This window comes from Burkholderia sp. LK4 (assembly GCF_001043615.1).
GTDB lineage: Bacteria > Pseudomonadota > Gammaproteobacteria > Burkholderiales > Burkholderiaceae > Burkholderia > Burkholderia cepacia.
Genome location: NZ_LDUL01000006.1, coordinates 57672 through 114420, shown reverse-complemented (window position 1 = coordinate 114420; position 56749 = coordinate 57672). Strand labels below are relative to the sequence as shown.

Below are 56749 nucleotides of genomic sequence, written 5' to 3'. Positions count from 1 at the left end.
GCGGCCAACGCGGGCCTGCACACCACGTTCCTGCGCGTACCGGCCTCGCAGGCCGCCGCGCGCGTGGCCGAGCTGCTCGACGGCGGCCTCGAGGAAACGGTCGTGCAGCGCTTCATCACGCCCGTGCTGTCGGGCATCGCGTTCGTGCGGCATCTCGCGGTCGAAGTCGAATGGGTGGAAGGCCACCTCGAATCGCTCGCCGACGGCCAGGCCAGCCCGCAACGCGCGATCCTGTCGCGGCTCGGCGAGCCCTGGCAGCGCGGCACGTTCCCGGGCGCGCACGGCCTGGGCGCGACGCAACTGTGGACCTTCCTGCAACGCGTGCTGCGCGCGTTCCACTACGTGCCGGGCGATGTCGAATGGGCGTGGGACGGCACGCAGCTGTGGCTGCTGCAATATCGCCCGATCAGCAGCTACGGATGGCACCGGCACCTGACCGCCGCGAACATCGCCGAGATCCTGCCGCCGCAGCCCAGCCGGCTGGTCGAGTACGCACAACGGCGTGCGGCCGGCAGCATCCCGGCCATCATGGCGCGCTGGGATGCACGCGTATTGCAGGACAACGAACCATTCACCGCGCTCTACGGCGGCGCGTCGTACATCAACAACGACCTGTTCCTCGCCCGTCTCGCCGACTGGGGCGTATCGGCCGGCAACTACAGCGGCGAGATCGGCGGCGCGACCCCGCCGCTGCGCTGGCGCCCGCTGCGGCTGCTGCGTTCGCTGCCGGTGTTCTGGCGCATGCTGCGCGCCGCACGCGGGCATCTGCCGACGCTCGAACGCGGCCTGCAGCGCTTCGACCGGGAACTCGCGGCGCTCGTCGAGCAACGCGCCGACGGCCGGCAGCTGGCCGACTGGTTCACGCGCTTCTACGTGTTCGTCGTACAGGGCAACCTGTGCATCGCGTCATCGCTGGCGAGCAGCGGCGGCGCGCTCTGGGGCCGTCCGCCGACCGCGTATGGCCAGCTCGAGAACAGCCCGCATCGCCTGCCGTGGGAAACCGATCCGGGCACCGCACGGCCCGCGCCCGCCGATCTGCCGTTGCAGGCGTTTCCCGACTGGCCGCTGCCCGTCCGCGTGCTCCACGCGCTCGGCGCGCCCGGCATGCGCGGCTGGTATCTGCAGGTGCGCGAGTGGTATCGCGACAACCTGATGCGCGTGTTCTTCCGCCTGCATCACGCGATGCCGGCCGCCGACCGCGACGCATGGTTCGCGCCCCATCCCGATCGCCGCGAACGCAACGGCAGCTTCTGGCAGGACGGCAGCGAAGGCACCGACGAGGCGGCCGGCTTCATGATCTATCCGGGCCACACGCAAGGCGTGCTCGGCCGCGACATCCTGCTGGAAGACACGCTCGACCCGGGCCGGCACGCGCAGTACCAGGCCGCGCGTGCGGTGATCGCGCGCATGGGCGGCCGGCTGTCGCACGGCGCGACGCTGCTGCGCGAACTGCGCAAGCCGTCGGCCGTGCTGCCGCGCGTCGACGCGGCGTGGATCGGGCGCGAGGTGCGGCTCAGCGACGGCCGGCTGACGCTGGTCGACTAGGCGCGACGCGGTTGCCGCGGGCCCCGGCGTGTACTCAGCGCACCGGCGTGCGGAGTTTTCCGTCGACCTTCAACGTACGCCGGTCGTGCGCGGCTTCGTATTCGACCGTCTGCGCCGGTGTGACGGCGCCGTAGGAACGGCCGTTCACGTAGACGATGCCGTCCCGCAGCTCGATCCGGTCGCCGTTGATCGTCGCGGTGGCCCGTTCTCCCTGCAGCACCGCGCCCGAGCAACCGGCGGTCGAAAAGCTGCGCACCGACGTGCCCGGCATCGCGGCGATCCCGCCCTGATCCGCCGCATGCGCCGCGCTGCAGGGCGGCGCATCCATGCTGCCGGCCGCGTGAACGGTACCGGCACCGATCCCGCATCCGGCAAGCAACGCAATCGTCATCGGCTTCAGATTGTTCATGGTGGGCTCCGTTGTCCGCCGCCGCGGATCGATGACCGGCCGACACCCGTGCTCGCATGACGGGGCGTCCGGATGCATCGAGTATGCGTCCGGTTCGCGGCACTCCGCCATCCGCGCCAATACCACTCACCGCCCGCCCATCCGTCCCCGTGATCCGCGCCGACGCCGGCCCCGCAAGCACCGCTCGGCACGACGCGTCCTGATGAAAATCTGCCTTGATCAAGTTGCGACCCGCAACTATTATTGATTGCGATCCGCAACCTTTCCGGGCTGACCATGGACCTCATCGACGCTCCCGCCAAACCTCGCGAAGCAACCATCCTCGAGCTTCGCGACTTCTCCCGCAAACTGGTTCGCGAGCTCGGCTTCATGCGCGCGACGCTGGCCGACAGCGACTGGGCGCCTTCGGCGGTTCACGCGATCCTCGAGATCGGGATGGCGCCCGGCATCAACGCCCGCGATCTGGGCAACATCCTGCGGCTGGACAAATCGAACACGAGCCGGCAACTCGCGCGGCTCGAGGCGGCCGGCATCGTCGAACGGCGCGTGTCGAGCGACGATGCTCGCGCGACCGAGCTGTACCTGACCGCCGACGGCAAGAAGCTCCAGAAAAGAATCGACGCGTTCGCGACGGATCAGGTGTCGAATGCGCTGCGCCGCATGGTGCCGGCGGATCAGCAGGCGCTGCTGCGCTCGCTCGCGCTGTATGCCGATGCGCTCGCGCAGGACAACGCCGCCAGGGCAAGCGCCGCGACACCCGATGCGCCATCGATCCGCGAAGGCTACCAGCCGGGCTGCATCGGCGATATCGCGGGCCTTCACGCGCGCTTCTACTCGGAACACTGGGGATTCGGCGCCTTTTTCGAAAAGCGGGTGGCGACCGAACTGGCCGAGTTCGCCGGTGCGCTGCCGGCCGACGGCAAGGCGCTCTGGCTGTGCCAGGAAGACGGACGCACGCTCGCGTCGCTCGCGATCGACGGCGACCCGGCAACGGGCGTCGCGCACCTGCGATGGTTCATCGTGAACGATGCGTTGCGCGGCTCGGGCATCGGGCGCCGGCTCATGACGGAAGCCATGCGCTTCGTCGACGCGCAGCGGTTTCGCGAAACCTATCTGTGGACGTTCAAGGGCCTCGATTCGGCACGCCACCTGTACGAGTCGTTCGGCTTCGTGCTGACGAGCGAATCCGCGGGCACGCATTGGGGCACCGAGGTGGTCGAGCAGCGCTTCAGCCGGCCGGGGCCATCCGGCGGCTGAGGGTCGACGGGCCGTCTGCGCCGCGACGCCCTTCATGGTTTCTGACTGCCTTTGCGACGACCGTTCCGGCGCGATTCGCGCTGTAGGCCGTCGAATATTCTCATCACTTGACGCGCGTCATGGCCGCTCGAGCCGCGTCGCGTGCGCGGTTCATCCGTTATCGCGATCACGCCGAACGCCTGCATCGGCCTGCGAATCACTAGGGAAAATCCTGAGACATCCTTACAGCGATTTCCCTGATGATTCACGGAAGCGTCATGTTTCGGCGATCCGGCGGTCCGCCAAGCTTTCAGTTCGTGTCTCGAAACCGATGACGCATCGCGGCAAATTCGATGACCGCGGCCTGAAACGGCAGTCGCTGGCGAATCGTCAGGTGTTCAATACTTTCAACAACCCGGTCGAGAGTAAACGTGAGATTCCGTGGCCCGCTGGTGCGGTGGAGACGAGGCGATGCGCGAAACCTGCGCGCCGCGATCGCGTCCACCGACGACCGTGGTGACGGCTGGCAAAGTCCTCGCCTGCATCTGTCGATCTACACCATCCTGTCCTGCCGCTCCGTTCGCCGCCACAACGCCGTCGCCGCACGTGCGTACGTCGCGATCCATACCGACGACGTGGCCTCGCTGCTGCCTTAGCGCTTCACCCCTTTCCCTGCATCCGTTCGACCTGCCCGCCGTGTCGCCCGACCGGTGACGGAATCCGCTCGCGCTTCGTTTCCGTGTGAGCCGGCCCGCAATCGAACGGACTCCTGATCGTCGTGCACCGTGCTCGCTCACCGCGAGCGGTGCTCGCGCACGCCCGCTTCATCCGATGAACCGTCGCGCACCGGCCCGCGCATTGCGGATCGACACGCGCGCTGAAAATGGAAGACTTCGTCATGCGAATCCGCACGCTTGCCCGCAGCATTGCAACCGCCGCCACCCTGTCGGCCGCCGCGTCCGCCGTCACGACCGCCCACGCGGCCGGTGAACTGAACATCTACAACTGGTCCGACTACATCGCACCGGACACGGTCCCGAACTTCCAGAAGCAGACGGGCCTCCACGTCCGCTACGACAACTACGACAGCGACGACACGCTGCAGGCGAAACTGATGTCGGGGAATTCCGGCTACGACATCGTCGTGCCGACGTCGAACTACATGGCCAAGCAGATTCAGGCGAGCGTCTACCAGCCGCTCGACAAGTCGAAGCTGCCGAACCTGTCGAACCTCGATCCACTGCTGATGAAGATGGTCGCCGACGCCGATCCGGGCAACCAGTACGGCGTGCCATGGGCCTACGGCACCGACGGCATCGGCTACAACGTGCAGGCCGTGAAGAAGGCGCTCGGCGACAAGGCGCCGGTCGACAGCTGGGCGCTGGTGTTCGATCCGGCCAACATGGCGAAGCTCAAGAGCTGCGGCGTGTCGTTCCTCGACCAGGCCGTCGACGTGTTCGCGGCCACGCTGCAGTACATGGGCAAGGACCCGAACAGCACGAACCCGGCCGACTACCGCGCGGCGTACGAGGTGCTGAAGAAGGTGCGCCCGTACATCACGCAGTTCAACTCGTCGGGCTATATCAACGATCTCGCGAACAACGACCTGTGCGTGTCGTTCGGCTATTCGGGCGACGTCGGCATTGCGCACCGCCGCGCCGCCGAAGCGAAGCGTCCGTACGAGATCCGCTTCGCGAATCCGAAGGAAGGCGGGCTGCTGTGGTTCGACATGATGGTGATCCCGAAGGATGCGCCGAACCGCGACGCCGCGCTGAAGTGGATCAACTACCTGCAGGATCCGAAGGTCAACGCCGGCATCACCAACGCGGTGTTCTATCCGACCGCGAACAAGGCCGCGCGCCAGTACGTGAAGCCCGCGATCGCGCGCGACCCGTCGGTGTATCCGGCCGACGAGGTGCTGAGCAGGATGACGCTGCTCAAGCCGATGCCGCCCGAGATTCGCCGGTTGCAGAACCGGCTGTGGGCGCAGTTGAAGACGGGGCGTTGAGCATGGCCGCGTGACGTGACGCGACCCGATCCGGTGCCGCGCTTCCGGCCGTCCGGACGGAATTGCATACGGCGCCGACGCGCACGTGCTCGCGTCATTGCGGCAGATGTTCGACCCATACGCGACGTCGCCCGACCTGCCGCACGGCCGGCGACAGCAGGAACCGGCCGCGTCGCGCGGACGTCGAGACGAAACCGCTCGACGCCGTTCGACGCGCTATCGCGACACCCGCTCCGCCGAAAACGCGTTTTCCACGAACCGGATCACGTCGTCGAGCGACGACGTGCACGTGGCGCCCGCCGCGAGCGCGCGAAACGCCCCCTCCGGCCCGAAGCAGACGAGCGGCTTGCGCCAGCGCCGCGCGAGCGCAATCTCCTCGGCCGTGCCGTGCCCGCCCGGCAGCGCGACGATCAGGTCGCTGCTCAGCACGTTCACGTAGTTGCGGTTGATCGTGTGCGGCTCGGCATCCGGCTCGCGGCGCGGCAGCGGCGTGAGGATCGGGATGTCGACGAATGGATGCGGATAGCCGTCGAGCGGCACGAAGCCCGCGAGCGGATCGGCCTGCGTCGGCAGGATGCCGATCGATCGCCCGGCCCGCCCGGGCACGCCGGCGAACGCCCGCGCGACCGCCAGCATCACGCCCTGCCCGCCGCCCGTCAGCAGGTTGAAACCGGCCTGCGCGAGCCATGCGCCGAGCGGCTCCGAAAACGCGAGCCACGGCTCCTTGCCCGAGCCCATCACGCCGATCGTCCTGTTCTTCTGCTGCATCGTGGTTTCCGGAGAAGTGGTTGGATTGCGCGCGCTCGCCGCGCTCATTCGAGCTCGACGCCCTTGAGCTCGGGAATCAGGAACAGCGTCGCGACCATGTCGAGCACGTAGAGGCCGGCGAGCATCGCGATGGCCGTCTGGAACGAATAGTGCGCGGCAAGCGCGCCGACCGCGACCGGGCCGAAGCCGCCCACCGCGCGGCCGATGTTCCACAGCACGTTCTGCGCGGTTGCGCGTGCGGCCGTCGGATAACCCTCCGACATCAGCGTCCCGTAGCCACCGACCATCCCGTTGACGAACATGCCCATCAGCGCGCCGGCCCACAGCATCGCCGTGGGGTCCGACAGCTGCGCATACGCGATGACCGTCGCCACCGCGCCGAGCTGGTACAGCAGGAACGTCGGCTTGCGCCCGATGCGGTCGGCCAGCTGCCCGAACACCCAGACGCCGATCATCATCCCGACGACCGTCACCGCCGCCCACACCCCCGACTTCGTCAGCGAGAAACCCATCTGTTTCGACAGGAAGGTCGGCAGCCAGATCATGATCCCGTAGTAGCCGAAGTTCTGGACCGAACACAGGATCACGATGCCGAGGCTCGTGCGCGCGGTGCGGCCGTCCGCGACGAGCAGGCGGAACGCGTTGGCCTTCGGCTGCGCCGCGCGCTGCACGAACGCCTCCGGCTCGTGCAGCTTGTTGCGCATCGCCCACGCGAGCAGCGCGGGCAGCACGCCGACCAGGAACATCCCGCGCCAGCCGATGTGCAGCAGCAGGAACGGCGTCAGCAGGGCAGCCAGCAGCACGCCGGCCTGCCAGCCGAGCGCGACGTAGCACGACACGCGTGCGCGTTTGCTGGCCGGCCACGCTTCCGCCGCGAGCGCCATGCCGATCCCGAACTCGCCGCCCAGCCCGATGCCCGCGATGGTGCGGTAGACGAGCAGATCCCGGAAGCCCTGTGCGAACGCACACAGCCCGGTGAATACCGCGAACAGCAGGATCGTCCAGGTCAGCACGCGCACGCGCCCGTAGCGGTCGCTCAGCGCACCGAACAGGATGCCGCCCGCGACGGCGCCGATCAGCGTCCAGGTGACGAGCGCGCCGCCCTGCCCGGGTGTCAGGTGCAATGCCGCCGTGATCGCCGGCAGCATGAAGCCGAGGATCAGCAGGTCGAAGCCGTCCATCGCATAGCCGATCGCCGATCCGGCCAGCGCTTTCCACGCGTACGCGCCGACCTGCTCGACGCGCGGGGCCGACGGGCCGCCGAGCGTCGGAGATTTCATGTTTGCTGCCATGGTGTCCCGCCACGATTGTCCGGCGACATTCTAAGGCCTGTGCCCGCGAACGAAGGGCCGGCAGGTCGGCCCGTGGCGAGGGTCCGCGCGCGCCGGCGCCCGCCTGCGGGACGACATGGCGGCAACCTGCGGGTCATGAACGGGAGAGTAAAACGGCGGGCCGGTGTCGGCGGTGAAGCCGGCGACGTCGCGGCCAGGCCGGACACCGGACGAACGACTACGTGGGGAGAGCGGGTTGCCGGCCGGCCCGCTTGCGCGAGCCGGAGGGCGCCGGATGGTCCGGCGGCCTGGCCGGCTTCAGCCCTGGTCGTCTCCGGGCCACCAGGTCTTGGCCTCGCGGTCGACGGCGAGCGCCTCGAGATCCTTGCCTTCGAGCCATTTCGGCCGCGGGCCGCGGCCCGACCATGAGCGGCCGGTCGTCGGATCGTAGTACTTGGCAGGTGCCTTGCGTTTTCGCTGGACGATATAACCGAGCGCGCTCAGCACTTCCTGCTGCGAAATTCCCAAAAGCTCGACCTGTTCCTTGAATGCCGCGAGCGCGGCCTGCTTCTCCTTCTGCTTCGCATCCGACAGCTTGATATTCAGGTCCCGAAGTTGTGCTTCGAGTTCCTGCAGGGCCTGGGTCATGTATTCATCCTCTGTGGGCATGTTTTCGCAAAAAGCTCCGATGGCGGAACCTACCACGAAGTTCCGCCGATGGGTGCTGTCAAATAGATGTATCGTTTGCCTGAGCCGGCGTGGCTTGCGCGATACGCACTAAACGACGTCGCGCGTCAATCGATGACAGACTGAACCAGCCCGGCGACGCACAGCCCGCCCGCATACGAAGGCACGGGCGAACGACTGCGGCAAGTAAGCGCCACACCAGGCACTGGCGCGGCATGGCGCGAATGATAGCAGTGCACGGCATCGCGATGCAGAAGTCGTCGGCCGGCGTCGATCCGAACCCGGCCGCTTTTTGGTCGCTTTTCGGCCGCTCGTCGGTCGCTTTTCGGTCGCTTTTCGGCCGCTTTTCGGCCGCTTACAGACCGACTTCGCGGGCGTCCCACGCGATCCTGTCGAACAGCGCGCGCAGCTTCGCGCCGCGCGCCGCGTTCAGCGCGGCCGCATGCGCGACGCGCCCGGCGAGATGCGCGCGGAAGTCCGGACGCGCATCGCGATTCTGCGACGCCGGCCCGCTCCGGATGCAGTTGGTCAGGATGGCCTTCAGGAGATCGAACTCATCGCGCGCCAGGTTCGGATGACGATTGACGACCACGCCGGCGAGTTGCTGGCGCATGCCGCGCCGCATCACGCGCGTCTTGCGCAGGTGCAGCGCAAAGCCCTCCTCGAGCGCGATCGCAGCCACGCGCACCTGCAGCCGCTCGACGTCGCGCGCCAGCGCGCCGCCGCCGGAAAATGCGAGATCGTCGGCATAACGCGTGTAGGTTGCAGCGAGCGAACGCGCGAGCGCGGCAAGCCGCATGTCGAACCGGAAGGCGCTCAGGTTCGCCAGCGCCGGCGACGTCGGCGCCCCCTGCGGCAGATGCCGTTCGCGATAGCGCTGGCGGCCGATCCAGTCGAACCGGTCGCGCAGGTCCGGCGCGAGCAGCCGCGCGGACGGTACGCGATTGGTGCACATCCCGGTGAGCGTGCGCGCGACTTCGGCCGGGTACCCGAGCGTGACGAACAGCGCGTGAATGCGCGCGGCGCGTATCGATACGAAGAAATCCGCGAGGTCGAAACGGACGACGACATCGCGATCGGCATGCGGCGCCGCGAACGACACGATCCCGTGCCCCTTGCGAAAACCGTGTACCGCATCGTGTGGCGCAATGCGGTCGAGCAGCCCGTGCAGGATGCGGCGCTGCGCTTCGCGCAGCCGCCCCTTCGGGATCTCGACCAGGCGGCACCCGCCGCTGCGCTTGTCGTGCGCCACGTACGTGTAGTGATGCAACGGCGTGGCGCCGCTGCGCGCGTTGACGCGCCAATGGTCGGACAGCCAGTCGAGTTCCGGCACGCGCACGCCGAGCCAGTCGGCGAGATCGCCGGGCGTCGCCCATTGCGGCACGTCGCAACCGGCCAGCGGCGCCGGCAACGGCTGCTGGACGAGCGGCCGCCGCACGACGCGGATCGCGGCGGGCCGGTCGCTGCCGTACCACGCGAGCACGAACGGCGGCGCATCGGCGAGGTGCGCCGCAAGCGCATCGATGTCGACGTCGGCCCAGCGTGCGCCGAAGCGCACGAGCGCGGCATCCGCGACTTCGTGCGTCCACGTCGGCGCGCCGCCGAGCACCGCCGCCATCCGGGACAGGACGCCGGCACGTTCGGGCGCACCGGCCAGCATCGCCTCGGCAATCGTGCGGGTGGTTTCGCGCAGGGATGAAGACATGGAAAAGGATGGGCGGGACGATGAGCCAACGTGACGGGTACTGCGAGGAGTCACGTTGCGCAACGCGCAACGGCGCTCCTTGCGACGCATCGGGATGTCGATCTGATCCACGGGGTAGCCCCGTAGTCCTGGAACATCGGCTGCCTGTTCCGGGCGTGAGCTTGACCCACCGGCCCGCGATGCGACTTTAAAGGCCGCGAACGCGGCGTGTCAAACCGGGGCGATCCGGCGCCGTCGGATCGCGACGACCGACCTACGCGCGCCGGGAAAACAGTTCGCGGTACGCGATCGGCGCGACGCCGACGCCGGCCATGTTGTTCAGCATCGTGGCCCAGGTCGCGTTGTCGACGCTGACCGGAAACGACCGCACGCGGTTGGCGAGCAGCCAGAAGGTGCGCGTCATGCCGTTGCTCATCGCGACTTCGTACCCGCCTCCCTCGATCCAGTAGCCGACCGGCGGCAGCGCCACCGGTTCGAGGCGGCCGGCCCGGAACGCGGCGGCGGCCGACGCGTACTTGCTGTCGAGCGGCATGACGCGCCGCGGCACGCAGTCCTGCGAGTTCGGCTGCGGGAATCTCGGGCTCGTGCCGAGCCACAGGCCGTAGAACGTCTGCGCGTCGAGATGCACGACGTAGCGCTCCGTTTCGGCGGGCGTCGCCGCCATGTAGCAGTCGGCCTGGCCCGGAACGGCGACGCGCCACATCGCGCGCTGCGCGCTGAGGTCGACCAGTTCGCTCGCCTGCGGCCGCGGGCGGATGGGAGACGGTCGTCCCGCTTCGCGCAGGTCGCGCGCGCGATCGAGTCCGATACGAAGACGTGTCAGCATGGGCCCTCTCTTGCTCTCGTAATTTGTTCGAATGAGCCGGGGGGGCGGGCGAAACCATCGTCGCGTGTCGGCAAACCGTGTGTCCGGCGCCCCGGCGCTCCCGGTGTGCCCGGGAACCCGCGCAGTGTAGCGCCTTTCCGTTCGGGCACGAGTCGCTTCGTGCCAGGGATTCCTCCCGCGCTCGAACGATCGCCCCCCATGAACGGCCATGCGCTTCGCCTGCCGCGCCGGCACCACCATCGATCATCGCCTCAATATTCGCCGCCGATTATTTGAATATCGAAACAATCAAAAAATAAAAACAACACCACCCAGAATTCAATTAAATCAAATTCAAACAAAAAATTATCGAATTCCATTAACGATAAATTAATTCGATTGGCGCCCTCAAATCCAAATAAATAGTCTGTGTTGTGCGCCGCAACACCGCGATTCAAAAATCAAAGAGGTAACGGAGGCGCAGCACGAATCTTTTCATTCGTGCTTGGTCACAAAGTTCCAGCTTGCCAGGCCCCGTTGATTTCCAGACGCTTGCGAATCAGCAATCCGGAAGGACAGACATGTCTTTCCGGACGTGGCCGACGTCGTCAGATCGCATCATTTCATTCAATTCCAAAGGAAAGTCATGAAGAAGATTGCAACCGTGCTGTTTTCAGCACTGATGCTCGCCTCCACGTGCGCGTCCGCACAGGCGCTTTGCAAAGCCGGCAAGATCGACAAGATCGAAACCGACACCACCGGCAACCTGCTGGTGACGATCAACGACGGTGTCTACTCGTTCAGTGCCAAGGAAGTTTATTCGATTATTTACCAGGCATATTCAGAAAACAGAAATCTGTTTATCTATGGAAATAATTGCGCGAATGGTTCGCCGGCGACCCGCTTTGCGATTCGTTAATCGACCTTGAAGCGCTCGACGAATATCGATACGTGAAGCCCGGTGCTGGATTGACGGTCTGAATCCAGCACCACCGCGGGCTGGGGTGCCGATACTGCGTGACACGGCACCTGCATGCCCGCGACCCGTTCATCCATCTGCCATTCCCGTCCGGGTACCGATGAAGCCGGCCGGCTTGCCGTCAGGAATCAGCCGCCGGCCGGCGTTTGTCACCTCCATCGCATCATCGCGACGTTCACGCCGAGCCGGACGCCCGGTTCGTTGCGCGAGGCTCGCGCCTGATTCCATGTGCGGCTTGTGAAAGCGCCTGCACGACCGTAGCATCAGGCATCCCTGCGTCGGCGACCGTCGGGGCCCGGCCATGAGCAGACGCCCGGCTGTCGGATATCGCCATGCGCAGACCATACCCATCCACGTCGAAGGCGCCCAATGATCGACCACGTTTACATCTCAGTCACCGATATCGAAAAATCACTGGCCTTCTACGCTGAAGCCTTGAAGCCGCTCGGCTGGAGAATTTTCGGCAACTACGACTCCGCGTCGGGCCCGGAAGGCGTCCCCGATCTTTACGGCATCGGCGACGATGTGTACGGCAAGGGAGCGGGAGTCGGATCGAGCATCTGGCTGCGCAAACGTCATCCCGGCGAGACCGGGCTTTACGTCGGGATCGTCTGCGATACCAATGAACTCGTCGACGCCGCCTACGCCGCCGCGATCAAGGCCGGCGGGATTGACGAAGGGAAACCGGCGGATCGTACCTACTTCGCCCCCGGCTACTACGCCGCCAACGTAGCCGACTTCGACGGCAACCGTCTCGAATTCGTACACAAGGCGTGGAACTCGAAGCGACACGCATAGCAGATTGATGCGTGGGTGCCCTGGCTGTTCGGCCTGCGCCGCCCGCGCCGACGCGTGAATCGTATGCGGCACGGCGCGCCCCGCATCGGCTGAGGGGTGCGACCGTGCGGGCCGTCTCCCGGCGGTCCGCCACCGGCGACGTCACCGATCCAGCAAGCGCCCCAGCCGCATCATCGTGACGTTCACGCCGAGATGCCGCATCGACGGTTGCACGATCACGCAGTTGTCATACGGCGTGACGATCACATGGTCGCCGTCGCGGGCAATTTCAGTGCCGGTCTTCCCGATCACCTCGAGCCCCGTGAACGGTTGCGAGAACCGGAAATCCATCGAACGCGCGACGACCGGCTCCGTGATCTCGACGAACTTCTGCCGCACCGGCACGGCCTGCGTGAGGAAGGCCGCGACGTCGTCGCGCGCAACCACGCCCGCATGCAGCAGGAAGCGTGCCGCGCTGTCGAGCGCGACGTCACGCGCGCTCGCGGCGAAGTGCTGGCCCGTCTCGATCAGCAGCGCATTCTTCGCGCTCGCCGCGTCGCCGAAGCCGCCGTAGTCGCGCAGCCGCGTGCCGTTCGCATGGCCGCGATCGATGATCACGTGCTCCGGCGTGCCGATTGCGGCCGCCAGCGCGATCGCCTTCTCGAGCGGCCCGGTCATCATCAGCGGCGCGGACGCCTCGTGCATCGAATGAATGTCGAGCAGCAGGTCGACCGTATCGAGCAGCGGACGCATCGCGCGCGCACGCGCGAGCTCGCGGCTGTCGCGCGTGCCGTCGAGTGCGGCCGGCGTCCACACGCGATTCATGTCCTCGTCGAGGTAGCGCGTCGCATCGGCGTTCTCCGCACTGAAGTGCTCGTATGCGCCCACGTTGCCGAAGCCGAGCGACAGCCGGCCCGCAACCGGCTGCAGGCCCGCGGCCAGCAACGTGTCCACCGCGATCGCGCCGCTGACTTCGTTGCCGTGCGTCAGCGCGAGGATCATCACGTGCTTGCCGGGCCGGCCGCTGTCGAACGTATGCAGATAGTCGATGCCCGTATTGCCCGCGCGCCAGCGCGAGATGTCGGGGAAGGCCACTTCGATCGGATAGGCCGGCAAGGCGGCGCGGATGGCTTCAAGCGTGGTCATGTCGGAAAGGCTCAACAGGGTTCGGGAAAGGCACGGCCGGCGTGTGCCGGCTGCGCCGGAATCGGGTCGGCGGCCGGCGCGTCACGCCCCGGTCGCGCGTGTCGATGGCGCGGCGGCAGCCGCCGCGCCGCGCATCCGGCGGCCGAGCGAAATCACCGACGTGATCCCGAGCACGGCCGTCGCCATCACGTAGAAACTCGGCGCCAGCTTGTTGTGCGTCGCGTCGATCAGCCAGGTCACGATCAGCGGCGCGAAGCCGCCGAACAGCGTCACCGAGAAGTTGTACGACAGCGCGAGGCCCGTGCCGCGCGTGCTCGTCGGGAAGATGTCGGCGAGCAGCGCCGGCAGCGGCGCGAGGCTCACAGCGATCAACAGGCCGACCAGCGCCTGGACCGCGAGCAGCGTCTCGACCGTCGGATAGCGGTTCAGCATGACGAACAGCGGCCACGTCGTCGCGCCGACCAGGATCAGCGCGATCAGCATCACGCGGATGCGGCCGAAACGGTCCGACAGATGCCCGACGACCGGCGCGGCGACCATCAGCATCGCGCCCGTGACGACCGCGCCGAGATACGACGACGTGGCCGGGATATGCAGCTGCTTGACCGCGTACGTCGGCATGTACAGCTTGTGCACGTAGTTGAAGGCCGTGGCCGTCGCGACCACACCCGCGCCGAGCAGCATGTTCGCGCGATCGCGCACGAACACGTCGCGCAGCGGCGACTTCGCGCGCCCTTGCTCGCCCAGCCGGCGGAAATCGGCCGGTTCGTCGATGTTGCGGCGAATGTAGAGCCCGACCGGGCCGATCAGCAGCCCGACCGAAAACGCGACGCGCCAGCCCCACGTGTGCAGCTGGTCGGTCGTCAGCAGCAGGCTCAGCAGCGCCGATACGCCGGCCGCGAGCACCGTCGCGAGCCCCTGCGTCGACATCTGCCAGCTCGCGAAGAAACCGCGGCGCTTCGCGTCGGCCTGCTCGACCATGAACGCGGTCGCCGCGCCGAATTCGCCGCCCGTCGAGAAACCCTGCAGCATCCGCGCGACGATGATCAGCAACGGCGACGCGATGCCGATCTGCGCATACGTCGGCGCGAACGCGATCATCGCGGTGCCGAGCATCATCAGCCCGATCGACATCGTCAGCGATGCCTTGCGGCCCGCGCGGTCGGCATAGCTGCCGAGCACGATCGAACCGAGCGGACGCGTGACGAACGAAATGCCGAACGTGCCGACCGACAGCAGCAGCGAGGTCGCCGCGTCGTGCGTGGGGAAAAACAGCTGGCCGATGACGATCGCGAAGTAACCGTAGATCAGCAGATCGTAGAACTCCAGCGCGTTGCCGATGCTCGCGGCGCAGATCTCGCGCCACGGGTTGTGCGGGGCCGGCGTCGCGCCGTGTGTAGTGCGGGTCATCCCTTTGCTCCTCCGGTAATGCTGGCCGTCAGGATTTTGAAAGACGGCGCGCGGCTTTGCCGGCGGCCGTTCGGGCCAGTCAAGCGCGGAGTGTAGGCAACGCGGGGCAGGCGTTCGTGCCGTTTCGGCACGCAATCGTGCCGATCGGCGCGCAGGCCGCGCGGGCGCTGCCCGCGGAGGCTATGCGGCGCCGTCGTCGCGTGCCGGCGCGGTGCGCCAGATCGCGTCCAGTACCGGGTGCGGGTCGTTCCGTCGCCGGTACAGAGCAATGTCGAAGCCGATCTGCCAGTCGGCGCCCCCGACGATCGCGAGCTCGCCGCGCCGCACGTCGTCGGCGACGAGCCGCTGCGGCAGCCACGCAAGGCCGAGCCCGCGGCGCGCCATCGCGAGGATCGCTTCGTACGAGTCGGCCTGGTACACGGGCCGCAGCGTCGGGCGGCCGGGCATTTCAGCGAGATGACGCGCCAGCACCGCGCGCAGGGTCAGCGTGCGCGCGAACGCGAGCCACGGCACCGGCGCCTGGCCGGCCGGAAGCCGGTAGCGCACGCTGCCGCGCGCATCGAACGCGCTGACCGGCACCAGCACCTCGCGCGCGACGGACAGCCAGTCGAAGCGGTCGCGATCGATCAGCAGCCGCGTATGCGGGCTCGAATAGACGATCAGCATGTCGGCGTCGCCGGCCGTGAGCTGCAGGATCGCTTCCTCCGCGCTGCCGGTCGACACGGTCGCCGTAAAGAAGCCGGCGCGCGCAACGGTCTCGTCGTACCAGTCGGGGAAGAAGGTGGCCGACAGCGTGCGGCCGGTCGCGATTCGCAGGTTGTTCTCCAGCACCGGCGACGCTTCCTGGAGTTGCGTGCGGGCGCCGTGCAGGATGTCGAGCGCGTTCGATGCCGCATCGAGAAAGACGGTGCCCGCCGCCGTCAGTTCGAGCGGCTTCGTGCGCGCGATCAGGCGCGCGCCGACCCACTCCTCGAGCGAGCGGATGCGGCGGCCGAACGCCGGATGCGTGACGAACCGGTTCTCCGCCGCGCGGGTGAAGCTGCGCGTGCGCGCGAGTTCGACGAAGTCTTCGAGCCATTTCAGTTGCATGGCTGGGCTCCTGGGTGGGCGATGATGGGCCGGCCGGCGCGCGGGCCGCCTCCGTCGCGCGGCTGCGGCTGCGGCTACGGACGCGGACGGCTGCGGATCACGCGGCGCGGGGCCGCGCGTGGCGCCCGATCCTACAGCGTCTGCGGCGCATCGCGCAGCACGGCGCGCAGCGCGATATCGAAAGGCGTCGCGTGATCGATCCCGGCTGCACGCACGCGCGATGCGTCCAAATGGCAATCGTAAGGACGCGGCGTCGCGTCGGTCGGCTGGTCGATCCGCGTGAGCGATGCTTCGATGCCGAGCGCGGCCGCGATCCGCTGCGCAATGTCGTACTTCGTCATCGGCTCCTCGCCCGACCAGTGACGGATGCCCGTGATCGACGCACCCGCGAGATGGCGCAATGTCAGGTCGCGGATGACGTCCGCGACGTCGGGCGTATACGTCGGGTAACGGATCGCCCAGGCGTCCATGCCGACCGCGTCGGCGCCCGGCCGTGCGGACGCGGCGATCGCCGGCACGAGACTCGTGACGGCCGATTCGCTCCAGTCGACGATCGGGCCGTACAGCAGCGGCAGGCGCAGCACGCACGACAGCGGCGACGCGGCGAGGAGCGCCGCCTCGCCTTCCAGCTTCGTGCGGCCGTAGATGTTGAGCGGATTCGGGGTGGCGTCCTCGCGGTACGGAGCGGCCTTGCCGTCGAAGACGTAGTCGGTGGAGATGCCGAGCGTCCATGCGCCGTGGCGCGCGGCGAGCGCGCCGATGCGCGCCGGGGCGGTGACGTTGATCGCGCGTGCGCCGTCAGGATCGCGTTCGCAGACGTCCGGGCGGCGTTCGGCCGCGCAGATGATCACCGCGGCCGGCTGGCGGGTGGCGAACAGGTGTTCGAGGGCCGGCTCGTCGAGGACGTCGAGTTCGGCGAGGTTTTCCGCCGGCAACGCAAGACGTTTTGCGCCCGCGCCGTGCGGGTTGCGGATCGTCGCGACGAGGTTCAACGAAGACTCGCGGGACAGCGATGCGGCAACCGCGCGGCCGAGGAGGCCGGCGGCGCCGATGAGAAGGACGGTCGATTGCGGTACGGTAGCCATCTGTGAAAGGGGAACGGGGATTTCCGAGAGCCTATCCCAACTTTTGCATGCCGGGCATAAACCGATGACCAGCGCGCCGCCTCATGCCGCGCAAACGCAAGGCAGTCATTTCGATCGCGGGGGCTTCAACCCGGAGGCGATCCGGCAACGGATGCCAGGGACACGCGATCGTGCGACGAATGACGGGCAATCCGTCGCGATCGTGGCAGCATCGACACCGCCCGAATCAATCAGGAATTCGAATATATCCGCTGCGTGCCGATCGGTGAGCTTCGGCGCATGGACGCCGGATGCTCTGCGGCACCGCGCACGCGCCACACGTCACACCCCGCCCACAAAAACAAAACCCGGCGCACTTACGTGCACCGGGCTCCGAGCCGGACAGAAACGCCGCCCCGCGTTACTTCCGGTCGAGCGAATACCGCCCCGGCCCGGTCAGTGCGAGCAACAGCAGCCCGCCGATGATGCTCACGTTCTTGTAGAAGTTGATCATCGCCATGTATTGCTCCATCCCCTGCAGCGCCCAGTAGCGATGGCCGATCAGCGCGGTCGCGAGCGTATAGGCGGCGAACACCAGTGCGAGCGGACGCGTATAGAAGCCGGCCGCGATCAGCAGGCCGCCGACCAGCTCGACCGCCACCGCGATCGCCGCGGCCAGCTCGGGCGCCGGGTTCCCCGTCGACGCCATGTACGCGACGGTGCCCGAGAAGCCGTTCAGCTTCTGCCAGCCGAACAGCACGAACAGGATCATCAACAGCACGCGAGCCGCCAGCAGCAGCTCGTCCTTCTTCGACTCCAGCGAAACGTAACGCATGACAATCACCCTTGAATTGACGGTTTGATGCATCCGGTGCCGGGAGGCGCCGAATCACTCCTCGCACGATCGGACAGCAGGCCGGAGGGCCCGCCGCCGCAGAATCCGTCGGGTTGCGCCGTTCCCGGCGCGCTTCCGATCGGTTCTGGCGAAGCACGGATGCAGTCTACTGTCTCGCCATGAATCATCAATCCGCCAAAGAAGGATTCGCTGTCTCGTTCAAGTGGACAATCAAAAACAATCACGCCGACAGGCAAAGGTCGGCAGGCAGCGCAAATCAACCCGCTCAATGTTTCCGGAACACGGAAACACCCTGCTTCTTTCAGGCCACCTGATTCAATCGATATTTTCGGCCTCAATTGACGTAAATCGGTCACAACCGCGTATCACGACTGTCATTGAATGACGAGTTCGATATGCGATTCACAAAGGCTGACTTGATTCACGCAACTCGCCCGGCATTGCAATCGACCTGACATTCCGTTGCATAAAAAAGCTCATGGCCCGGAAACGAACATCGGCAATGCGAAAACGTTTCACGGGCAGGCGGGCTGGAATCATCGGTGACGCGTATCGTCCGTCATACAAGGATCTCAGTCCGATATCGACCATGGAACACGCTTTCCACACACCGTCGATCGATCCGATGTTTAGCGGAACCAGCTCAAAACATTGACCAATCCTTCTCGCCCTTTTCCGGCTCTCAAAACCGTGAAAAATGCTTGAATAAATACAACCGAAACGGTGTGTTTACGGCAAAAGATCGTAAACCTTTAGCCCTCACTCAAACACCCCGTTCCAATCTGCATTTTTCTCGACATGAATTACAAAAAATTACCAAGCAATACCGATTTAAATATACGATAGCGCACGTCCTTACGTTTTCCCGACACTCCCGTGAACCCCGGGAACGCGTCGCGCCGGACGCGCCCTGCCTTCGAAGCGCCGCAGGCCGACCCGGCAGCCGCTCGTCACGGGATCGTTATTCAACCGGAGACCACCCATGGCAACGAACACGCCCGTGAGCAGCGGCGCGAACACGAACAGCCTGTTGCAACAGGCGGCGCAATCGATCATCAACGGCTCGACCGGGAATCCGTCGATGGACGTCGGCACGCTCGTCAAGACGCTGGTGAATGCGAAAACCGCCGGCCGGGCCGCGGCGCTCGCCGCGTCGCAGACCACCGGCACCACGCAGATTTCCGCATTCGGCGCGCTGTCGTCGGCGCTGGGTGCCCTCGAGGCGGGCCTCGCCTCGCTGACGAATGGCGGGCTGCAGTCGACGTTCACCGCGGTCGCGAGCGGCAAGGGCCTGACCGCGACGGCGGGCGCGGGCGCGGTGGCCGGCACCTACACGATCGGCGTCACTCAGACCGCGACCGCGCAGGCACTGGCTTCGTCGGGCTTCGACGGGAGCAAGGCGCTCGGCACCGGCACGCTGACGCTGTCGCTCGGCAGCCAGTCGTTCAAGGTCGCCGTCACCGGCACGAACAACACGCTGTCGGGCATCGCGGCCGCGATCAACTCCGCGGCGAACAACCCGGGAATCAGCGCGACCGTGATCAACGGCACCGACGGCGCGCACCTCGTGCTCGCGTCGACGAAGACGGGCTCGGCGAACGCGATCAGCGTCGCGGTCGGCAACGTGGCCAACGACAACGGGCTGTCGAACCTCGGCGTCACGTCGACGGCCGACACGACGGGCGGCGCGTCGAAGATCGAATCGGCGAACAGCGCGGCCGCGTGGCGACAAAGCGCCGTCGCGCAGGACGCGAAGTTCACGCTCAACGGCATCGCGTCGACCAGCGCGAGCAACACGGTGTCGGGCGTGCTGAGCGGCGTCACGCTGAACCTGTCGGCGGCCGCGGTCAGCGCGACCGATACGCAAACGCTCACGGTCAGCACCGATACGAAGTCGCAGGCGGCCACGATCACGAACTTCGTGAGCCTCTACAACACCGTCGTCAAGACGATGGGCGCGCTGTCGAGCTACACCGAAGGAGCAAGCTCGCAGGGGGCGCTGATCGGCGATTCGACGCTGAACACGATCCGCAACTCGCTCGCGTCGATCGTCGCGCGCGGTGTCGCGAACGAGAACGGCAACGGACACACGAACCTGATGGCGATCGGCATCTCGCTCGAGAAGGACGGCACGCTGAAGGCCGACAGCGCGAAGCTCGACAGTGCGCTGTCCAGCAACCCGTCAGGGGTCGCGCGCCTGTTCAACTCGACGAACGGGATGGGCAAGCAACTGACCGACCAGATCGCGCCCTTCACGAAGAAGGGCGGGATGATCGAAGTGCGCACGAACGCGCTGAGTGCCAACCTGAAGCGCGTCACGCAGCAGCAGACCGATCTGGCCGACTACGCCTCGCAATTGACCAAGCAGTATCAGGCGCAGTTCACGGCGCTCAACACGCTGATGGCCAAGATGAACTCCAACACGCAGTACCTGACGCGGCTGTTCGGCGGCGCCAACAGCAGCGGCACGCTGGCGAACAAGTAATGCGCGCCCGGGCCGCCCGATGATCGCGGCGGCGGCCGCCGGTCTGTGGATCGACCTGCTCGCGCCGCCGCGCGTGGTGTCGTGCCCGGAAACATCGTTCATACCCGGCCGTGCGCGAGCGCGCCGGGCGCCCTCCGCCGGTTCGCGCTCCATCACGGCGGGCTGCTTGCCCGCAGTTCACCCCGAACGGCCGTGCCGTCAGCCGAGACCTTCGACGCGATCGGCAAACAAATCGATCGCACGCGACACCTGACGCCCGAAATAGCCTGGCCGTTCGCGCTCGTATGCGCGCAGCAGCGACGTGCATTCACGCTCCGCCCAGCGCCAAACGGGGCCCTGTTTCGCGAAGACCGGATGATCGTGCAGTTCGGCCGGTACCGCGTGCTCGTCGTCCCAGCCCCAGAAATACGCCTGGTACGCGCGTGCGTACGGCATCCCCAGATGGCTCGCCACGGTCTCGTCGTGGCGCAGCGTGAAATCGACGATTTCCTTGCGCGCACGGCCGCCGATATCGTCATGACGCGCCTCGATCCAGCAGTGATACCTCGCGAGCTGCGACAGATGCCGCGCGGTGCGGCGCCGCTCGCGCGTCGTGCACAGCGCATACAGGTTGCCGCCGCCGAAATCCAGCACCTCGCCACCCGCGAACGGCCGGTACGGCTTGCCGGTCAGCAGCGTCAGCACCTGCGCGCCGACGATCGCGTAGTCGGCACATCGCATGTAGCCGCTGCGCGTCGTCGCTTCCGACACGCTCCGGTGGACGACCTCATCGATCACGGCGTGCAGCATGGGATCTACCGGTGCCGCCAGGATCGGCGGCTGGCTTGTCGTCGTCACGTGTTGCATGGGAAGCGGATGCGGATTCAACGGTTCGTCGGGAAAAGCGCTCGGCGGCGCGATATTACGAATCGTTACAAGAAACGATGGGGGGCGTTGATCAGATTTGTGTGCTTTTGTCGCCCTGCGTGAACATGCAACGGTCGGCCGGCGGCGGTTGATCGCGGGACGCAACGCGTCGGACGGGCGAGCGGCGGCGCCGTGGCTTGGCTTGGCTTGGCTTGGCTTGGCTTGGCTTGGCTTGGCTTGGCGCTCAGCTCAGCTCGGCTCAGCTCAGCTCGGCTCAGCTCGGCTCAGCTCGGCTCGGCTCGGCTCAGCTCAGCTCAGCTCAGCTCAGCTCGGCTCGGCTCGGCTCGGCACCGGCACCGGCACCGGCACCAGCGCTTGGCGCTTGGCGCTTGGCGCTTGGCGCTTGGCGCTTGGGGCTTGGGGCTTGGGGCTCGCGGCTCACGGCTCACGGCTCACGGCTCACGGGCGAAATGGTGCGATGGAACGGATGAAGGTGGGACCGCGCGTCGGTGCCGTATCGACAGCCCATCGTCATTCATGATGACAGGCAACCCTGACCGTCGACGAATGCAGCGGCCCCGCCGCGACAGGCACCCTTGCCGCCCTCGACAGCACGGAAACGCCCGATAGATCCGCCACGCCGCACGTTGGGGCCGAGCACGCGCCGGACTCACATCATCGGCGATCGCGGATACGCCACCAACACCGCTTGTCGCGACGCGTACACAACGCAACGCATCGCGACAAACCGGCCGTGCTTGCAGCCACCGCGCGCCGCCCTGCGCCTCGCGAGAACTCCACACGCGAGCATCCGCCTGCCCGCCCCGCGATGCCGTCGCGCACCACTGAACACGGACGGCACACCGCGCGCCCTATTGCGCAGCGATCCGACGACGGAAATGCTCGGTGCCGGCCACGATCTTGTCGAGCACTGCATCGAGTGCCCAGAATCGTTCACGCACGTCGTAGTCGATCGCACGGCAGCGGATCGACGTGAAGGTGCCGATCCGCTGGTGATAGAGCTTCGCGAGCGCCGGGTACCCGAGCGCCTCCGACACCGCCGAGACGACCAGGAACGTCGAAAGCTCGTCGGCCAGTTCGGGATGCGCATCCCCTTGCGTGCGCAACCACCGGTACAGATCCGGATGAAAGTTGGTGAACACGCCGTTGAAGCCGGCGGAACCCGCCTTCATCGCATCCCGCGCGATCGCGGCATTCGCGTTGAGGATCTTCAGCGGCGAGCCCTCGGCGAGCGCGACCCGCCGCTTCACCGTTTCCAGGTCGCAGCTCACGTCCTTGAGCATCACGAACCGGCCCGTGTCGATGCACGCGCGCAGTTCGTCATCCGACAGCAGCCGCCGGTAAGGCGCCGGACATTCGTACAGCCCGAGCGGCAGGTCCGACGGCAATCGCGCAAGCAGCCGGTGAAGGTGGTCGAGCAACGCGGCACTGCCCAGGCGCTGCGGATCGAGCCGGTTGGTCACGAGCACGACGCCCTGCGCGCCCGATTCGGCCGCCGCGCACAGCTCCGCGGCCTGCGCGTCGAGATCGTCGCTGATGTGCCCGGACGCGACGACGGGCACGCGCCCGGCCACCCGCTCGACCACGAAGCGCGCGAGCTCCGCGCGTTCGGCCAGACTCAGGAACTGCATCTCGCTCGATTGCGCGACTGCGAACAACGCATCCGCGCCGTGCGCGAGATACCACTCGATCAGCCGCTCGAGCCCTGCGTAGTCGATCGCGCCGGCATCGTCGAACGGCGTCAGCATCACCGGGACGATCCCTTCGATGGTCACGTTCGCTTGCTGCGGGTGTTGCATCTGTTTCTCCTTGCTTCAGTGAATGCGGGGGGTAGGCTCACGCGGGCAACGGCCCGGGCGCGGCGTTCGCGGCCTGCTCGGGAATCGGCTTGCGTACCAGCAGCAGATAGGCGATCGCACCCGCGAACGCGATCGCCGCGGCGGTCAGCAGCGCCGGCACGAACGACCATTTCTGCGCAATGATGCCCGTGAGGATCGGCGCAAGCGCGCCGCCGACGAAGCCGCCGAAATTCTGGATCGCGCCGAGCGATGCGACGCGGCTCGGCGGCGCGGCCGCCGTCGCGAGCGCCCACGAGCAGGCCGACGCCGCGTTCGCGAGAAAGATCACGACCGAGATGCAGGCGAGCGCCACCGTGTTGCTCTGCACGAGCGCGGCCGGGATCGTGAAGACGACCATCCCGAGCATCGCGACCACCACCGCATTGCGCCGGCTCACGACCGGCGAGCGGCTGCGGCGCGTGACCAGGTCCGACACCCAGCCGGCCACCAGCGAGCCGACGAACCCGCACAGGAACGGCACCGACGCGGCAAAGCCCGTCCGGATCAGGCTCATGTGCCGCTCCATCGTCAGGTAGCCCGGCAGCCAGGTCAGGTAGACCCAGTTCAGGTACACGGAGCCGAAGTAACCGACCAGCATCCCCCAGGTCGTGCCGTGCGAGAACAGGCTGCGCCATTCGGCGAACGTCAGTTTCGGTGTCGCGGCCACGCTTTGCGCGTCGGCATCGAGGTAGTTGCGCTCGGCGGCGGACAGTTGCGCGCGCACCGGATCGCGATACAGCGCGAACCAGACGACGGCGACGACGAGACCGAGTGCCCCCGTCACAATGAACGCCCAGCGCCAGTCGAACGACGCGACGAGGATCGACAGCAGCAACGGCGCGAGCGCGGTGCCGAGCGGCGACGCGGCGTTGAAGATCCCGGTCGGCGTGCCGCGCGCGCGCAGCGGAAACCAGTTGCTCACCACCCGCGCGGCCGACGGGAATTGCGGCGCCTCGCCGATGCCGAGCACGATGCGCGCGACGATGAACCAGCCGAAGGTCGACACGATGCCGCCCGCCGCCTGCGCGAACGACCAGACGATCAACCCGACACCGAGCAGCCGGCGCGGCCCGATACGGTCGACGAGCCCGCCGACCGGAAACTGGCACAGCGCATAGCTCCACGAGAAGGCCGACAGCAGCAGCCCCATCTGCGCGAGCGACAAGCCGAGGTCGCCGCGGATCGCCGCGCTCGCGACGGCCAGCGTGCCGCGATCGAGGTAGTTGACGATGCCGCTCGCCATCAGCAGTGCGAGCGCGATGCGTTGCCCGCGCCGGATACGCGGCGGGGCGGGTGGAACGGTCGAGGTTTCGTTCATTGCGGTTGTCTCCATGTCACTGGTATCGGCCGGTTCCGGCCTGTCCGTCTGATGCGGCATTCAGGGTTCGAGGCGCGCCACTTCGTCGCGCGTCGGAATCGAGGTCTGCGCGCCGTGGCGCGTCACGCTGATCGCGGCGGCGCGCTGGCCGAAGCCGATCGCGTCGTCCATCGACGCGCCGCCCGCGCGGGCGGCTGCGAACCCGCCGACGAACGTGTCGCCGGCCGCGGTCGTATCGACGGCGGCCACCGTCATCGCCCGCAGGCGGCCGTTACCGGCGCCGCCGCGCCAGCAGACGCCCCGCGCGCCGAGCGTCACCAGCACGTTGCCGACGCCCTTCGCGCACAGCGCATCGGCGGCGCGCACGGCCGATGCGTCGTCGCCGACGGCGATGCCGGTCAGCGATTCGGCTTCGGTTTCGTTGACGACGAGGTAGTCGACCCGTGCCAGCAGCGCGTCGAACAGCGGCTGCGCGGGCGCGGGGTTGAGCAGCACCGGCGTGTGGTGCGCGGATGCACAGGCAATGGCGCGCGCGACGGCGGCAACCGGCACTTCGAGCTGGCACACGAGCAGCGCGGCCTCGGCGATCGCATCGCGCGCCGCGTCGATCCGGTCGGCGTCGAGGCACGCATTCGCGCCGGGCACGACGACGATGCTGTTCGCGCCGCCCGCGCCGACCGTGATCGTGGCCACCCCGGTCGCCGTGCCGCCGATCCGGCCCAGGTGCGTCACGTCGATACGTTCGGCCGCCAGCGCATCGTGCAGGCGCGCACCGAACGCGTCGTCGCCGACGCAGCCGATCATCGCGACCGACGCGCCCAGCCGCGCGGCCGCGACCGCCTGGTTCGCCCCCTTGCCGCCATGAACGGTCTGGAAATCCGTGCCGAGCAGCGTCTCGCCCGGCACCGGCAGGCGCGGTGCGCGCGTCACGAGGTCGATGTTCACGCTGCCGACGACGGCAATGCGCGGTGAAAGGATGGCGCTCATTTTGCAATGTAACCGCTTACATTTGCGGCGGACAAAATGGCCGGATCGGCCGTCGTCGATGAAAATCTCACGATATGGATAGAATATGTGTCTGACATAATGCGGAAGCACGCCAAGATAGCGCTTACATTCTCACAGGGTCGAGCGGGAATGCAAGCGGCGCCACCACGAATCGAGGGTAAACAATGACGCATTTGACAACGCGCGGCGCCGTCACTGCCGCCCCGCCGGGGGCCGGCCGATGAGCACGCCTCCGTCCCGCGCCGGCGCGCCCCGGGCGCGCCGCGGCAGCGGCCGCTCGGTGCTCGGCGATGTCGCGAAGCTGGCCGGCGTATCGACCGCGACCGTCTCGCGTGTGTACAACGATCCCGGCAAGGTGTCGGCCGACGTGCAGCAGCGCGTGCGCGACGCGGCGCGCGCGCTGAACTGGATTCCGAATGCGGCGGGCCGTGCGCTCGCGTCCACGCGCACCCACATCACGGGCGCGATCATTCCGACACTCGACGACCAGGTGTTCGCGTCGCAGGTCGCGGGCATGCAGACGGTCATGGCCGAACACGGCATCACGCTGTTCCTCGGCTGCTCGAATTACGATCCCGCGCAGGCGCTGGCCCAGGTACGCGCGATGCTGTCGCGCGGCGTGGAAGCCGTGTCGCTGGTCGGCGAAGCGTATCCGCCGGAACTGTTCGAACTCCTTGCGATGCACCGCGTGCCGTACGTCGTCACGTATGCGTACCGCGACGACAGCCCGCACTGCTGCATCGGCTTCGACAACCGCGCGGCATTCGCGCGGCTCACCACCCACCTGCTCGACCTCGGCCATCGCGATTTCGCGATCATCATGCAGCCGTCGGCCGACAACGACCGCGTACAGGCCCGCCTGCGCGGCATTCACGACACGCTCGCCGCGCGCGGGCTCGCGGTGCGCCCCGTCCATCAGCACGAGGGCGCGGCCACGATCGCCTTCGGGCGGGCGAGCCTGCGCGCGATCGTGAACAGCGACGCGGCGACGCGGCCGACAGCCGTGATCTGCGGGAACGACGCGCTCGCGCTGGGCGCGCTGCTCGAAGCGCAGGCGCTCGGCATCGACGTGCCCGCGCAATTGTCGATCACCGGGTTCGACGACGTCGCGCTCGCGCGCGAAATCCAGCCGCCGCTGACGACGATGTGGGTCGACACCGACGCGATCGGGCGCCAGGCCGCACAGGCCTTGCTCGACGCGCTCGAGAACGGCGCGACGGGGCCCGGTCATGCCGTCCTGCCCGAATTGCGTACGCGGGGATCGGCTGCGCCACCGGCGCACGCGCGCGCAGCGGGAAAGAAATGAGGCCGCGCCGGGCGGCTTCGGCTGCCCGGCCCGCTCGTCACTGCATCACGTCGACCGGCAGTGTCTTGTCGAGATTGTCGTGCCACGCCTGGATCGTCTTCGGCACGGTTTTCTTCCACGCGGGCACGTTCGAGTAATAGCGCATCCGGACGTTGCTCTGCGCGTCGAACACGAGCAGCCCGATCCACAGGTCGTTGCCGCGGCGCATCACGATCGCGGCGTTCGTCGTCGCGATGCCGCGCACCCAGTACGACGTCACGTGCGCGTTCAGCCCGTCGAGATCCTTTGCTTCGGCGCCGTAATTGACGATGTCGACGAGCGTCTGGTAATCGGCACCGAGCAGCTTGTGCGCGGTCGCGTTCTGCTGCGCATTGGCGAGCACATCCAGGCTCACGAGATCCGCCGGCGGCTTCGCTTGCATCTGCGACGCCGTCACATAATCGCCCGAGTAGACGACGCCCGCACCGGCGCCGCATTCGCCGTCGGCGCCGTGCTGCACGACCTGAACGCGTGCACCCTTGAGGCTGAAGTCGAGACGGCATTGATCGTGACTGAACGTGCCACTATTGCCGTGCAGTTCGATATCGCCACCAAGTTCGCCGGTATTCGCGCCGTTGTTGCCGGCCAGCTCGAAATGTAAACGTGGCGCCGTGCCGGTGAACGTCAGCACACCACCGAACGACGGATTACCACTGTCGAGATACCACGTCTGCTGCCAGCGATCGGCGGCCAGCGGCCTGCCGTTCAGGCTCGCGAGCCGTTCGCGATAGCGGTCGCCGAGGCACGATTCGTCGGCACCGCACCGGTCGCGCTGCTTGAGCCATTTCACCTGCGCGGCCTTCAGCGCGGCCGTATCGCCGCCTTTCGCGAGCGCCTGCTTCCACGCCGCCGCGAGGTCGCCGTCGAGCTTCGACAGCGCGGCATCCGCGCAGATCGTCTTCTCGGTTGACGAAGCGGCCTTCGCGCAGTCGAAGCCGGCCGCGTGCGCGGCGGCCGGCAACAGCGTCAGCAGCGCGGCCGCCGCGACGGATCGCACACGCATGTGCAATGCACCTTCGGCGGAAATCGCGGTTTTCCCGCGAGCATTCGATCGGTTATGGAGGATCATCGGCTTGGATCGTCGCTGGATCGCGCGCCTGTAGAAGCTACCTGCGCGCGGCATTCGAGGTAAAAACGCCCGGCCCGGCATGGGGTGCATGCCGTTGCTCGCCGAAGCCTAACCCGAATGCGCGACGCCGATCAATCGACGTTCGATGTCGGCGCAACCGTCGCGGCGGCCTCGCGGCATTGCACGATGCCGTCGCGCAATGCGGCTTCCGCGGCGGCATCGACCGACAGGATCGATGCGCACGCAACGATCAGTTCGAGCCCGCGGCTCGCATGATGCCCCTTGCACAGGCCGCACGGCGTGATCGCGTTGTGGCGCCTGCCGGCCTTCCGGATCTGCGGGCCGACGCAATACGGCGGTCAGCCGTCGAACGGCGCCAGCTCGTAACTCGTGCTCCGGCCGCCGGACGAAGAGCGTTGCAGCACGCCGCGCTCGACGAGTTCAGTGATGTCACGCAGCGCCGTATCCTGCGAGCACTTCGCAAGCGCTGCCCACTTGGTGCTCGTCAACTTCCCCTCGAAGCCGTCGAGCAGGCGATTCATGACCTTGGCCTGGCGTTCGTTCATCGCGACGCCGGCACATCGTTGCCAGAAGCGCGCCTTGACCAGCACGGCGTCGAGCGTCGCATGCGCGTGATCGATGGCCCGGCCGAGTGCGGTCAGGAACCACGCGAGCCATTCCGTGACATCGAGCGAACCGCGCTGCGTCCGCTCCAGCACGTCGTAATACGCGTCGCGCTCGCGCTGGATTTGCGCCGACAGGCTATAGAAGCGTTGCGGACTGCGGTCGGCACGCGCCAGGACCAGATCCCCGAGCGCACGCGCGATGCGGCCGTTGCCGTCGTCGAACGGATGGAGCGTGACGAACCACAGGTGGGCCAGGCCGGCCCGGATCAGCAGGGGCTCGACCGGCGCGGCATTGAGCCACGCGAGAAAACGCCCGGTTTCGTGGGCGAGGCGTGCGGCGGGCGGCGCCTCGAAATGCACGCGCTGGCGGCCGATCGGCCCGGACACGACCTGCATCGGCCCGGTCGCATCCGTGCGCCAGCCACCGACCGTGATCCGCGACATCCCCGAGTAGCCGGTCGGGAACAGCGCCGCATGCCACCCGAACAGGCGGCCTTCGGTGACCGGCGCCGCCGCATGGGTGGTCGCGTCAAGCACCATGTCGACGACGCCCTCGACGTGGCGGTCGACCGGCGCCAGCGCGCCGATATCGACGCCGAGCCGACGCGCGATCGACGACCGCACCGATGCCACGTTCAGGCTTTCGCCCTCGATCGCGCTGGTCTTGACGACGTCCTCCGTCAGCGCGGCCAGGCTGGCCTCGTCGCGCAGCGCCAGGCCGACGTCCGCCAGCCGACCGGCCAGCATGCCTTGCGCACGGCTGACGTCGGCGAGTGGCGTTGCCAGTGCAGGCAGGTCGAAGCGCCATGCGGGCCAGTCGGCCGACGCCCAGATGAAGGTGTAATCTCCGCTCATGATGCGGAGATTATCCCACCGATTCACCGCACGGCTCAATATTCTCCGCAAATCATGCGGAGAATAACGCGCCATTCACCGCAACCCCCGCCCCGCTACCGCGCCCGGCCCGCGCTGCCCTTCGCCGCGGGCGCGGCCTCCCCGAGCCGTTCCGCGAGAAATCCGATGAACGTGCGCAGCGTGACGAATCCTTCCCGATGCTGCGGGAACACCGCGTTGAGCGTGATTGGCGACGGCGCATACGCGTCGAGCACCGGCACGAGCGCGCCGCTGTCGAGCGCCGCGCCGACGATGAAGTGCGGCAGCAGCGCGATGCCGAGCCCCGCGATCGCGGCGTCGCGCACCACTTCGCCGTTGTTCGCGACGAGCGGCCCCTGCACGTCGAACGTGCGCGCCGCGCCGTCGACGCGGAATTCCCAGCCGATGCGCCGCTCGCGCCCGTACAGCAGGCACGTGTGGCCGGCGAGATCCGCCGGCGTCTGCGGCGTGCCCTGCCGCTTCAGATAGGCGGGGCTCGCGCACGCGACCATCCGCCACGCGCCGAGCGGGCGGGCGATCAACGTCGAATCCTCGAGCGAGCCGATCCGCAGCACGAGATCGAAGCCCTCGCCGATCAGGTCGACGCGCCGGTCGGTCAGGTCGAGGTTCAGCCGCACGGCCGGGTGCGCGGACAGGAATTCGGCGATCAGCGGCGACACGTGCGTGATCCCGAACGACAGCGGCGCGCTGATTTTCAGCGACCCGTGCAACTCGGTGCTGCGCACCGACATCGCCTGCTCGGCGTCGGCGATCTCCGCGAGGATCCGCTGCGCGCGCGCATAGAACTCCTGCCCCGATTCGGTCACCGCGAGGTTGCGCGTGTTCCGGTGCAACAGCCGCACGCCGAGCGACGCCTCCAGCGCCATCGTGCGCCGGCTGACGAACTGCTTGGACAGCATCAGTTGATCGGCCGCCGCCGTGAAGCTGCCGGCGTCGACTGTCGCGACGAAGATCCTCAGGTCATTGATTTCCATATTGTCCACTCCATAGCGACAGTCATTATCTCTACAGCCATTTATTTGTCAAATCGATTGACCTAAGATTCATCTCAACGAACGGCCGGTCCCACTTCCGAGGTCCGGCGTCTTGAGGAACAAAAATCATGATCGATATCCGTGCAGCAAACCAACGTGGCCGTGCGGAGCATGGCTGGCTCAGCTCCCGTCATACGTTTTCGTTCGCGAATTACTACGATCCGAAGCAAGTCGGCTTCTCCGACCTGCTGGTGATCAACGACGATCGCGTCGCGCCGGGCCGCGGCTTCGGCACGCACCCGCACCGCGACATGGAGATCCTGTCGTACGTGCTCGACGGCGCGCTCGAACACAAGGACTCGATGGGCACCGGCTCGGTGATCGTGCCGGGCGACGTGCAGCTGATGAGCGCGGGCACGGGCGTGCGCCACAGCGAGTTCAACCACTCGCCGGAACTGCCGGTCCACTTCCTGCAGATCTGGGTGGGGCCGGCCGAGAAGGGTGCCGAGCCGCGCTATCAGCAGACGAATGTCACCGCAGACGACAAGCGCGGCAAGCTCGCCCTCGTCGTATCGCCGAACGGCGACGCCGGTTCGCTGAAGATCCGGCAGGACACGCGGATTTACGCGGGCTTGTTCGACGGCGCCGAACGCGCGACGCTGGAACTGGCGCCGGACCGCTTTGCGTACGTGCACGTGGCACGCGGCAGCGTGTCGGTCAACGGCGTGACGCTCGGCGAAGGCGACGGCGTGCGCATCCGCGACGAACGGACGCTGACGTTCGCCGACGGGAAGGATGCCGAAGTGCTGGTGTTCGACCTGCGTCCGGTCGAAGTAACGGCCGAGTGGGCATGAAGCCCGTTCGGGGAACCGGGCCCCGCTGAACGCGGGGCCCTTTTAATCGGAGATTCGCAACATGGCCAAGGTTCTCGTTCTTTATTACTCGTCCTACGGGCACGTCGAAACGATGGCGCAGCACGTCGCGGAAGGCGCGAAGTCGGTGCCCGGCGTCGAGGTCACGCTCAAGCGCGTGCCGGAAACGATTCCCGTCGACCAGGCCCGGGCGATCGGCGTGAAGGTCGACCAGGCTGCACCGGTCGCGACCGTGGACGAACTTGCCGGCTACGATGCGATCATCTTCGGCACGCCGACCCGTTTCGGCAACATGGCCGGCCAGATGCGCACGTTCCTCGACCAGACCGGCGGCCTGTGGATGAAGGGCGCGCTCGTCGGCAAGATCGGCAGCGTGTTCGCGTCGACCGGCACGCAGCACGGCGGCCAGGAAACGACGATCACGTCGTTCCACACGACGCTCCTGCACCACGGGATGGTGATCGTGGGCGTGCCGTATGCGTGCAGCGGCCTCGTCACCATGAACGAAATCACCGGCGGCACGCCGTACGGCGCCACCACGCTCGCGGGCGCGGACGGCAGCCGCCAGCCGAGCGCGAACGAGCTCGACATCGCGCGTTATCAAGGCAAGCACGTCGCGGAACTCGCCAGCAAGCTCGCGTCGTAACAGGCCGCCTTCGCGGCCCCGCACACGCGCACACGGCGCCGGTCGACCCGGCGCCGTGTGCGCTGTGTCCAGGCCCGGCCGTTACTGGCCCGACGCCGGGGCGGCGGGCGCCGCCTTCGTCGCGGGCGCCTTCTGCGCGGCGTTCTGCGGGTAGTTGCTCTGGTCGTTGGTCAGCCGGTAGCCGCTGCCCGTGCCGATCGCCTTCAGGTCCGACGCGTGACGCGCCCGGGCGGCCTTGCGGGCCGCCTTCTTCTGCGCCTTGTCGATCTGCTTCTGCGTCGGCGCGGACGCCGGATCCTGCGCATACGCCGTCGGCGCGGCGGTCAACAGCAGACCGAACGACGCCGTTACTGCCACTGCCACCGAAACCACGCGAGACTTCTTCATGGCCGGACCTCCTTGTCGATTGTTGATTGTGGGTAGGACACCGGCGCGCACACGACCGCTTGCGACAACGGCACCGATGCAACGTTAGCCGAACAGTATCCGCTTGTCCCTGTGCGTTCCTGAATTCTCCCGATAACGGCAACGATACGTGGGCAGCGCGTATGCCGTCGTTCCGGCGCGTCGCCCGCGCCATCAGGGAAACCGATAACCCGGCCTGGCCTGGCCCGGCCGGCGTTCAGATCCAGCGCGACAGCACCGGCAGCAGGACCGGCACGACGAAGGCGGTGAGCACGCCGTTCAATCCCATCCCGAGCCCGGCGAACGCGCCGGCCTCCTCGCTGACCTGGAACGCGCGCGCGGTGCCGATCCCGTGCGACGCGACGCCGAGCGCGAACCCGCGCACGGCCGGTTCGTCGACGCGCAGGGCGTTCAGGATCCCGCGCGCGCACACGGCCCCGAAGATCCCGGTCGAGATCACGAGCACGGCGGTGAGCGACGGAATCCCGCCGATTTCCGCCGCGACGGCCATCGCGATCGGCGTCGTCGCCGATTTCGGCGCGAGCGACGCGATCGTCTGGTGCGACGCCCCGAACAGCGCCGCGATGCCGACCGCCGACACGATCGCGGTCAGCGAGCCCGCGAGCAGGCCGACCAGCAGCGGCACCGCGGCGCGGCGCAGCTTCGACCACTGGCGGTACAGCGGCAGCGCGAGCGCGACGGTCGCGGGGCCGAGCAGGAAGTGGACGAACTGCGCGCCTTCGAAATACGTCGGGTACGGCGTGTGCGTGATCGTCAGCAGCACGACGATCAGCGCAACCGCGATCAGCACCGGGTTCGCGAGCGGGTTGAAGCGCGCCCGCGCATAGACGGCCTGCGCGAACAGATATGCGATCAGCGTGATGGTCAGGCCGAGCAGCGGGCTCGCGGCAAGATAGACCCAGATCGCGCCGAGTTTCGGGAAGGCCGTCATTGCGTGCCCTCCACCGCATCGCCCGCGCGCCGCTGGCGCCGCAGCAGTGCACGCGTGACGAGCGCCGTCACGGCGATCGCGAGCGTGGTGCTGACGGCCAGCGCGACGACGACCGCGAGCGCATCGCCGCGCACGCGGTCGGCCGACACCATGATGCCGACGCCGGCCGGCACGAACAGCAGCGACAGGTGGCGCAACAGCTCGAGCGCGGTCGGCTCGATCGCGTCGGCCACCTGCGGGCGCAGCATCACGAAGCCGAACAGCAGCAGCATGCCGATCACGGGCCCCGGCACCGGCAGGCCGAACAGGTAGGACACGCCTTCCCCGAGACACTGGAAGGTCAGCAAAACCGCGAACGCCTGCAGCATGAAACGCTTCTCCCGAACGGGGCCGCGCTGCCGTACGGCCGCGCGACCGATGGCCGGCGGCTCGCGGCGCCGGCGTGGACGATACGCGCGATCGTACCAACAATGCCCGCGGCGCGGGACCTTGCGGGCGCCGGGCCAACGATGCGGGCGGTCACGGGCGCGTCGTGAAGCACCACGCGAAGCCGACGACGATGCGGCGCGGTTCGCGAAAGAACTCGTGTTGCCGAACCGGGACGAAAAAGCGCGGTCGATCGGGGCGTGCGGGTTGCAGTCCGGCACCTTCGCCCGGTTCACGCGCCGCACGCAACAAAGGCGGGCATGCGCCCGCCTCGTCGTCATACGCGCTCACGCTGCCCGCCTCACGGGCAGCGCGAGTGCGAACCCATCGCTTACTTCAGTCGCGTCGCGAGTTCATTCGCCATCGCCTTCGTCGCGGCCTTCGTCGGCGCGTCGCCGGCCAGCGCGTTCAGCAAACCGAAATCATGGATCGTGCCGTCGTAGCGCGTGGTCGTCGCATCGACGCCGGCCGCGTCGAGCTTGCGGCCGTATGCTTCGCCCTCGTCACGCAGCACGTCGAACTGCGCGACCTGGATCAGCGCGGGCGGCAGGCCCTTCAACTGCGCGGTGCTTGCGCGCAGCGGCGACGCGTAGATTTCGTTGCGTTGCGCTTCGTTCTTCGTGTAGGCATCCCAGAACCACTTCATCATCGGCCGCGTCAGGAAGTGCCCTTGCTGATACGCGTTGTACGAGCCTGTGTTGAAGTTGTGGTCCGTAACCGGCCACATCAGCCCCTGGAAGCGGATCGCGGGGCCACCCTTGTCCTTCGCCATCAGCGCCACCACGGCCGCCATGTTCCCGCCGACGCTGTTGCCGACCACCGCGAGGCGGCTGCCGTCGACGCCGATCTCCGCGCCGTGCGCGGCCACCCACTTCGTCGCCGCATACGCCTGGTTGATCGCGACCGGGTAATGCGCTTCCGGCGACGGCGTGTAGTTCACGAACACCGCGACGGCCCCCGATTGCACGACGAGATCGCGAACGAGGCGTTCATGCGTCGGAAAATCGCCGAGCACCCAGCCGCCGCCATGGATGAACACGAACACCGGCAGCGTGCCCGTCGCGCCTTGCGGGCGGACGATCGTGACCGGCACGGACAGGCCGTCCTGTTCGATCGTGCGGTTCGACACGTCGATCCCCGACAGGTCGACCTTCGTGCCGTTCTGCGCGTCGACCAGCACCTGGCGCGCCTTCGCGGGGCTCAGCGTTTCGAGGCCCGGGCCCTTCTGGCCGTTCAGCGCGGCGAGGAACGCGCTCGTCGTCGTATCGGGGCGGACGGTATCGGCACCGGCGGCGAATGCGGTGGTCGAGGCGGACAGTACAGCGGCGACGGCGGCAGCGATCAGCAGCGGCTTGACGATCTTCATGATGGTGTTCCTTGGCTTTAGCCGGTAAATGACGATGGATGATTCGCAGTGCGATCGATCAGGCAAGCGTGAGCGTGACGTCGATGTTGCCGCGCGTCGCGTTCGAATACGGGCACACGAGGTGCGCGCGGTCGATCAGCGTCTGCGCGATGTCGCGATCGAGGCCCGGCAGCGAGATCGTCAGTTCGACTTCGATGCCGAAGCCGTTCGGGATCGCGCCGATGCCGACGCTGCCTTCGATGGAAGCGTCCGCGGGCATCGCAATCTTGTCGCGGGCCGCGACGAACTTCATCGCGCCGATGAAGCACGCGCTGTAGCCGGCGGCGAACAGTTGCTCGGGGTTCGCGCCTGCGCCGCCCGCGCCGCCGAGTTCGCGCGGCGTGGTCAGTTTCAGGTCGAGGTTGCTCTCGGGCACCGTGGCACGGCCGTCACGGCCGCCGGTGGCTTTTGCATGGGCGCGGTACAGCACTTTTTCGATCGACATGACAGACTCCTTTTCAGCAAATGAATGAAACAGCCTTCGAACCGGGGACCGCGTGCCGACAGCCGTGCTGCCCGCATCGCGCTTGTGTATCTACTCATAGATAGATAAACATCCCCAAAAAATGCAGATGGTCGAGCCATCTGCGCCAGAACTCTATCTACCTATAGATAGACAGCAAGACTCAATAAAAAGGCGGCGAACCGCCTCACTGCATGCGCGCTCCGTCAGGACCGCTTTTTCCAGACGGCCTCGACATCTTCGAGGCGCGCCCGTGTGTGAAACAGCCGGCTGGCCAGCACACTGCCCTGGAACGCCGCGTACAACGTGCGCGCAGCCGTCTCGGGCTCGCCGCTGAACTGCAGCGTGCCTTCCTGCGCACCCTGCTTCAACAATTCCGCCAGCCAGCCCTCGTTGGCCTTGAAGAACGCCTGCACCGCCTGCCGCACATTCTCCGGCAACGTTTCGATGTCGGCCGCGAGCATCCCGCACAGGCAGATCAGGTTGCCGTCGCCGAGCGTCCGGCCGAACAGCTTCGTGTACAGGCTCAGCTTCACGTCGGCCGGCAACGCCGGATCGATCGCCCGCATGGCCGAGAGGACTTCGTCGCTATACGCCGCCACCGCTTCCAGCACGAGGTCGTCCTTCGACGGGAAGTAGTAGTGGATGCTCGACGTCTTCACGCCCACCAGGTCGGACAGGTCTCGATAGCTGAAGCCGTTGTAACCGCGCAGCATCATCAGCGTGGTCGCATGGTCGAGAATCTGTTCGCGGACGGTCGGTTTCGTTTCCATGGAGCGAACTTTATCTACTCATAGATAGACAGTCAAGGACTTTTTTAAGGGTGCAATGCGCACCGCACCGGGCGCCTTGTCCGCGCTCGCCGGCCAATGGCCGCCGGATGCTCGCGCCCGGTTCGGTGCGGCGCATTGCGCCCGAATCGGGCGGGCGTCGAACCGGACCCGCGATCCTCACTGCGGCTTCAACATCCGCTGAATGATCGTCCGCAACATCGCCCGGTGCGCGCGCGGCTTGAACCCCGGCTCGAACACCACGCGCCCGACCGCGCCTTCCGCGAGCGCGAGCAGCCACGTCGCGACAAGATCGGGCTTCAGGCTTGCGTCGATCTTCCCTTGCGCCACACCGCGCTTGATCAGCGCGACCATCCGCCCTTTCACCTGCGCCTCGTTCGCCGCGAACAGCGCGGCGACGTCCGGATTGCGCGTCGCCTCCGCCGCGGTCTCGACGCAGATGCGCGCATAGACGGGATCGCTCGACAGTTCCATCAACGTCAGTGCGATCTCCTCGATCGCGGCCAGCGCGTCGTCGGCGTCCGAATGCCGCGCGAACAGTTCGGCCATCTCGCGCTGGTCGTCCTGCGCGACTGCCTCGATGATCGACGCCTTCGTCGGGAAGTAGTGGAACAGGTTGCCGGGACTCATGCCGGCCGCCTTGCAGATCGCGGCCGTGGACGTCGCATGGAAGCCGTCGCGCGCAAAACAGTCGATCGCGGCATCCAGGATCTGGCGCCGCTTCGCTTCCACTCTTTCAGGGTCGATCTTTCTCAACAGGCACTCCGTACTCGACGATGACTCGAATCTTTATTAGACTGATTAATCGATCTATTATCGTGGCGACGTCCGGCAGGCGTCAAGGCAGCGTGCCCCCGCACATGCCGCCTGCGGCATCCGCTCACGCCACCGCACCGAGGGCCTCTTGAAACGAATCGTCATCGCCGGCATCGCGCTCGTCCTGTTCGTGCTCGTCGTGGCCGGTGCGCTCGTGCTGCGCGGCCTCGCCGACTTCGAGCTGAAGGGCGCGAACGTGTCGTCGCTCACGTTCCGCGCCAACGGCGCCGACCTCGTCGGCACGCTCGCGCTGCCGGCCCATGCGCCCGGCGCGCCGATCGTACTGCTCGTGCACGGTGACGGGCCGCGCACCCGCTTCTCCGACGACGCGATGCTGCCGCTCGTCAACAGCCTGCTCGACGCCGGCATCGGCGTGTTCGCATGGGACAAGCAGGGCACCGGCCGCAGCGGCGGCGACTGGCTCGCGCAATCGATGCGGGATCGTGCGAACGAAACGATCGCCGCGATGGCGCGCGTGCGCGCCGTCGTCGGCCCCGCGCACAAGATCGGCCTGCTCGGCTTCTCGCAAGGCGGCTGGGTCGTGCCGCGCGTCGCGAATGCGGTGCGGCCCGCGTTCTCGGTGATCGTCGGCGGCGCCGTCAGCTGGCGCCGGCAAGGCACCTACCTGACGCGGCAGCAGCTCCAGGCAACGGGCCTGCAGCCGGATCGAATCGATGCGACACTGGCCGCCGAGCGACGCGACAACGACGAAATCTTCGGTCGGACGAACGTACCGGCCGATCCGCGTCGGCGCCCCGACATCGAGCCGCGCCGCTTCGGCTTCATCGCACGCAACTACCTGGAGGATTCGTCGCAGGCGCTCGCGACGATGCAGGGGCCCGTGCTGGCCGTGTGGGGCGCGCAGGATCGCAATGTCGATCCGGTCGACGAAGCGAATGCCTACACGCATGCCTTCGCGAACCGGCCCGACCGGCGCGTGGTGGTCGTGCCCGGTGCGACGCATGGGTTGCTGCGCGCCGGCTGGTTCGACTACCAGCTCGAGTCCGACTGGCCGACGTGGAAGACATGGCTGTACATGGCGCTCGGCCGCCATGCGTATGCGCCCGGCACGCTCGCCCCGATCGAGGCGTGGATCCGGTCGCAGTGAACACGTGTGCAGTACCGCGGCGCCGCGAAGGCGCCGCACCTGAAACAGGCAATACGGCCGCGCCGGCTGGCGTGGCCGCATCAAGGAGAGGTTTCGATGTTTTCGTGGTTTGAACGGCGCCTGCCGACTTTCCCGCTCGAAGATCCCGTCACGCCGCCGAAGGGATTCTTCTCGTTCGTCTGGGCGTGCACGAAAGGCGCGCGCAGCTGGATCCTGCTGATCGCGTTGACGTCGGCCGCGCTGGCCGCCTACGAAGCCGCGCTGTTCGCGATGATGGGCCGCGTGGTCGACTGGCTCGCGTCCGCGACGCCGGCGGATTTCGGCAGCCGGCACTTCGGCACGCTCACCGGTTTCGCGGCGATCCTCGCCGGCAGTGCCCTGCTGATCGCGCTGCATACGATGGTCAAGCACCAGGTGCTCGCGATCAACTTCCCGATGCGGCTGCGCTGGCTGTTTCACCGGCTGATGCTCGACCAGAGCCTGTCGTTCTACGCGAACGAATTCGCGGGCCGCGTGACGACCAAGATCATGCAGACCGCGCTCGCGGTGCGCGATGCGCTGTTCATGTCGGTCGACGTCGTGATCGGCGTCGCCGCGTACCTGATCGGCATCCTCGCGCTCGCCGCCAGCTTCGACTGGCGGCTGATGATCCCGCTCGCGCTGTGGGCGCTCGGCTACGGCGCAGCGTGCGCGTATTTCGTGCCGCGCCTCGGTGCGGTCGGCAGCCGGCAGGCCGATGCACGCGCGCTGATGACCGGCCGCATCACCGACGCGTATTCGAACATCACGACCGTGAAGCTGTTCTCGCACACGCGGCGGGAAGCCGACCACGCGCGGCGCGCGATGGAGGCATTCAAGGCGACCGGCGACGCGCAGATGCGGCTCGTCAGCGCGTTCGAGGTCGTCAATCACCTGCTGTCGACACTGCTGCTGGTCGGCTCGACCGGCCTCGCGCTGTATCTGTGGATGCACGGCGAGGCGAGCGCGGGCGTCGTCGCGGCGGTGATCGCGATGGCGCTGCGCCTGTCGAGTTATTCGCACTGGATCATGTGGGAGATGACCGAGCTGTTCGAGAACGTCGGCACGATCCAGGACGGCATCAATACGCTGACGAAGGTGCGCAGCGTGGTCGACGCGCCCGATGCGAAGCCGCTCGCGGTGCAGCGCGGCGAAATCGTGTTCGACAACGTGCAGTTCGCGCACGAGGACAACGACCGTGCCGTGTTCGACGGGCTGAACCTGACGATCCGGCCCGGCGAGCGGATCGGCCTGATCGGCCGCTCGGGTGCCGGCAAGTCGACGCTCGTGAACCTGCTGCTGCGCTTCTACGACGTGGGCGGCGGCACGATCCGGATCGACGGGCAGGACATCGCGCACGTCACGCAGGACAGCCTGCGCGCCGCGATCGGGATGGTCACGCAGGATACGTCGCTGCTGCATCGGACGATGCGCGAGAACCTGCTGTACGGGCGCCCCGACGCCACCGAGCGCGAGATGCGCGATGCGGCCGTGCGCGCGGAAGCGTCCGAATTCATCGACCGGCTGCGCGACCGCCACGGCCGCAGCGGCTACGACGTCGAGGTCGGCGAACGCGGCGTGAAGCTGTCGGGCGGCCAGCGGCAGCGCGTCGCGATCGCACGCGTGATGCTCAAGGACGCGCCGATCCTCGTGCTCGACGAAGCGACCAGCGCGCTCGATTCCGAGGTCGAAGTCGCGATCCAGCGCAGCCTCGACGGCCTGATGAGCGGCAAGACGGTGATCGCGATCGCGCACCGGCTGTCGACCATCGCGGCGATGGACAGGCTGATCGTGCTCGACGAAGGGCGCATCGTCGAGGAAGGCACGCACCAGCAACTGCTGCAGGCCGGCGGCATCTATGCGGCGCTGTGGGCGCACCAGAGCGGCGGGTTCCTCGGTGAAACGGCTGAGGTGGAGAAGGCGGAGCAGTAGGCGGGACCGCTGTGGCAACATGGCGCACGGCGATCGCCGGCCGGTTCGGCCGCGGTCGCATTCCCGCCGGCGGGATGCCCGCCCCCGGCTTGCCGTCGCCCGACGCAGATCCAAGGAGCCCCGCATGACCACGCGACCGGATATCGCCACCGCACTCGACGCGCCCGATTCGGTGCTCGAGGAAGACGAGCAGCGATTCGTGCAGCGGATTCGTCAGCACGGGTGGTTCCGCACGGAAGTGTTCGCGGAAGGGGACGCACCCGGGTTTTCTTTCACGACCGGGCTGTGGGTCAACCACGGTTTTCCGGAACTCATCGTGTTCTCGATGCCGGCGCGCATCGTCCATGACGTGCTGTGGGACGTCTACCGGATGGTCGCAGCCGGCACGCCGCCGCCGGTCGGTGAAGTCACGGATGCCGTCTTCGGCAACGCGAACGCACTGCTGATGCCGGTCGAGAAGGCGCACTACGAAGCCCATCTCGGCTGGAACCGCTGGTTCTACGGCAACGACGAGTTCCCGTGCGTGCAGTTGCTGTGGCCCGACCGCGACGGGGTTTTTCCGTGGCAGCCGGAAGCGGACGACGCGTTGAACGCCGCGCAGCCGCGCCTGTTCGGCGCCGGCAACCAATACCACTGACCCGCGCGCAGGATCGCGCGGCACAGTGAACGCCCTGCAGCCGACGTCGCGATGCAGCGCGCGCGATGCGCATGTGCGCATCGTTCATCCAGCGTATGACGCATAACGTCCCCACGCACCGGCCGCCGGCCGGTTGCGCGCGCATCCATCTCCGCACCGCCTCATAACGATCCGACAATTTATTGGTTCCCTCGACGATGCGCTGTCCGTATCGTTCACCGACTCGTCAGACCAATCGACCAACGGGGGAATCCAACAATGAAACCAGTCCGTTCATTCGCACTGCTCGCGCTGCCGGCCGCGCTCTTCGCCGCCGGCGCCCACGCGCAAAGCAGCGTCACGCTGTACGGCATCGCCGATGCGGGCATCGCCTATGTCCACAACGCGCAGAACGCGAACGGCAGCAATGCGTCGAGCCTCGTCAAGTTCAGCAGCGGCAACCTGTCCGGCAGCCGCTGGGGGCTGCGCGGCACCGAGGATCTCGGCGGCGGCCTGGCCGCGCTGTTCCAGCTCGAGAACGGCTTCAACATCGGCACGGGCGCACTCGGCCAGGGCAGCCGCGAATTCGGCCGCAAGGCCGTCGTCGGCCTCGCGAGCAGCACATACGGCACCGTCACGCTCGGCCGCCAGTACGATCCGGTCGTCGACCTCGTGCAGGGCCTCACTCAGGACAACTACTTCGGCGGCGTGTTCGCGACGCCGGGCGACCTCGACAACTACGACAACAGCCTGCGCGTCAGCAACTCGGTGAAATACACGAGCCCGCTGATCTCGGGCTTCCAGTTCGAGGGTCTGTACGGCTTCGGCGGCGTCGCGGGCGCCACCGGCAGCGGTCGCACGTACAGCTTCGGCGCAAGCTACGCGAACGGCCCGCTGTCGCTCGGCGCGGGCTTCTTCTATGCGAACGGCGGCTCCTCGGTCGCGAACGGCGTGCGCACGTGGTCGAGCAGCTCGGACACGCTGTTCAACACCGTGATCAACCAGGGCTTCTCGAGCGCGAAGTCGATCCAGATCGTGCGTGTGGCCGGCCAGTACGTGGCCGGGCCCGCCACCTTCGGCCTCGCGTATTCGAATACGCAGTACGGCGCGGACACGCTGTCGGCGTTCAGCCAGAACGCGAAGTTCAACAACGGCTCCGCGTTCTTCAACTGGCAGTTCTCGCCGGCGCTGCGCGCGGGTGTCGGCTACAACTACACGTCGCTGACGGGCCCGTCTTCCGCGCACTACAACCAGGTCAACCTCGGCGCGGACTACGCGCTGTCGAAGCGCACCGACCTGTATGCGCTGTTCGGCTACCAGAAGGCGAGCGGCAACACGCTCAACGCGAACGGCGCGGTCGTGAAGGCCGCCGCGTCGGTCGGCTCGTACGGCGTGAACTCCGGCACCGATACGCAGGAACTCGCGATCGTCGGGATTCGCCACAAGTTCTGATCGCGTCGCCGCCAGGCGACGACAGCGACGGACGACAGCCGGCAGGCGCGCACCGCGGTGCGCGCCTGCGGCGCTTACACTGTCCGCGTTCACGTTCCGCACGACACAAGGAGGCCGGCATGCTGACCGTATGGGGGCGCCGCAATGCATTCAACGTCCAGAAGGTGATGTGGCTCGTCGACGAGCTCGCGCTTGAGCATCGGCACGTGCCGGCCGGCGGGCAGTTCGGCGTGCTCGACACGCCCGGTTTTCTCGCGATGAACCCGCACGGGCGCGTGCCCGTGATCGACGACGGCGGCACGGTCGTCTGGGAATCGCACAGCATCCTGCGCTACCTCGCCGCGCGTTACGGGCGCCCCGGTTTCTGGCACGACGATCCGGCCGAACAGTCGCGCGCCGACCGCTGGATGGACTGGTCGCAAACCACGCTGCAGCCGACGTTCCTGAACGGCGTGTTCCGGGGCTTCTACCGGACGCCGCCCGAGCAGCGCGACACGGCGCGCGTCGAGCAAAGCATCGCGCAGTGCGCGCAATACTTCCGCACGCTCGATGCGGTGCTGGCCGGGCAACCGTTTCTCGCGGGCGACACGCTCACGCTCGCCGACATCGCGGCCGGCACGCATCTGTATCGCTATTTCGAGCTCGACATCGCCCGGCCGGACCTGCCGCACGTGCAAGCATGGTACGAACGGCTGAAAGCGCGGCCCGCGTATCGCGCGCACGTGATGATTCCGTTCGACGACCTGCGGGGCAAGCTCGACTGAGCGGGCGCCACGCCAACGGCAGGCGGCTTGTTGGATGGTTGTAAGAACAACGGTGTAGGGTGCCGACCTGTACGCCCGCCGGATTTGCATGCGTCGTCGCGACCAGGATCGTCGCCAGGCGGGTCATCGCTGACCAACCACGCAGGCAACGTGATGAGCGCTCAGGACGTCCCGGTCGACTTCGCTTTTCAGCAGGACACGGCGGCAGCCGTCCATCGAAACGCCGGCCTCGACGCGTTGCGCGCGTGCCTGACGTTGCTGGTGGTCTTTCACCACTGCGCGATCACATACGGCGCGCTCGGCGGGTGGTACTACCGCGAGGTGGCTGCCGGGCCGTCCGTGGAATCCGCACTGCTGACGCTCTTCTGCGCGATCAACCAGGCCTTTTTCATGGGCCTGTTCTTTTTCCTGGCCGGTTATTACACGTCGCCGTCCATCGATCGCAAGGGCACCGCCCGTTTCGTCGCCGACCGGTTCATCAGGCTCGGCCTGCCTCTGCTGGTGTACGGCTTCGTGATCGGCCCGGCAACGATCGCCCTGGCGCAATCGGGCGCCGGCCGCCCGTTCGCGGATATGCTGGGCCGCCTGTGGCGCAAAGGCGCGTTCGAGAACGGCCCGATGTGGTTCGCCGAGGCGCTGCTGATGTTCAGCGCAGCCGCAGCACTCTGGCACATCGCCTGCCGGCGCACCGTGGCGCGCGATACGAACCGCCCCGCCCGCAACCCCTTTCCGTCCGACAGGACGTTGGCCGCCGCGGCGTTGCTCACGGGTATCGCGGCACTCGCGCTGCGGTCGCGATGGCCGGTAGGTACCAACGTATGGGGGCTGCAGCTCGGCTACTTCGCGAGCTACGTCGTGTTGTACGCAGCCGGGTGCCGGACCGCGCGCGTGCACTGGATCGAGCACCTGCCGGCACGGCAGGTCAGACTGTGGTGGCGCATCGCACTGCTGGCACTCCCTGTCCTGCCGGTCGCTTACCTGCTCGCCAAGCACGTTCCTGCATTGCGCGGCCGCCCGCAGGACGTGATCTACGCATTCTGGGAGCCGCTGGTCGCGTGGGGAACGAGCCTGTTTCTTGCCAGCCGTTTCCAGCGGCGCTTCGATCGACTGACAGGCGCATGGCGGTCGCTGTCCCGGCGCGCGTACACGATCTACATCATCCATCCGCCGGTGCTGGTGGGTATCGCCCTCGTATGGCGAACCGTGCCGGCGTCGCCGTTCCTGAAGTTCGCCGTGACCGGCGGTGTCGCTTGCGTCACGTGCTACCTGATTGCCGGCCTCCTGCTCCGCATGCCGAGACTCGCGTCGATCCTGTAAACGCACCCATGCCTGACGCAGCTGGTAGAAAGCGCACGATCAAGCCGGAAATGCGCGCCTAATGTCGCCGCATGCCCCCCGCCCCGCCCATGCCGCCGAACGCATGCATTCCGCCGAATTCGCGATGCGCGCCGACCGGGAACGCGCCATGGTGAAAACCGGCGCCGATCGGCACGCCGAAGCGGCGATGTTCGATCCCGTTGACGTGAACGACCGGATCGAAATGGTGGAAATGGTGGAAGTGGTGGAAACGATCGATGAAGACGAAGCTCACGCCCGCGCCGATGAAAAGCGGCGGCCCCCAGTACCCCAGGTCGGCATACGGGTAGTCCACCGCCGGATACCATAAAACACTACCATCGGGACTCTGCACGAACTGCCATGTGCCGTCGTCCTGCAGGCACGCACGCCCCACGATTTGCTGGTCCGTGCCGTCGATGTTCGCTCGCGCGACGACTGCACGGCAGTTGGCCGTGTCGTCCGCCAGATCGTCGTACGTTTGCGCGAAGACCGCCGCGGAACAGCCGAGACAGACGATACCTATCCCGGCTCGAAACAAGTTGCACATGATCGGCTCCTGATTGCCCCCGACCACTCGATCGCGTGGCGCCGCTGACGGCGCCCGACACATCGGATTGCTCACGCACGATTCACCACGCGGCGGTAACGCGCCGCCGCTTCGTACAAGGTCTCCTGCCTGCTGAACGATGCGGCGCGCGTGCTTATTCCAGGGGTCTGGTGCGATTGACCGACGCGGGAACCTTCGACAGTCGATGCCGCGGCTGGCGGCCGGCGCCGGCCTAGCGCCTCGCGAAGCGGTAAGCCGCTGCCGCCGTGATCCCGAATACCAGATGGGCCACCAGCGTGATCGCACCACGGACAGGAACGAACCACGGGAAGATCGCGGTGAAGGCGTACAGGTTGACGCCGTACAGGATGAGGCCGAACGCACCGCCTGCGAGTAGCGCGGCCGCGAGCGACAGGGTGCGAATCGTTTTCGCCAGCACGGCCGCATAGACCAGCGACAGCACCAGATGCACGAGGGTCGCCACCGCCATGACCAGCGGATCGAAGCCGGCGGAAGCGTCGAGCACGCGGCGCCCCATCACGATGGCGGCCGTAAGGCGTGCGTCGCGCAGCAGGTTCCCGATGGCATCATCGCCGGCGATCGGCCAGAGCAGCAGCTCGACGACGGTCGAGCCGACCGCCGCGGCGAACGCCGCCCAGAGAATCGGGACGACACTGGCGCGTTTCAACCGGCGCCCCCGGCGCAACCGGCCGAGGAATCGAAGCAGCGTGTGCCGCCCCCGCTCCGGCGCCGGCCGGGCAGCATGTGCCCGCGATGCCGAACCGGGCAGCCACGCAACATCACGACGCCCGTTCGCAATCCGTCCAGTAAGCGAACGGATCGCGATGCTTCGGATAGTTTTCGTCCAGCCATTTCAGCAAGGTCGCCCGTGCGTTGTCCATGTCGGCTTTCAGCGACGAGGTCGTCAATTCATGCACTTCGACGGACTTCTCGCGATCGACCACGAAGCAGTTCCAGTCGGGGCCGTCGAGATCCGGATCGTCGGACGCCTTCGACGACTTGCCCCAGCCGAACCCCTTGCGTGCGTCGATGTAGTACCGCGGATGCACTTTCAGGTACGACATCTCGCCGCCCTGCAGGCTGCTCTCCGCGCGCAGCACGTCGTGCCCGTCGACGATCTGCGTGACTTCCGGAAGCCGGCGCGCTCGCCATCCGGCGGGCAGCGTCGCGATGGCCTTGACGCTGTCGTACATCCCCCAATCCAGCCCCCACGCTTCGGCCATGCGCTTCATGAATGCGTCCGCATTCGGATAACCGCGCAGCTGAATCCGGGTCGACAGCGTGACTTCGATCCCGCCGCGCACGCCCGTGCCGGCGGATGCCTCGTTTGCGTTCGCTTCGAACGGGTTGCCGGGACGCGACGCGCGCGTCTCGTCCGCGGGCGCCATGCCCGAAAAAAGCTGGTCGAGCGCTGCACGCGCTTTCGACGATTTGTCCGGCCTGTTCATTGTTGACCTCGCTTGCACCCGCACGGATGCATACATTTCCGATTTTCGTTCATCTCTCCACCTCATCGTTTTTCGCGGACGCATTGTCGTCGATCCGGCGCCGCCGGCCTAGTGCCTCGAATCGCACACCGCGTCCTTCGCACCAGCCGGCCCGCCGTGGCGGGTCGCCACGACCATTTCCATTTCGCTCACTTGCCTGCCGCCACCGCCGCCCGCATCCGCTCCATCAACGCCAGCACCTCCGGCCGATTCTCCCCCTTCGCGTGCACGAAGTAATACCGGAGCACCGAATCGACCTCGTGGCGGCTCACGCGCACGAGTTCGCTGCGCTTGAGATAGGCGTCCGCAAGCGGTACGCGCGCCAGCGCCACGCCGAGCCCGGCCTCGGCCGCGGCCAGCACGAGGTTGTAATCCTCGAACCGGCGGTCCTGCGCGCGCGGCTTGAACGGCACACCCAACGCATCGAACCACGTGCGCCAGCCGGTCACATCGGAATCGTGCAGCAACGGCATGTCGAGCAACGCGGCATCGCCGCGCCGGCGGCGCTCCGCAGCCAGTTGCGCGGCGAGCCGCGGATGCGCGACCGGATAGAGCCGCTCCGGCATGAACGCACGGGTTTCGAGCTGGCGCCAGTTGCCGCGCCCGTACCGGACCGACAGGTCCGCTTCGCCGCCGGCGATATCCACGTTGCGAAGATCGATGCCGAGTTCGATCTGCAACGCGGGTGCCTCGCTCTCGAGCGCATGCTGCCGCTCGAACAGCCACAGCTGCGCGAACGCCGGCACCACGCTCATCCTGACCAGTCGCGGCGCGCGCGGCGAACGCCACTGGTCGGCCGCACTGTCGATGATCGCGAACGCCTGTTCGATCCGGCCAACGAAGCGCTGCCCGTCCGGCGTCAGGCGCACGCCGCGCGCATGACGTTCGAACAACTTCAGGCCGAGCCAGTTTTCAACGGCGGCCACCCGCCGGCTGATCGCGCCGTGCGTCACGCCGGAGACGTCGGCGGCGGCCAGGAACGAACCCTCGCGCGCGACCGTGCACACCGTCTCCAGGCTCGCGAGCGGCGGCCGCGAAGCCGGCGCCGGCGCCGCGGCGGGCAACGCCGCGCCACGCTTCGCGCGGGCTGAAGCGCCGGCCGGCCGCCGGCTCGAGCTGTGAATCATCTTCATATCTGGATGCTGATCTGTGCGCTAGCTTAACATCTCGCGACGCCGCATCATCGCCGCATGAACACACTCTCCACACCGTCGTCGCGCACTGCGCGGCAGCCGCTGGTCGCGGCCGGCGCGGTCGCCTTCACGATCGTTTCGTGGGCGTCCGCTTTCCCGTTCATCCGGATCGGCCTGCATGGCCTGACCCCGCTTCAGCTCGCGGCGGCGCGCTTCGCCACCGCGGCCGTGCTGATCGTCGCGTGGCTGGTGGCGCGGCGGCCGCGTGTGCCGACCCGGAGCGATGCGCTGCGCTTCCTGCTGTGCGGCTTTCTCGGCATCGCGCTGTACAACGCGCTGCTCAATACCGGCGAGCAGACCGTGTCGGCCGGCGCGGCGAGCTTCATCGTGAACACCCTGCCGATCTTCACGGCCCTGCTGGCCGCCGTGTTTCTCGGCGAACGCTTCAATCGCTGGGGCTGGCTCGGCTCGCTCGTCAGCCTCGCCGGCATCGCGGTGATCGCGCGCGGGCAACCGGGCGGCCTCGTCCTCGGCGCGGGCAGCACGCTGATTCTCGGCGCGGCCCTGTGTTCGGCCAGCTACTTCGTGCTGCAGCGGCGGCTGATTCCGGTATACGGCGCGCTGGCCTGCACCGCTTACACGCTGCTGGCCGGCGCGCTGCTGCTCGCGCCGTGGCTGCCCGGCGCGCTCGGGGCACTGGGCAGCGGGTCGCGCGATACGACGCTGGCCGTCCTGATGCTCGGCATCTTCCCGGCCGCGCTGGGCTACGCGACCTGGACCTTCGCGCTCGGCTACTTCGGCGCGGCGCGCGCCGCCAACTTCCTCTATCTGACGCCGGCGGTCGCGACGGCCCTGTCGATGGTCCTGACGGGCGAGCGGCCCGGGATCGAGACGGTGTGCGGCGGCCTGCTGGCGATCGCCGGCGTGATCTTCGTGGCGTTGCGCGGACGCGCTTAGGCACAACGCCGCATCGGGCCGGTACAGTCAGCCCGACACTCGTCACGCGAACCGGTCGGATGAACCCCGGCATCTGCAAAGCCGATCGGATGGCGCGGACTTTCGACTCGCGCCAGTTCGCCAGCGCCGTCGAGGCTTGACCGTTAGTTGCATCAATAGGGGCGTCGATCCCGATGAAACCCGGCAGCTCGACCGGATGCGCATTTACAACCGTCCAAACTGTGCAGACAAATCGACCGAACAGTTCCGGATTGACCGTGCATCAGTGTCCATGGCTTCGCCCCGGCCGTCGGCCGAATAATGGATGCGGCCGTAAGGCCGTCGACAGCGAATCGCAATCCATCGCGTGCCGCGGCGCACGATTTCCGGCGTCCGGCGCCTCCGGATTTCGGGCGCAGGCCTTGCCGCGCCCGCCCCGTGGCGCGATTCGCTGCAGCGCGCAAAATCGGCTTCATATATATTCATACGAATTGCACGCCGTCAGGCCCCGGCCCGCTCATCCGGGCATCACGCCGACGGGCAGGACGCGATGCAAGTGAAGCCCATGATGGGTATGGAGACTCGTCCGATCGCCCCGGCCTCGCCGTCGGACGGTCGAGACGTCCAATAGAACGATCATTCAAATCGGAGATGGCAGATGGAACGAAGCACTGTCGGCATGCGCTGCAAACCCCTGATCACCGTCGCACTGGCTGCCGCCGCATTCGCGGCCGCGTCGGGCGCGATGGCCGACCAGGTCGTCAAGATCGGCAGCGTCGAACCGACGACGGGCGGCATCTCGCACCTCGGCAAGGACAACGAGAACGGTGCGCGCCTCGCGGTCGAGGAAATCAACGCAAAGGGCCTGACGATCGGCGGCAAGAAGATCACGCTGCAACTCGATGCGCAGGATGACGCGGCCGACCCGCGGCAGGCCACGCAGGTTGCGCAGAAGCTCGTCGACGACAAGGTCGTCGCCGTGATCGGCCACCTGAACTCGGGCACGTCGATCCCGGCGTCGAAGATCTACAGCGACGCGGGCATCGTGCAGATCTCGCCGTCGGCCACGAACCCGACCTACACGCAGCAAGGCTTCAAGACGACGTACCGCGTGGTCGCGACCGACGCGCAGCAAGGCCCGGCGCTCGCGAGCTACGCGCAGGCGAAGGGCGTGAAGAGCGTCGCGGTGATCGACGATTCGACCGCGTACGGCCAGGGCCTCGCGAACGAGTTCGAGAAGAAGGCGAAGGCGCTCGGCCTGAAGGTGCTGTCGCACGACGCGACCAACGACAAGGCCGTCGACTTCCGCGCGATCCTGACGAAGGTCAAGGGCGAGAACCCGGACGCGATCATGTACGGCGGCATGGACGCCACCGGCGGCCCGCTCGCGAAGCAGGCGAAGCAGCTCGGCCTGCGCGCGAAGATCCTGTCCGGCGACGGCGTGTGCACCGACTCGCTGGCCGAGCTGGCCGGCCCGGCGGCCGACAACGTGCTGTGCTCGCAGGCGGGCGCCGCGCTCGAGAAGATGCCGGGCGGCGCGGACTTCCTCGCGAAGTACCAGAAGCGCTTCAACCAGGGCATCAAGTTCGATGCGCCGTTCGCGTATGACGCGGTCTACATCGCTGTGGACGCGATGAAGCGCGCGAACTCGACCGACCCGGCGAAGATCCTCGCGGCGATGCCGGCGACGAAGTACGACGGCGTGATCGGCACGACGACCTTCGATGCGAAGGGCGACCTGACGCACGGGATCATCTCGATCTACGGCTACAAGAGCGGCAAGAAGACCTTCCTCGACCAGGTGAAGATGTAACCCGCCGCGGCGCCGGCACGACGGGAACGCCACTCGTCGGCGCCGGCGCCGCGCGGGCCGATTTCTGATTCACGGAGACGAAGCATCATGTGCGCAATGGCGTATGCGGAATTCCAACAGGAGTTGAGGAAGGCACAGTTGACGGCGCGCGAGTTCGCCCGCCTGATCCGGATGAACGAAAGTTCGATCACGAATTATTCGAGCAAGGGCACCGTCCCGTCCCACCTCGCGGTCATCGCGAAACTGATCGGCACGCTGGCCGCGCACGAGATCGATTTCCGGCGCGTGATCCGGCAGATGCGGATCGAACCGAAACGGCCGCGCGGCGGCGGCGTATTTCCTGCGGCGGACAAGCCGCGTTCCAGAAAAACGGCGAAGACCGACGCCTGAGTGCAGGCATGCGTCGACAGCGGCTCAACGCTTGCCGCTGGACGCTCGATGCCGGAACGGAAGTCGTTTCACGGGCACCGCGCCATGCGACGCCCGATCATCCTCCCGCCGCCCGCACGTGATCGAGCAGCGCCTGCAACGGATGGCGCACCTGCTTCGAAGACATCCGCTTCACCTGGCTGCGGCATGAATAGCCGGTCGCCAGCGCCTCGCCTTCCCCATCCGCCGCATCGACGTGCGCCGCCCACGACTGCGCGTAGATCGTCTTCGACGTCTCGAGATTGCGCGCTTCGTGCCCATAGGTGCCCGACATCCCGCAGCACCCGGTTGCCTGCACCTGCAAGCGCAACCCGCGCCGTGCGAACACCTGTGTCCATTGCTTGCCGCTGTCGGGCGCATTGGTCTTCTCGGTGCAGTGCGGCAGCAACCGGTACGAACCGGCGACGCGCGGCACGCCGCCCGCATCCGCTTCCGGCAGCGCCTGCAGCAGCCATTCCTGCGGCAGCGCCACCTTCGGCACATCGGCGAGCCCCGTCACCTTCAGGTATTCCTGCCGATACGTGAGCGTCATCGCCGGATCGAGGCCGACCAGCGCGACCCCCGAGCGCGCCAGCGCCGCCAGCTGCCCGGCATTGCGGATCGCCGCCTTCTCGAACGCGCGCAAAAAGCCTTGCACGTGCAGCGCCTTGCCGTTCGGCGCGAGCGGCGCGAGCCACACCTGAAAACCCGTGCGCGCCGCCAGCTCGATCAGCGTCGCCAACTGCTCGGTATCGAAATAGCGCGTGAACGTGTCCTGCACGATGACGACGCTGCGTGCGCGCTGCGCGTCGCTCAGCGCGGCGAGCGCCTGCGGGTCGGCCGGCTTCACGCGCCATTCGCGGATCACGGCCGCGAGATCGAAGCGGCTCAGGAGCGGGCTGTCGACCATGCCGACGTGCCGCTCGAGCAGCGTGCGCACCCAGCCGGCGCGCATCAGCCCGTTGTACAGCGCGGGCACGCGCGCCATCCACGGCATCGTGAATTCGAGCGAGCCGATCAGGTAGTCGCGCACCGGCCGCAGGTAGCGCTGGTGATACAGCTCGAGAAACCGCGAGCGGAATTCGGGCACGTTGACCTTGACCGGGCACTGACCGGCGCACGATTTGCACGCGAGGCAGCCGGCCATTGCGTCGTACACCTCGTGCGAGAAATCGGCCTCGCCGTTGCGCGCCGCGCGGCTGTTGCGCCAGCGCGCGGCCAGGCCGCGCAGGAACGGCTGCCGGGCGCGCGCGGCCGCGACGACGTCGACGCCGGCCTGCCCTTGCAGGCGCAGCCATTCGCGCATCAGCGACGCACGCCCCTTCGGCGACTGCACGCGTTCGCGCGTCGCCTTCCACGACGGGCACATCGCGTCGTCCGGATCGAAGTTGTAGCACGCGCCGTTGCCGTTGCAGTGCATCGCCGTGCCGTAGCTCTGCCACACGCGCTCGTCGATCTGCCGGTCGTGGTCGCCGCGCGTCGGCACTTCGTCGATCTTCAGCAGCCGCATCGTGTGATCCGGCGGCGTCGCGATCTTGCCCGGATTGAACTGGTTGTGCGGATCGAACGCGGCCTTCAGCTGCTGCAGCGACGGATACAGCTCGCCGAAGAACGCCGGCGCATATTCGGAGCGCACACCCTTGCCGTGCTCGCCCCACAGCAGGCCGCCGTGGCGCTGCGTGAGCTCGGCCACCGCATCCGACACGGGACGCACCAGCGCCGCCTGCTTCGGGTCCTTCATGTCGAGCGCGGGGCGCACGTGCAGCACGCCCGCGTCGACGTGGCCGAACATCCCGTATTGCAGCCCGTGGCCGTCGAGCAGCGCGCGGAATTCGGCGATGTACGCGGCGAGGTTCTCGGGCGGCACCGCGGTGTCCTCGACGAACGGCTGCGGGCGGGCCTCGCCCTGCACGTTGCCGAGCAGGCCGACCGCGCGCTTGCGCATCGCATACACGCGCTTCACAGCGTCGTCGCCGGCGGCGAGCGTGTGGCCCAGGCGCTCCACGCTGGCATCGGTGCGCAGATGGTCGACGAATGCGCGCACGCGTGCGTCGACGTCGTCCGCGTCGTCGCCGCTGAATTCGATCAGGTTGATGCCGAGCGTCGGACGTGCGTCGTCCTGCGGGAAATACTCGGCGACGCTGCTCCACACGAAGTCCTTCATCGCGAGCATCAGCACCTTCGAGTCGACCGTCTCGATCGACAGCGGCTGGTGCGCGAGCAGTGCGCGCGCGTCGCGCAGCGCATCCATGAAACCCGCGTAGCGCACGTTGACCAGCACCGAAACCTTCGGGATCGGCAGCACGTTGAGCTTCGCCTCGACGACGAAGCCGAGCGAACCTTCGGCGCCGCACAGCACGCTGTTCAGGTTGAAGCGGCCGTCGGGTTCGCGCAGGTGCGCGAGGTCGTAGCCGGTCAGGCAGCGATTGAGCTTCGGAAACTTCGCTTCGATCAGCGCAGCCTTGTCGTCGCTGATGCGTCGCGCGGTGCGGTACACCTTGCCGATGCGGTCCTGCCGCGCGCAGCGGCGCTCCAGTTCTTCGGCATCGAGTGCGTCGCTGTGCAGCCGCTCGCCGCCCATCAGCACGAAATCCAGTTCGAGCACGTGATCGCGCGTCTTGCCGTACGTGCAGCTGCCCTGCCCGCTCGCGTCGGTGTTGATCATCCCGCCGACGGTCGCGCGGTTCGACGTCGACAGTTCCGGCGCGAAAAACAGCCCGTGCGGCTTCAGCGCCGCATTGAGCTGATCCTTGACGACGCCCGCCTGCACGCGCACCCAGCGGCGCTCGACGTCGATTTCGAGGATCCGGTTCATGTTCCGCGACAGGTCGACGACCACGCCGTCGGTCAGCGACTGCCCGTTGGTGCCCGTGCCGCCGCCGCGCGCGGCCACCGCGACGTCGCGATGCGCGGGCTCGGCGAGCAGCCTTGCCAGCAGCTGGACGTCGTCGGCATGCGCGGGGCAGATCACCGCTTGCGGCAGGCGCTGGTAGATCGAGTTGTCGGTGGCCTGCACCGTCCGGTTCGCATGGTCCGCGCGGATCTCCCCGGCGAATCCGGCGGCCCGCAGCGCGGCGAGAAAGTCACGGTACGCATTCGCGGGCGGGCTGGCGGGACGGGGCAACGAGGCGATCGACATGGGGCAAAAGCGCAGTGTGGGTGGAGCCGGCCGGTTCGCGCGCTCCAAAACATGACTTTTTGGCAAGTTTCCGCGCGACCGGGAATTCCAGTATCTTTGGAATTTCCGCGAGAAACAAACGAATTCTCACCCGGCAAATATTGCATAAAACTCATGAATTACCGTCGCCTCACCCCGTCCATGTCGCTGCTGCTCGTGTTCGAGGCCGCCGCGCGGCATGAAAGCTACACGCGCGCGGCCGAGGAGCTGTCGCTGAGCCAGAGCGCGATCAGCCGGCAAGTCCAGACGCTCGAGGATCAGCTCGGCGTGTCGCTGTTCCGGCGCGAGGGCCGCTCCGTGAAGCTGACCGAGGTCGGGCGCCGCTACTTCGCCGAGCTGAGCGGCGCACTGGGGCGCATCCGCGGCGCGACGCTGCAGGCGATGTCCCACCAGGCGGGCGCCGGCACGCTGCGGCTCGCTACCTTGCCGACGTTCGGCTCGAAATGGCTGTTGCCGCACCTGCACGACTTCTACACCGCGCATCCGGGCGTGACCGTGCACCTCCATTCGCGGATCGGCGCCATCGATTTCCTCAACGACGACCTCGATGCGGCCATCACCGTCGGCGCAGGCGACTGGCCGGGCCTGCACGCGCACCGGTTGTACAACGAGTTCCTGATCGCGATCGCGCCGCCGGACCCCGGCAGCCGCCGCAAGGCCGACGCGCGTTCGCCGGCGTGGGCCGCGAAACAGACGCTGCTCGGCGTGACGAGCAACCAGCAGGCGTGGGCCGAGTGGTTTTCGCACTATCGGCTCGACCATCGGCAGATGCGCATCGGCCCGAGCTTCGAGCTGACGTCGCACCTGATCCAGGCCGTGCGGGCCGGGATGGGGATCGGGCTGGTGCCGAAGGTGCTGGTGGAAGACGAGCTGGGCCGCAACGAACTCGTGTCGATCGGCGACGCGATCACCAGCCAGCGCAGCTACTACCTCGTCTATCCGCCGGGGAACGAGACGCTGCCGTCGCTCGTCGCGTTCCGCGAATGGCTGCTGAAGTCGTGCTGAAACACGGCCGCCGGCGGGCCGCCCGCGTTCAGGTACGCCATTCGCCGAGAATCTGCTCGGCCAGGTAGTCGCACGGCGGGCGCGCGGACTGTGCGCTGCGCGCGAGCACGACCTCGAGTTCGCCCAGCGGCGGCAGCCCGTGGCTTTCCGACAGCTGCACGAGATGATCGGGAATGCAGCAGCGCGCCAGCGGCGCGACAGCGAGCCCGGCCTCCACCATGCTGAGGAGGCCGAGGTGGCTCGGGCTCTCGTAGGACATCCGGTACGGGATCTTCCGCCGGTTCAGCGCCTTGACCGCGTGATCGCGCGCCATGCTGCCGCCGTGCGTGAAAAAGGCCACCGGCAGCGGCCGCTCCTCCCATACGTTGCGTTTCGGCGACCCGACCCACACGAGCGGTTCGAGCCGGATCAGCTCGCCGGTCACGCCCTTGATCCGCGTGAGGCACGCGAGGTCGACCGTGTTGTCCTTGAGCATCGGCACGAGCGCGCTGCTCGGCTGGCCGATCACGCGCACTTCCACGCGCGGATGCATCGCGGCGAACTTGCCGAGCACCTGCGGCAGCAGCGACGAAATGTAGTCGTCGGGCACGCCGATCGTCACGCGGCCGCGAATCTCCGGGCGCACGACCGACGCCCAGGCCTCGTCGCGCATCGCCAGCATCCGGCGGCCGTATTCGGCAAGCATCGTGCCTTCGCCGGTCGGCGTCACGTTGCGCGTGTCGCGGATGAAGAGCGGCTTGCCGAGCGCGTCTTCGAGCGCCTTGATCTGCATGCTCACCGCCGACGGCGACCGGTGCACGGCCTGCGCGCCCTGAGCGAACGATCCGGATTCGGCGACGGCCACCACCATCGCGAGCACATCGAGGTCGAGCTTTTTCATCGTGTTCAGAAAAACTGATCAATCGATTCAGTTTATCCCGTTTTACTGTTCGCCTCCACGATCGGACAATGACTCCCGTCAGCACTCACTCGTTGCAGGAATCGTCAGACATGCATACGTCCGGATCGCTCTACGGGTTTCTCGTCATCGGCGGCATGCTCGCGGTCACGCCCGGGCCGAACATGGTCTACGTGATGTCGCGCTCGATCGCGCAGGGCCGCACGGCGGGGCTCATTTCACTCGGTGGCGTGATGATCGGGTACCTGTTCTACATGTTCGGCGCGGCGTTCGGCATCACCACGCTGTTCATGAGCGTGCCCTATGCGGGCAGCGGGCTGGCCGTGGTCGGTGCGGCGTACCTGTTGTATCTGGCATGGCAGGCCGTCAGACCCGGCGGCCGCTCGCCGTTCGAGGTGCGGGCGTTGCCCAGCGAGCGGCCGCTGCGGCTGCTCGCGATGGGCGCGACGACCAGCGTGCTGAACCCGAAGCTCGCGATGCTGTTCATTTCGTTGCTGCCGCAGTTCATCGACTACCGGAACGGCAGCGTGCTCGGCCAGTCGCTGTTTCTCGGTTCGCTGCTGATCGCCGCATTCGCCTGCGCGAACGGGACGGTGGCGATCTGTTCCAGCAGCATCGCGAAGTTCCTGCACGGGCGCCCGACGCTGCTGCTCGCCCAGCGCTGGGCGATGGGGCTCATCCTCGGCGGGCTCGGCGTGCAGATGGTGGTCGATGCGTCGAGGATGGCGGGTGTGGCGTGACGTCCGCGCGTGCTCATGAAAAGGAATCGGCGAGCCCGGCGCGTCGCCGGCCGGTCGTCGCGCCAGGCATGCGCCGAAGACGCCGAACCGGCCAACGGCGCCCCGTCACTTCGTCAGCAACTCGGCCTCCAGCTCGCGCAGCCTCTCCGGAAAGCGGACGCGCAGCACCAGGAACCACCCGAGCCCGATCGCCAGCAGCGCGACGAACACATAAGGCAGCCACGCATACACGCCCTCCGGCACCGGATACACGCTGCCGGCCAGCGGAATCGCGAGCAGCACGACCGCAATGACGCTGATCGCCACATGCCGCGCGCGAAGCCGGCGCTGGCGGCGCAGATAGAGCGGCGCGCCGATCGCCACCAGCACGTATGCAAGCAGCCAGCCATACGTGGCAATC

General features: G+C 67.4%; 53 protein-coding genes (2 of these 53 only partly in view). 21 read left to right on the top strand and 32 right to left on the bottom strand.

Annotation, left to right across the window (positions count from 1 at the left end; all coding sequences use genetic code 11):
• Nucleotides 1-1545, top strand: the 3' portion of a protein-coding gene (locus tag VK92_RS02350) for a PEP-utilizing enzyme (RefSeq protein ID WP_048029123.1). Its footprint begins 891 nt before the window's first position; only the last 1545 of its 2436 coding nucleotides appear in the window; its start codon lies off the left edge, out of view; its stop codon occupies nt 1543-1545.
• A 34-nt stretch (nt 1546-1579) separates the two neighbouring features.
• Here VK92_RS02350 and VK92_RS02345 read toward each other — a convergent pair whose 3' ends face one another.
• Nucleotides 1580-1954 (bottom strand): hypothetical protein, encoded by a 375-nt coding sequence (locus VK92_RS02345; protein ID WP_048029125.1) that lies wholly within the window; start codon nt 1952-1954, stop codon nt 1580-1582.
• Nucleotides 1955-2230: 276 nt separating this feature from the next.
• On the opposite strand from VK92_RS02345, the gene VK92_RS02340 reads away from it, so the two are divergent.
• The 3 genes from VK92_RS02340 (at nt 2231) to VK92_RS02330 (ending at nt 5198) form a co-directional block, all read left to right on the top strand.
• A complete protein-coding gene (locus tag VK92_RS02340; RefSeq protein ID WP_048029127.1) occupies nt 2231-3211 on the top strand; it encodes a bifunctional helix-turn-helix transcriptional regulator/GNAT family N-acetyltransferase in 981 nt (326 codons plus the stop codon).
• A 410-nt stretch (nt 3212-3621) separates the two neighbouring features.
• Nucleotides 3622-3846, top strand: coding sequence for a hypothetical protein (locus VK92_RS02335; RefSeq protein WP_021160126.1), 225 nt, complete (start codon nt 3622-3624; stop codon nt 3844-3846).
• 242 nt (nt 3847-4088) lie between these two features.
• Nucleotides 4089-5198, top strand: a complete 1110-nt coding sequence (locus VK92_RS02330; RefSeq protein WP_048029152.1) for a polyamine ABC transporter substrate-binding protein — start codon at nt 4089-4091, stop codon at nt 5196-5198.
• A gap of 216 nt (nt 5199-5414) precedes the next feature.
• Here the strand turns inward: VK92_RS02330 and VK92_RS02325 are convergent, their stop codons facing one another.
• The 5 genes from VK92_RS02325 to VK92_RS02305 all read right to left on the bottom strand — a co-directional run bounded on the left by VK92_RS02325 (nt 5415) and on the right by VK92_RS02305 (nt 10455).
• Entirely contained in the window at nt 5415-6014 is a 600-nt protein-coding gene (locus tag VK92_RS02325; protein WP_048029129.1) for a DNA-binding protein, read from the bottom strand.
• Nucleotides 6011-7258 carry an MFS transporter gene (locus VK92_RS02320; protein WP_048029131.1) on the bottom strand — a complete coding sequence of 416 codons (1248 nt, stop codon included), beginning with the start codon at nt 7256-7258 and terminating at the stop codon, nt 6011-6013. The genes VK92_RS02325 and VK92_RS02320 overlap by 4 nt, the downstream gene beginning before the upstream one ends.
• Before the next feature lie 297 nt (nt 7259-7555).
• Nucleotides 7556-7885 (bottom strand): H-NS histone family protein, encoded by a 330-nt coding sequence (locus VK92_RS02315; RefSeq protein WP_048029133.1) that lies wholly within the window; start codon nt 7883-7885, stop codon nt 7556-7558.
• Between the two features lie 394 nt (nt 7886-8279).
• A complete protein-coding gene (locus VK92_RS02310; protein WP_048029135.1) occupies nt 8280-9629 on the bottom strand; it encodes a reverse transcriptase family protein in 1350 nt (449 codons plus the stop codon).
• Between the two features lie 253 nt (nt 9630-9882).
• Nucleotides 9883-10455: a plasmid fertility inhibition factor family protein gene (locus tag VK92_RS02305; RefSeq protein WP_048029137.1), complete on the bottom strand. Its 573-nt coding sequence runs from the start codon at nt 10453-10455 to the stop codon at nt 9883-9885.
• 625 nt (nt 10456-11080) lie between these two features.
• On the opposite strand from VK92_RS02305, the gene VK92_RS02300 reads away from it, so the two are divergent.
• Both VK92_RS02300 and VK92_RS02295 read left to right on the top strand, forming a co-directional pair.
• Nucleotides 11081-11353, top strand: a complete 273-nt coding sequence (locus VK92_RS02300) for a hypothetical protein (RefSeq protein WP_021160117.1) — start codon at nt 11081-11083, stop codon at nt 11351-11353.
• A gap of 429 nt (nt 11354-11782) precedes the next feature.
• A complete protein-coding gene (locus tag VK92_RS02295; protein ID WP_048029138.1) occupies nt 11783-12211 on the top strand; it encodes a VOC family protein in 429 nt (142 codons plus the stop codon).
• Between the two features lie 141 nt (nt 12212-12352).
• Here the strand turns inward: VK92_RS02295 and VK92_RS02290 are convergent, their stop codons facing one another.
• The 5 genes from VK92_RS02290 to VK92_RS02270 all read right to left on the bottom strand — a co-directional run bounded on the left by VK92_RS02290 (nt 12353) and on the right by VK92_RS02270 (nt 17734).
• Nucleotides 12353-13336: a succinylglutamate desuccinylase/aspartoacylase domain-containing protein gene (locus tag VK92_RS02290; RefSeq protein WP_048029140.1), complete on the bottom strand. Its 984-nt coding sequence runs from the start codon at nt 13334-13336 to the stop codon at nt 12353-12355.
• An 81-nt stretch (nt 13337-13417) separates the two neighbouring features.
• A complete protein-coding gene (locus tag VK92_RS02285) occupies nt 13418-14746 on the bottom strand; it encodes an MFS transporter (protein ID WP_048029142.1) in 1329 nt (442 codons plus the stop codon).
• A gap of 180 nt (nt 14747-14926) precedes the next feature.
• On the bottom strand, nt 14927-15835 hold the full coding sequence (locus VK92_RS02280; protein WP_048029143.1) for a LysR family transcriptional regulator: 909 nt from the start codon (nt 15833-15835) through the stop codon (nt 14927-14929).
• A gap of 131 nt (nt 15836-15966) precedes the next feature.
• Nucleotides 15967-16920 (bottom strand): dTDP-4-dehydrorhamnose reductase family protein, encoded by a 954-nt coding sequence (locus tag VK92_RS02275; RefSeq protein WP_048029145.1) that lies wholly within the window; start codon nt 16918-16920, stop codon nt 15967-15969.
• Nucleotides 16921-17320: 400 nt separating this feature from the next.
• The gene (locus VK92_RS02270; protein WP_048029147.1) at nt 17321-17734 is read right to left on the bottom strand and encodes a DoxX family protein; all 414 of its coding nucleotides are present in this window, start codon (nt 17732-17734) and stop codon (nt 17321-17323) included.
• Between the two features lie 1003 nt (nt 17735-18737).
• On the opposite strand from VK92_RS02270, the gene fliD reads away from it, so the two are divergent.
• Entirely contained in the window at nt 18738-20240 is a 1503-nt protein-coding gene (gene fliD / locus VK92_RS02265; RefSeq protein WP_048029148.1) for a flagellar filament capping protein FliD, read from the top strand.
• A gap of 198 nt (nt 20241-20438) precedes the next feature.
• Here fliD and VK92_RS02260 read toward each other — a convergent pair whose 3' ends face one another.
• The 4 genes from VK92_RS02260 to rbsK form a co-directional block, all read right to left on the bottom strand.
• Entirely contained in the window at nt 20439-21086 is a 648-nt protein-coding gene (locus tag VK92_RS02260; RefSeq protein ID WP_048029150.1) for a hypothetical protein, read from the bottom strand.
• 872 nt (nt 21087-21958) lie between these two features.
• The gene (locus VK92_RS02255) at nt 21959-22906 is read right to left on the bottom strand and encodes a dihydrodipicolinate synthase family protein (RefSeq protein ID WP_048028860.1); all 948 of its coding nucleotides are present in this window, start codon (nt 22904-22906) and stop codon (nt 21959-21961) included.
• 37 nt (nt 22907-22943) lie between these two features.
• Nucleotides 22944-24263, bottom strand: a complete 1320-nt coding sequence (locus VK92_RS02250; RefSeq protein WP_021160669.1) for an MFS transporter — start codon at nt 24261-24263, stop codon at nt 22944-22946.
• Between the two features lie 60 nt (nt 24264-24323).
• Nucleotides 24324-25250 (bottom strand): ribokinase, encoded by a 927-nt coding sequence (gene rbsK, locus VK92_RS02245; RefSeq protein ID WP_048028858.1) that lies wholly within the window; start codon nt 25248-25250, stop codon nt 24324-24326.
• A 241-nt stretch (nt 25251-25491) separates the two neighbouring features.
• Here rbsK and VK92_RS02240 point away from each other — a divergent pair, with 241 nt between their 5' ends.
• Nucleotides 25492-26577: a LacI family DNA-binding transcriptional regulator gene (locus VK92_RS02240; RefSeq protein WP_048028857.1), complete on the top strand. Its 1086-nt coding sequence runs from the start codon at nt 25492-25494 to the stop codon at nt 26575-26577.
• Between the two features lie 37 nt (nt 26578-26614).
• Here the strand turns inward: VK92_RS02240 and VK92_RS02235 are convergent, their stop codons facing one another.
• The 3 genes from VK92_RS02235 to VK92_RS02225 all read right to left on the bottom strand — a co-directional run bounded on the left by VK92_RS02235 (nt 26615) and on the right by VK92_RS02225 (nt 30179).
• On the bottom strand, nt 26615-27619 hold the full coding sequence (locus VK92_RS02235; protein WP_048028856.1) for a lysozyme inhibitor LprI family protein: 1005 nt from the start codon (nt 27617-27619) through the stop codon (nt 26615-26617).
• A gap of 425 nt (nt 27620-28044) precedes the next feature.
• On the bottom strand, nt 28045-29166 hold the full coding sequence (locus VK92_RS02230) for a Fic family protein (RefSeq protein WP_197094481.1): 1122 nt from the start codon (nt 29164-29166) through the stop codon (nt 28045-28047).
• A 95-nt stretch (nt 29167-29261) separates the two neighbouring features.
• Nucleotides 29262-30179: a LysR family transcriptional regulator gene (locus VK92_RS02225; protein ID WP_048028854.1), complete on the bottom strand. Its 918-nt coding sequence runs from the start codon at nt 30177-30179 to the stop codon at nt 29262-29264.
• Between the two features lie 128 nt (nt 30180-30307).
• Here VK92_RS02225 and VK92_RS02220 point away from each other — a divergent pair, with 128 nt between their 5' ends.
• A complete protein-coding gene (locus tag VK92_RS02220) occupies nt 30308-31033 on the top strand; it encodes a pirin family protein (RefSeq protein WP_048028852.1) in 726 nt (241 codons plus the stop codon).
• A gap of 61 nt (nt 31034-31094) precedes the next feature.
• Nucleotides 31095-31697, top strand: a complete 603-nt coding sequence (gene wrbA / locus VK92_RS02215; RefSeq protein WP_048028851.1) for an NAD(P)H:quinone oxidoreductase — start codon at nt 31095-31097, stop codon at nt 31695-31697.
• 81 nt (nt 31698-31778) lie between these two features.
• On the opposite strand, the gene VK92_RS02210 is transcribed toward wrbA, so the two are convergent.
• The 7 genes from VK92_RS02210 to VK92_RS02175 all read right to left on the bottom strand — a co-directional run bounded on the left by VK92_RS02210 (nt 31779) and on the right by VK92_RS02175 (nt 36895).
• On the bottom strand, nt 31779-32084 hold the full coding sequence (locus VK92_RS02210; RefSeq protein ID WP_048028850.1) for a hypothetical protein: 306 nt from the start codon (nt 32082-32084) through the stop codon (nt 31779-31781).
• Nucleotides 32085-32319: 235 nt separating this feature from the next.
• The gene (locus VK92_RS02205) at nt 32320-33054 is read right to left on the bottom strand and encodes an LrgB family protein (protein ID WP_048028849.1); all 735 of its coding nucleotides are present in this window, start codon (nt 33052-33054) and stop codon (nt 32320-32322) included.
• The gene (locus VK92_RS02200; RefSeq protein ID WP_021160680.1) at nt 33051-33422 is read right to left on the bottom strand and encodes a CidA/LrgA family protein; all 372 of its coding nucleotides are present in this window, start codon (nt 33420-33422) and stop codon (nt 33051-33053) included. The genes VK92_RS02205 and VK92_RS02200 overlap by 4 nt, the downstream gene beginning before the upstream one ends.
• 389 nt (nt 33423-33811) lie before the next feature.
• Nucleotides 33812-34846 carry an alpha/beta hydrolase gene (locus VK92_RS02190; RefSeq protein WP_048028847.1) on the bottom strand — a complete coding sequence of 345 codons (1035 nt, stop codon included), beginning with the start codon at nt 34844-34846 and terminating at the stop codon, nt 33812-33814.
• 58 nt (nt 34847-34904) lie between these two features.
• The gene (locus VK92_RS02185) at nt 34905-35330 is read right to left on the bottom strand and encodes an organic hydroperoxide resistance protein (RefSeq protein WP_021160683.1); all 426 of its coding nucleotides are present in this window, start codon (nt 35328-35330) and stop codon (nt 34905-34907) included.
• Nucleotides 35331-35554: 224 nt separating this feature from the next.
• Nucleotides 35555-36121, bottom strand: coding sequence for a TetR/AcrR family transcriptional regulator (locus VK92_RS02180; protein ID WP_048028846.1), 567 nt, complete (start codon nt 36119-36121; stop codon nt 35555-35557).
• Nucleotides 36122-36298: 177 nt separating this feature from the next.
• The gene (locus VK92_RS02175; protein WP_048028844.1) at nt 36299-36895 is read right to left on the bottom strand and encodes a TetR/AcrR family transcriptional regulator; all 597 of its coding nucleotides are present in this window, start codon (nt 36893-36895) and stop codon (nt 36299-36301) included.
• Between the two features lie 148 nt (nt 36896-37043).
• On the opposite strand from VK92_RS02175, the gene VK92_RS02170 reads away from it, so the two are divergent.
• The 6 genes from VK92_RS02170 (at nt 37044) to VK92_RS02145 (ending at nt 44162) form a co-directional block, all read left to right on the top strand.
• Nucleotides 37044-38063, top strand: a complete 1020-nt coding sequence (locus VK92_RS02170; RefSeq protein ID WP_048028842.1) for an alpha/beta hydrolase family protein — start codon at nt 37044-37046, stop codon at nt 38061-38063.
• Nucleotides 38064-38159: 96 nt separating this feature from the next.
• On the top strand, nt 38160-40013 hold the full coding sequence (locus tag VK92_RS02165) for an ABC transporter ATP-binding protein (protein WP_048028881.1): 1854 nt from the start codon (nt 38160-38162) through the stop codon (nt 40011-40013).
• A gap of 124 nt (nt 40014-40137) precedes the next feature.
• Nucleotides 40138-40650 (top strand): DUF4262 domain-containing protein, encoded by a 513-nt coding sequence (locus VK92_RS02160; protein ID WP_053077906.1) that lies wholly within the window; start codon nt 40138-40140, stop codon nt 40648-40650.
• A 258-nt stretch (nt 40651-40908) separates the two neighbouring features.
• The gene (locus VK92_RS02155; protein ID WP_021160709.1) at nt 40909-42081 is read left to right on the top strand and encodes a porin; all 1173 of its coding nucleotides are present in this window, start codon (nt 40909-40911) and stop codon (nt 42079-42081) included.
• 119 nt (nt 42082-42200) lie between these two features.
• On the top strand, nt 42201-42845 hold the full coding sequence (locus tag VK92_RS02150) for a glutathione S-transferase family protein (protein ID WP_048028840.1): 645 nt from the start codon (nt 42201-42203) through the stop codon (nt 42843-42845).
• Between the two features lie 153 nt (nt 42846-42998).
• Nucleotides 42999-44162 carry an acyltransferase family protein gene (locus VK92_RS02145; protein WP_197094480.1) on the top strand — a complete coding sequence of 388 codons (1164 nt, stop codon included), beginning with the start codon at nt 42999-43001 and terminating at the stop codon, nt 44160-44162.
• 58 nt (nt 44163-44220) lie between these two features.
• On the opposite strand, the gene VK92_RS02140 is transcribed toward VK92_RS02145, so the two are convergent.
• From VK92_RS02140 to VK92_RS02125, 4 genes are all read right to left on the bottom strand, one after another.
• Nucleotides 44221-44730 (bottom strand): hypothetical protein, encoded by a 510-nt coding sequence (locus VK92_RS02140; RefSeq protein ID WP_048028877.1) that lies wholly within the window; start codon nt 44728-44730, stop codon nt 44221-44223.
• A gap of 232 nt (nt 44731-44962) precedes the next feature.
• The gene (locus tag VK92_RS02135) at nt 44963-45418 is read right to left on the bottom strand and encodes a hypothetical protein (protein WP_048028838.1); all 456 of its coding nucleotides are present in this window, start codon (nt 45416-45418) and stop codon (nt 44963-44965) included.
• A gap of 112 nt (nt 45419-45530) precedes the next feature.
• A complete protein-coding gene (locus tag VK92_RS02130) occupies nt 45531-46199 on the bottom strand; it encodes a hypothetical protein (protein ID WP_021160714.1) in 669 nt (222 codons plus the stop codon).
• Nucleotides 46200-46387: 188 nt separating this feature from the next.
• Complete coding sequence (locus VK92_RS02125) at nt 46388-47371, bottom strand: LysR substrate-binding domain-containing protein (RefSeq protein ID WP_048028836.1); 984 nt, start codon at nt 47369-47371, stop codon at nt 46388-46390.
• Between the two features lie 57 nt (nt 47372-47428).
• Here VK92_RS02125 and VK92_RS02120 point away from each other — a divergent pair, with 57 nt between their 5' ends.
• The 3 genes from VK92_RS02120 (at nt 47429) to VK92_RS02110 (ending at nt 50510) form a co-directional block, all read left to right on the top strand.
• Complete coding sequence (locus VK92_RS02120) at nt 47429-48328, top strand: DMT family transporter (RefSeq protein WP_021160716.1); 900 nt, start codon at nt 47429-47431, stop codon at nt 48326-48328.
• A gap of 637 nt (nt 48329-48965) precedes the next feature.
• Nucleotides 48966-50120 carry a branched-chain amino acid ABC transporter substrate-binding protein gene (locus VK92_RS02115; RefSeq protein ID WP_021160717.1) on the top strand — a complete coding sequence of 385 codons (1155 nt, stop codon included), beginning with the start codon at nt 48966-48968 and terminating at the stop codon, nt 50118-50120.
• Nucleotides 50121-50207: 87 nt separating this feature from the next.
• Nucleotides 50208-50510 carry a hypothetical protein gene (locus VK92_RS02110; protein WP_021160718.1) on the top strand — a complete coding sequence of 101 codons (303 nt, stop codon included), beginning with the start codon at nt 50208-50210 and terminating at the stop codon, nt 50508-50510.
• A 97-nt stretch (nt 50511-50607) separates the two neighbouring features.
• Here VK92_RS02110 and ydiJ read toward each other — a convergent pair whose 3' ends face one another.
• Nucleotides 50608-53667, bottom strand: coding sequence for a D-2-hydroxyglutarate dehydrogenase YdiJ (ydiJ, locus tag VK92_RS02105; RefSeq protein ID WP_048028835.1), 3060 nt, complete (start codon nt 53665-53667; stop codon nt 50608-50610).
• A gap of 153 nt (nt 53668-53820) precedes the next feature.
• Between ydiJ and VK92_RS02100 the strand changes: the two genes are divergently transcribed.
• Nucleotides 53821-54711 (top strand): LysR substrate-binding domain-containing protein, encoded by an 891-nt coding sequence (locus VK92_RS02100; protein ID WP_048028833.1) that lies wholly within the window; start codon nt 53821-53823, stop codon nt 54709-54711.
• 28 nt (nt 54712-54739) lie between these two features.
• Here VK92_RS02100 and VK92_RS02095 read toward each other — a convergent pair whose 3' ends face one another.
• Nucleotides 54740-55591: a LysR substrate-binding domain-containing protein gene (locus tag VK92_RS02095; RefSeq protein WP_021160722.1), complete on the bottom strand. Its 852-nt coding sequence runs from the start codon at nt 55589-55591 to the stop codon at nt 54740-54742.
• A 110-nt stretch (nt 55592-55701) separates the two neighbouring features.
• Here VK92_RS02095 and VK92_RS02090 point away from each other — a divergent pair, with 110 nt between their 5' ends.
• Complete coding sequence (locus VK92_RS02090) at nt 55702-56349, top strand: LysE family translocator (protein ID WP_021160723.1); 648 nt, start codon at nt 55702-55704, stop codon at nt 56347-56349.
• A 105-nt stretch (nt 56350-56454) separates the two neighbouring features.
• On the opposite strand, the gene VK92_RS02085 is transcribed toward VK92_RS02090, so the two are convergent.
• Nucleotides 56455-56749, bottom strand: partial view of an APC family permease gene (locus VK92_RS02085; protein ID WP_053077905.1) — the end only. The gene runs 1154 nt beyond the window's last position; 295 of the gene's 1449 nt are visible here — the last part of the coding sequence; the start codon falls outside the window, past its right edge — the gene reads right to left on this strand; the stop codon is at nt 56455-56457.

What these genes read in the sequence shown, in the direction of transcription:
- VK92_RS02280 (WP_048029143.1), bottom strand. Translation starts at nt 15,835, where the DNA reads ATGCAACTGAAATGGCTCGAAGACTTCGTCGAACTCGCGCGCACGCGC.
- VK92_RS02255 (WP_048028860.1), bottom strand. Translation starts at nt 22,906, where the DNA reads ATGCAACACCCGCAGCAAGCGAACGTGACCATCGAAGGGATCGTCCCG.
- VK92_RS02160 (WP_053077906.1), top strand. Translation starts at nt 40,138, where the DNA reads ATGACCACGCGACCGGATATCGCCACCGCACTCGACGCGCCCGATTCG.
- VK92_RS02145 (WP_197094480.1), top strand. Translation starts at nt 42,999, where the DNA reads ATGAGCGCTCAGGACGTCCCGGTCGACTTCGCTTTTCAGCAGGACACG.
- VK92_RS02325 (WP_048029129.1), bottom strand. Translation starts at nt 6,014, where the DNA reads ATGAGCGCGGCGAGCGCGCGCAATCCAACCACTTCTCCGGAAACCACG.
- VK92_RS02190 (WP_048028847.1), bottom strand. Translation starts at nt 34,846, where the DNA reads ATGAAGATCGTCAAGCCGCTGCTGATCGCTGCCGCCGTCGCCGCTGTA.
- VK92_RS02115 (WP_021160717.1), top strand. Translation starts at nt 48,966, where the DNA reads ATGGAACGAAGCACTGTCGGCATGCGCTGCAAACCCCTGATCACCGTC.
- VK92_RS02155 (WP_021160709.1), top strand. Translation starts at nt 40,909, where the DNA reads ATGAAACCAGTCCGTTCATTCGCACTGCTCGCGCTGCCGGCCGCGCTC.
- VK92_RS02090 (WP_021160723.1), top strand. Translation starts at nt 55,702, where the DNA reads ATGCATACGTCCGGATCGCTCTACGGGTTTCTCGTCATCGGCGGCATG.
- VK92_RS02130 (WP_021160714.1), bottom strand. Translation starts at nt 46,199, where the DNA reads ATGAACAGGCCGGACAAATCGTCGAAAGCGCGTGCAGCGCTCGACCAG.
- VK92_RS02295 (WP_048029138.1), top strand. Translation starts at nt 11,783, where the DNA reads ATGATCGACCACGTTTACATCTCAGTCACCGATATCGAAAAATCACTG.
- VK92_RS02225 (WP_048028854.1), bottom strand. Translation starts at nt 30,179, where the DNA reads ATGGAAATCAATGACCTGAGGATCTTCGTCGCGACAGTCGACGCCGGC.
- VK92_RS02285 (WP_048029142.1), bottom strand. Translation starts at nt 14,746, where the DNA reads ATGACCCGCACTACACACGGCGCGACGCCGGCCCCGCACAACCCGTGG.
- VK92_RS02275 (WP_048029145.1), bottom strand. Translation starts at nt 16,920, where the DNA reads ATGGCTACCGTACCGCAATCGACCGTCCTTCTCATCGGCGCCGCCGGC.
- VK92_RS02305 (WP_048029137.1), bottom strand. Translation starts at nt 10,455, where the DNA reads ATGCTGACACGTCTTCGTATCGGACTCGATCGCGCGCGCGACCTGCGC.
- VK92_RS02290 (WP_048029140.1), bottom strand. Translation starts at nt 13,336, where the DNA reads ATGACCACGCTTGAAGCCATCCGCGCCGCCTTGCCGGCCTATCCGATC.
- VK92_RS02220 (WP_048028852.1), top strand. Translation starts at nt 30,308, where the DNA reads ATGATCGATATCCGTGCAGCAAACCAACGTGGCCGTGCGGAGCATGGC.
- VK92_RS02185 (WP_021160683.1), bottom strand. Translation starts at nt 35,330, where the DNA reads ATGTCGATCGAAAAAGTGCTGTACCGCGCCCATGCAAAAGCCACCGGC.
- VK92_RS02240 (WP_048028857.1), top strand. Translation starts at nt 25,492, where the DNA reads ATGAGCACGCCTCCGTCCCGCGCCGGCGCGCCCCGGGCGCGCCGCGGC.
- ydiJ (WP_048028835.1), bottom strand. Translation starts at nt 53,667, where the DNA reads ATGTCGATCGCCTCGTTGCCCCGTCCCGCCAGCCCGCCCGCGAATGCG.
- VK92_RS02340 (WP_048029127.1), top strand. Translation starts at nt 2,231, where the DNA reads ATGGACCTCATCGACGCTCCCGCCAAACCTCGCGAAGCAACCATCCTC.
- VK92_RS02210 (WP_048028850.1), bottom strand. Translation starts at nt 32,084, where the DNA reads ATGAAGAAGTCTCGCGTGGTTTCGGTGGCAGTGGCAGTAACGGCGTCG.
- wrbA (WP_048028851.1), top strand. Translation starts at nt 31,095, where the DNA reads ATGGCCAAGGTTCTCGTTCTTTATTACTCGTCCTACGGGCACGTCGAA.
- VK92_RS02250 (WP_021160669.1), bottom strand. Translation starts at nt 24,263, where the DNA reads ATGAACGAAACCTCGACCGTTCCACCCGCCCCGCCGCGTATCCGGCGC.
- VK92_RS02310 (WP_048029135.1), bottom strand. Translation starts at nt 9,629, where the DNA reads ATGTCTTCATCCCTGCGCGAAACCACCCGCACGATTGCCGAGGCGATG.
- VK92_RS02150 (WP_048028840.1), top strand. Translation starts at nt 42,201, where the DNA reads ATGCTGACCGTATGGGGGCGCCGCAATGCATTCAACGTCCAGAAGGTG.
- VK92_RS02230 (WP_197094481.1), bottom strand. Translation starts at nt 29,166, where the DNA reads ATGAGCGGAGATTACACCTTCATCTGGGCGTCGGCCGACTGGCCCGCA.
- VK92_RS02270 (WP_048029147.1), bottom strand. Translation starts at nt 17,734, where the DNA reads ATGCGTTACGTTTCGCTGGAGTCGAAGAAGGACGAGCTGCTGCTGGCG.
- VK92_RS02345 (WP_048029125.1), bottom strand. Translation starts at nt 1,954, where the DNA reads ATGAACAATCTGAAGCCGATGACGATTGCGTTGCTTGCCGGATGCGGG.
- VK92_RS02300 (WP_021160117.1), top strand. Translation starts at nt 11,081, where the DNA reads ATGAAGAAGATTGCAACCGTGCTGTTTTCAGCACTGATGCTCGCCTCC.
- VK92_RS02095 (WP_021160722.1), bottom strand. Translation starts at nt 55,591, where the DNA reads ATGAAAAAGCTCGACCTCGATGTGCTCGCGATGGTGGTGGCCGTCGCC.
- VK92_RS02110 (WP_021160718.1), top strand. Translation starts at nt 50,208, where the DNA reads ATGTGCGCAATGGCGTATGCGGAATTCCAACAGGAGTTGAGGAAGGCA.
- VK92_RS02180 (WP_048028846.1), bottom strand. Translation starts at nt 36,121, where the DNA reads ATGGAAACGAAACCGACCGTCCGCGAACAGATTCTCGACCATGCGACC.
- VK92_RS02200 (WP_021160680.1), bottom strand. Translation starts at nt 33,422, where the DNA reads ATGCTGCAGGCGTTCGCGGTTTTGCTGACCTTCCAGTGTCTCGGGGAA.
- VK92_RS02330 (WP_048029152.1), top strand. Translation starts at nt 4,089, where the DNA reads ATGCGAATCCGCACGCTTGCCCGCAGCATTGCAACCGCCGCCACCCTG.
- VK92_RS02100 (WP_048028833.1), top strand. Translation starts at nt 53,821, where the DNA reads ATGAATTACCGTCGCCTCACCCCGTCCATGTCGCTGCTGCTCGTGTTC.
- rbsK (WP_048028858.1), bottom strand. Translation starts at nt 25,250, where the DNA reads ATGAGCGCCATCCTTTCACCGCGCATTGCCGTCGTCGGCAGCGTGAAC.
- VK92_RS02140 (WP_048028877.1), bottom strand. Translation starts at nt 44,730, where the DNA reads ATGTGCAACTTGTTTCGAGCCGGGATAGGTATCGTCTGTCTCGGCTGT.
- VK92_RS02260 (WP_048029150.1), bottom strand. Translation starts at nt 21,086, where the DNA reads ATGCAACACGTGACGACGACAAGCCAGCCGCCGATCCTGGCGGCACCG.
- VK92_RS02320 (WP_048029131.1), bottom strand. Translation starts at nt 7,258, where the DNA reads ATGGCAGCAAACATGAAATCTCCGACGCTCGGCGGCCCGTCGGCCCCG.
- VK92_RS02235 (WP_048028856.1), bottom strand. Translation starts at nt 27,619, where the DNA reads ATGCGTGTGCGATCCGTCGCGGCGGCCGCGCTGCTGACGCTGTTGCCG.
- VK92_RS02165 (WP_048028881.1), top strand. Translation starts at nt 38,160, where the DNA reads ATGTTTTCGTGGTTTGAACGGCGCCTGCCGACTTTCCCGCTCGAAGAT.
- VK92_RS02125 (WP_048028836.1), bottom strand. Translation starts at nt 47,371, where the DNA reads ATGAAGATGATTCACAGCTCGAGCCGGCGGCCGGCCGGCGCTTCAGCC.
- VK92_RS02205 (WP_048028849.1), bottom strand. Translation starts at nt 33,054, where the DNA reads ATGACGGCCTTCCCGAAACTCGGCGCGATCTGGGTCTATCTTGCCGCG.
- fliD (WP_048029148.1), top strand. Translation starts at nt 18,738, where the DNA reads ATGGCAACGAACACGCCCGTGAGCAGCGGCGCGAACACGAACAGCCTG.
- VK92_RS02120 (WP_021160716.1), top strand. Translation starts at nt 47,429, where the DNA reads ATGAACACACTCTCCACACCGTCGTCGCGCACTGCGCGGCAGCCGCTG.
- VK92_RS02315 (WP_048029133.1), bottom strand. Translation starts at nt 7,885, where the DNA reads ATGACCCAGGCCCTGCAGGAACTCGAAGCACAACTTCGGGACCTGAAT.